The 56,711-nt window shown below is 67.3% G+C and carries 53 protein-coding genes and 1 other RNA gene (1 of these 54 only partly in view); 26 read left to right on the plus strand and 28 right to left on the minus strand.

The window, feature by feature from the left end; genetic code table 11:
* Window positions 1-117: 117 nt before the first annotated feature.
* From EAH76_RS17880 to EAH76_RS17890, 3 genes are all read left to right on the plus strand, one after another.
* Window positions 118-1,164: a quinone-dependent dihydroorotate dehydrogenase gene (locus EAH76_RS17880; RefSeq protein ID WP_140851638.1), complete on the plus strand. Its 1,047-nt coding sequence runs from the start codon at window positions 118-120 to the stop codon at window positions 1,162-1,164.
* An 80-nt stretch (window positions 1,165-1,244) separates the two neighbouring features.
* Entirely contained in the window at window positions 1,245-2,993 is a 1,749-nt protein-coding gene (gene ggt / locus EAH76_RS17885; protein ID WP_140851639.1) for a gamma-glutamyltransferase, read from the plus strand.
* A gap of 58 nt (window positions 2,994-3,051) precedes the next feature.
* The gene (locus tag EAH76_RS17890; RefSeq protein ID WP_140851745.1) at window positions 3,052-4,836 is read left to right on the plus strand and encodes an AMP-dependent synthetase/ligase; all 1,785 of its coding nucleotides are present in this window, start codon (window positions 3,052-3,054) and stop codon (window positions 4,834-4,836) included.
* A gap of 13 nt (window positions 4,837-4,849) precedes the next feature.
* Here the strand turns inward: EAH76_RS17890 and EAH76_RS17895 are convergent, their stop codons facing one another.
* Window positions 4,850-5,248, minus strand: a complete 399-nt coding sequence (locus tag EAH76_RS17895) for a M67 family metallopeptidase (RefSeq protein WP_431358001.1) — start codon at window positions 5,246-5,248, stop codon at window positions 4,850-4,852.
* 21 nt (window positions 5,249-5,269) lie between these two features.
* Between EAH76_RS17895 and EAH76_RS17900 the strand changes: the two genes are divergently transcribed.
* The 4 genes from EAH76_RS17900 to mtgA are packed head-to-tail and all read left to right on the plus strand — an operon-like array spanning window position 5,270 to window position 9,226.
* Window positions 5,270-6,220: an RluA family pseudouridine synthase gene (locus EAH76_RS17900; protein ID WP_140851641.1), complete on the plus strand. Its 951-nt coding sequence runs from the start codon at window positions 5,270-5,272 to the stop codon at window positions 6,218-6,220.
* Window positions 6,221-6,277: 57 nt separating this feature from the next.
* Window positions 6,278-7,183 (plus strand): RNA polymerase sigma factor RpoH, encoded by a 906-nt coding sequence (rpoH, locus tag EAH76_RS17905; protein ID WP_010186101.1) that lies wholly within the window; start codon window positions 6,278-6,280, stop codon window positions 7,181-7,183.
* 4 nt (window positions 7,184-7,187) lie between these two features.
* Window positions 7,188-8,459, plus strand: coding sequence for a flavin monoamine oxidase family protein (locus EAH76_RS17910; protein ID WP_140851642.1), 1,272 nt, complete (start codon window positions 7,188-7,190; stop codon window positions 8,457-8,459).
* Between the two features lie 23 nt (window positions 8,460-8,482).
* Window positions 8,483-9,226 carry a monofunctional biosynthetic peptidoglycan transglycosylase gene (gene mtgA / locus EAH76_RS17915; RefSeq protein ID WP_241659774.1) on the plus strand — a complete coding sequence of 248 codons (744 nt, stop codon included), beginning with the start codon at window positions 8,483-8,485 and terminating at the stop codon, window positions 9,224-9,226.
* A 130-nt stretch (window positions 9,227-9,356) separates the two neighbouring features.
* Here mtgA and EAH76_RS17920 read toward each other — a convergent pair whose 3' ends face one another.
* The 5 genes from EAH76_RS17920 to EAH76_RS17940 form a co-directional block, all read right to left on the minus strand.
* Complete coding sequence (locus EAH76_RS17920; RefSeq protein ID WP_140851643.1) at window positions 9,357-9,605, minus strand: hypothetical protein; 249 nt, start codon at window positions 9,603-9,605, stop codon at window positions 9,357-9,359.
* Between the two features lie 89 nt (window positions 9,606-9,694).
* Complete coding sequence (gene secA, locus EAH76_RS17925; protein WP_140851644.1) at window positions 9,695-12,430, minus strand: preprotein translocase subunit SecA; 2,736 nt, start codon at window positions 12,428-12,430, stop codon at window positions 9,695-9,697.
* An 85-nt stretch (window positions 12,431-12,515) separates the two neighbouring features.
* Window positions 12,516-12,779 carry a hypothetical protein gene (locus tag EAH76_RS17930; RefSeq protein ID WP_140851645.1) on the minus strand — a complete coding sequence of 88 codons (264 nt, stop codon included), beginning with the start codon at window positions 12,777-12,779 and terminating at the stop codon, window positions 12,516-12,518.
* A 62-nt stretch (window positions 12,780-12,841) separates the two neighbouring features.
* Complete coding sequence (locus EAH76_RS17935; RefSeq protein WP_161989086.1) at window positions 12,842-13,279, minus strand: energy transducer TonB; 438 nt, start codon at window positions 13,277-13,279, stop codon at window positions 12,842-12,844.
* Window positions 13,280-13,353: 74 nt separating this feature from the next.
* Window positions 13,354-14,196, minus strand: coding sequence for an EF-hand domain-containing protein (locus EAH76_RS17940; protein ID WP_140851647.1), 843 nt, complete (start codon window positions 14,194-14,196; stop codon window positions 13,354-13,356).
* 230 nt (window positions 14,197-14,426) lie between these two features.
* Between EAH76_RS17940 and argJ the strand changes: the two genes are divergently transcribed.
* Window positions 14,427-15,653, plus strand: a complete 1,227-nt coding sequence (gene argJ / locus EAH76_RS17945) for a bifunctional glutamate N-acetyltransferase/amino-acid acetyltransferase ArgJ (protein ID WP_140851648.1) — start codon at window positions 14,427-14,429, stop codon at window positions 15,651-15,653.
* A 141-nt stretch (window positions 15,654-15,794) separates the two neighbouring features.
* Window positions 15,795-16,700, plus strand: coding sequence for a glutathione S-transferase family protein (locus EAH76_RS17950; protein WP_140851649.1), 906 nt, complete (start codon window positions 15,795-15,797; stop codon window positions 16,698-16,700).
* Between the two features lie 11 nt (window positions 16,701-16,711).
* Here the strand turns inward: EAH76_RS17950 and EAH76_RS17955 are convergent, their stop codons facing one another.
* The 19 genes from EAH76_RS17955 to EAH76_RS18050 form a co-directional block, all read right to left on the minus strand.
* A complete protein-coding gene (locus EAH76_RS17955) occupies window positions 16,712-17,110 on the minus strand; it encodes a PEGA domain-containing protein (protein WP_140851650.1) in 399 nt (132 codons plus the stop codon).
* A 100-nt stretch (window positions 17,111-17,210) separates the two neighbouring features.
* Window positions 17,211-17,534: a thioredoxin TrxA gene (gene trxA, locus EAH76_RS17960; protein WP_140851651.1), complete on the minus strand. Its 324-nt coding sequence runs from the start codon at window positions 17,532-17,534 to the stop codon at window positions 17,211-17,213.
* Window positions 17,535-17,600: 66 nt separating this feature from the next.
* Window positions 17,601-21,047 carry a double-strand break repair helicase AddA gene (addA, locus tag EAH76_RS17965; RefSeq protein ID WP_140851652.1) on the minus strand — a complete coding sequence of 1,149 codons (3,447 nt, stop codon included), beginning with the start codon at window positions 21,045-21,047 and terminating at the stop codon, window positions 17,601-17,603.
* A 141-nt stretch (window positions 21,048-21,188) separates the two neighbouring features.
* Window positions 21,189-24,149: a double-strand break repair protein AddB gene (addB, locus tag EAH76_RS17975; protein WP_140851653.1), complete on the minus strand. Its 2,961-nt coding sequence runs from the start codon at window positions 24,147-24,149 to the stop codon at window positions 21,189-21,191.
* A complete protein-coding gene (locus EAH76_RS17980; protein ID WP_140851654.1) occupies window positions 24,142-24,903 on the minus strand; it encodes a nucleotidyltransferase family protein in 762 nt (253 codons plus the stop codon). The genes addB and EAH76_RS17980 overlap by 8 nt, the downstream gene beginning before the upstream one ends.
* Complete coding sequence (locus tag EAH76_RS17985; protein WP_194151038.1) at window positions 24,900-25,889, minus strand: aminoglycoside phosphotransferase family protein; 990 nt, start codon at window positions 25,887-25,889, stop codon at window positions 24,900-24,902. Before EAH76_RS17985 ends, EAH76_RS17980 begins: the two co-directional genes overlap by 4 nt.
* Complete coding sequence (gene tsaE / locus EAH76_RS17990; RefSeq protein ID WP_140851655.1) at window positions 25,886-26,326, minus strand: tRNA (adenosine(37)-N6)-threonylcarbamoyltransferase complex ATPase subunit type 1 TsaE; 441 nt, start codon at window positions 26,324-26,326, stop codon at window positions 25,886-25,888. The genes EAH76_RS17985 and tsaE overlap by 4 nt, the downstream gene beginning before the upstream one ends.
* Window position 26,327: 1 nt before the next feature.
* Window positions 26,328-26,627, minus strand: coding sequence for a CcdB family protein (locus EAH76_RS17995; RefSeq protein WP_140851656.1), 300 nt, complete (start codon window positions 26,625-26,627; stop codon window positions 26,328-26,330).
* On the minus strand, window positions 26,627-26,884 hold the full coding sequence (locus EAH76_RS18000) for a type II toxin-antitoxin system CcdA family antitoxin (RefSeq protein WP_140851657.1): 258 nt from the start codon (window positions 26,882-26,884) through the stop codon (window positions 26,627-26,629). The genes EAH76_RS17995 and EAH76_RS18000 overlap by 1 nt, the downstream gene beginning before the upstream one ends.
* 55 nt (window positions 26,885-26,939) lie before the next feature.
* Window positions 26,940-29,291, minus strand: a complete 2,352-nt coding sequence (locus EAH76_RS18005; protein ID WP_140851658.1) for a sensor histidine kinase — start codon at window positions 29,289-29,291, stop codon at window positions 26,940-26,942.
* Window positions 29,292-29,449: 158 nt separating this feature from the next.
* On the minus strand, window positions 29,450-30,391 hold the full coding sequence (locus EAH76_RS18010; protein ID WP_241659775.1) for a 2OG-Fe(II) oxygenase: 942 nt from the start codon (window positions 30,389-30,391) through the stop codon (window positions 29,450-29,452).
* A 69-nt stretch (window positions 30,392-30,460) separates the two neighbouring features.
* Window positions 30,461-33,610, minus strand: coding sequence for a TonB-dependent receptor domain-containing protein (locus EAH76_RS18015; RefSeq protein ID WP_140851659.1), 3,150 nt, complete (start codon window positions 33,608-33,610; stop codon window positions 30,461-30,463).
* Between the two features lie 278 nt (window positions 33,611-33,888).
* The gene (locus EAH76_RS18020; RefSeq protein ID WP_140851660.1) at window positions 33,889-34,212 is read right to left on the minus strand and encodes a YbaB/EbfC family nucleoid-associated protein; all 324 of its coding nucleotides are present in this window, start codon (window positions 34,210-34,212) and stop codon (window positions 33,889-33,891) included.
* Window positions 34,209-35,861, minus strand: coding sequence for a DNA polymerase III subunit gamma/tau (locus tag EAH76_RS18025; RefSeq protein ID WP_140851661.1), 1,653 nt, complete (start codon window positions 35,859-35,861; stop codon window positions 34,209-34,211). Before EAH76_RS18025 ends, EAH76_RS18020 begins: the two co-directional genes overlap by 4 nt.
* A gap of 270 nt (window positions 35,862-36,131) precedes the next feature.
* Window positions 36,132-36,229, minus strand: an RNA gene (gene ffs, locus EAH76_RS18030) — signal recognition particle sRNA small type.
* Between the two features lie 67 nt (window positions 36,230-36,296).
* Window positions 36,297-36,512, minus strand: a complete 216-nt coding sequence (locus tag EAH76_RS18035; RefSeq protein ID WP_140851662.1) for a hypothetical protein — start codon at window positions 36,510-36,512, stop codon at window positions 36,297-36,299.
* Between the two features lie 44 nt (window positions 36,513-36,556).
* Complete coding sequence (locus tag EAH76_RS18040) at window positions 36,557-36,889, minus strand: 2Fe-2S iron-sulfur cluster-binding protein (protein WP_140851663.1); 333 nt, start codon at window positions 36,887-36,889, stop codon at window positions 36,557-36,559.
* On the minus strand, window positions 36,886-37,989 hold the full coding sequence (locus EAH76_RS18045) for a cysteine desulfurase family protein (RefSeq protein ID WP_140851749.1): 1,104 nt from the start codon (window positions 37,987-37,989) through the stop codon (window positions 36,886-36,888). Before EAH76_RS18045 ends, EAH76_RS18040 begins: the two co-directional genes overlap by 4 nt.
* Complete coding sequence (locus EAH76_RS18050) at window positions 37,986-39,143, minus strand: cysteine desulfurase family protein (protein ID WP_140851664.1); 1,158 nt, start codon at window positions 39,141-39,143, stop codon at window positions 37,986-37,988. Before EAH76_RS18050 ends, EAH76_RS18045 begins: the two co-directional genes overlap by 4 nt.
* A 41-nt stretch (window positions 39,144-39,184) precedes the next feature.
* Between EAH76_RS18050 and EAH76_RS18055 the strand changes: the two genes are divergently transcribed.
* On the plus strand, window positions 39,185-39,841 hold the full coding sequence (locus EAH76_RS18055) for an alpha/beta hydrolase (RefSeq protein WP_133186743.1): 657 nt from the start codon (window positions 39,185-39,187) through the stop codon (window positions 39,839-39,841).
* Window positions 39,842-40,100: 259 nt separating this feature from the next.
* Here the strand turns inward: EAH76_RS18055 and EAH76_RS18060 are convergent, their stop codons facing one another.
* Window positions 40,101-43,007 carry a M16 family metallopeptidase gene (locus EAH76_RS18060; RefSeq protein WP_170208042.1) on the minus strand — a complete coding sequence of 969 codons (2,907 nt, stop codon included), beginning with the start codon at window positions 43,005-43,007 and terminating at the stop codon, window positions 40,101-40,103.
* A 96-nt stretch (window positions 43,008-43,103) separates the two neighbouring features.
* On the opposite strand from EAH76_RS18060, the gene EAH76_RS18065 reads away from it, so the two are divergent.
* The 16 genes from EAH76_RS18065 (at window position 43,104) to EAH76_RS18135 (ending at window position 56,144) form a co-directional block, all read left to right on the plus strand.
* Entirely contained in the window at window positions 43,104-43,676 is a 573-nt protein-coding gene (locus tag EAH76_RS18065; RefSeq protein ID WP_140851666.1) for a NifU family protein, read from the plus strand.
* A 2-nt stretch (window positions 43,677-43,678) separates the two neighbouring features.
* Window positions 43,679-44,266, plus strand: a complete 588-nt coding sequence (locus EAH76_RS18070; RefSeq protein ID WP_140851667.1) for a malonic semialdehyde reductase — start codon at window positions 43,679-43,681, stop codon at window positions 44,264-44,266.
* Window positions 44,267-44,271: 5 nt separating this feature from the next.
* Window positions 44,272-44,895 (plus strand): tRNA (adenosine(37)-N6)-threonylcarbamoyltransferase complex dimerization subunit type 1 TsaB, encoded by a 624-nt coding sequence (tsaB, locus tag EAH76_RS18075; RefSeq protein WP_140851668.1) that lies wholly within the window; start codon window positions 44,272-44,274, stop codon window positions 44,893-44,895.
* Window positions 44,892-45,365: a GNAT family N-acetyltransferase gene (locus tag EAH76_RS18080; protein ID WP_140851669.1), complete on the plus strand. Its 474-nt coding sequence runs from the start codon at window positions 44,892-44,894 to the stop codon at window positions 45,363-45,365. Before tsaB ends, EAH76_RS18080 begins: the two co-directional genes overlap by 4 nt.
* 108 nt (window positions 45,366-45,473) lie before the next feature.
* A complete protein-coding gene (locus EAH76_RS18085) occupies window positions 45,474-45,896 on the plus strand; it encodes a MucR family transcriptional regulator (protein ID WP_140851670.1) in 423 nt (140 codons plus the stop codon).
* A gap of 123 nt (window positions 45,897-46,019) precedes the next feature.
* Entirely contained in the window at window positions 46,020-46,442 is a 423-nt protein-coding gene (locus EAH76_RS18090) for a Fur family transcriptional regulator (RefSeq protein WP_140851671.1), read from the plus strand.
* The gene (locus EAH76_RS18095) at window positions 46,426-47,343 is read left to right on the plus strand and encodes a lysophospholipid acyltransferase family protein (RefSeq protein ID WP_170208043.1); all 918 of its coding nucleotides are present in this window, start codon (window positions 46,426-46,428) and stop codon (window positions 47,341-47,343) included. Before EAH76_RS18090 ends, EAH76_RS18095 begins: the two co-directional genes overlap by 17 nt.
* A 45-nt stretch (window positions 47,344-47,388) precedes the next feature.
* Window positions 47,389-48,714, plus strand: a complete 1,326-nt coding sequence (gene miaB, locus EAH76_RS18100) for a tRNA (N6-isopentenyl adenosine(37)-C2)-methylthiotransferase MiaB (RefSeq protein WP_140851672.1) — start codon at window positions 47,389-47,391, stop codon at window positions 48,712-48,714.
* Between the two features lie 158 nt (window positions 48,715-48,872).
* The gene (locus EAH76_RS24000; RefSeq protein WP_161989087.1) at window positions 48,873-49,019 is read left to right on the plus strand and encodes a hypothetical protein; all 147 of its coding nucleotides are present in this window, start codon (window positions 48,873-48,875) and stop codon (window positions 49,017-49,019) included.
* Window positions 49,020-49,134: 115 nt separating this feature from the next.
* Entirely contained in the window at window positions 49,135-50,136 is a 1,002-nt protein-coding gene (locus EAH76_RS18105; RefSeq protein ID WP_140851673.1) for a PhoH family protein, read from the plus strand.
* Between the two features lie 54 nt (window positions 50,137-50,190).
* Window positions 50,191-50,448, plus strand: a complete 258-nt coding sequence (locus tag EAH76_RS18110) for a type II toxin-antitoxin system VapB family antitoxin (protein WP_140851674.1) — start codon at window positions 50,191-50,193, stop codon at window positions 50,446-50,448.
* Window positions 50,445-50,843 carry a type II toxin-antitoxin system VapC family toxin gene (locus EAH76_RS18115; protein ID WP_140851675.1) on the plus strand — a complete coding sequence of 133 codons (399 nt, stop codon included), beginning with the start codon at window positions 50,445-50,447 and terminating at the stop codon, window positions 50,841-50,843. The genes EAH76_RS18110 and EAH76_RS18115 overlap by 4 nt, the downstream gene beginning before the upstream one ends.
* Entirely contained in the window at window positions 50,843-51,352 is a 510-nt protein-coding gene (ybeY, locus tag EAH76_RS18120; protein ID WP_140851676.1) for an rRNA maturation RNase YbeY, read from the plus strand. The genes EAH76_RS18115 and ybeY overlap by 1 nt, the downstream gene beginning before the upstream one ends.
* Window positions 51,353-51,361: 9 nt before the next feature.
* A complete protein-coding gene (locus tag EAH76_RS18125; protein WP_140851677.1) occupies window positions 51,362-52,291 on the plus strand; it encodes a hemolysin family protein in 930 nt (309 codons plus the stop codon).
* A 117-nt stretch (window positions 52,292-52,408) separates the two neighbouring features.
* A complete protein-coding gene (gene katG, locus EAH76_RS18130) occupies window positions 52,409-54,655 on the plus strand; it encodes a catalase/peroxidase HPI (protein WP_140851678.1) in 2,247 nt (748 codons plus the stop codon).
* Between the two features lie 166 nt (window positions 54,656-54,821).
* Window positions 54,822-56,144, plus strand: coding sequence for a PQQ-dependent sugar dehydrogenase (locus tag EAH76_RS18135; RefSeq protein ID WP_140851679.1), 1,323 nt, complete (start codon window positions 54,822-54,824; stop codon window positions 56,142-56,144).
* Between the two features lie 189 nt (window positions 56,145-56,333).
* On the opposite strand, the gene EAH76_RS18140 is transcribed toward EAH76_RS18135, so the two are convergent.
* Both EAH76_RS18140 and EAH76_RS18145 read right to left on the minus strand, forming a co-directional pair.
* Window positions 56,334-56,636 (minus strand): polyhydroxyalkanoic acid system family protein, encoded by a 303-nt coding sequence (locus tag EAH76_RS18140; protein WP_140851680.1) that lies wholly within the window; start codon window positions 56,634-56,636, stop codon window positions 56,334-56,336.
* Window positions 56,637-56,646: 10 nt separating this feature from the next.
* On the minus strand, window positions 56,647-56,711 hold the final stretch of the coding sequence (locus tag EAH76_RS18145; RefSeq protein ID WP_140851681.1) for a VOC family protein. The gene runs 352 nt beyond the window's last position; the window shows 65 of its 417 coding nt (coding positions 353-417); its start codon lies off the right edge, out of view — the gene reads right to left on this strand; the stop codon is at window positions 56,647-56,649.

A 56,711-nucleotide genomic window follows, 5' to 3' on the forward strand; every position in this document is an offset into this window, starting at 1 on the left:
GCAGGCAACAGTATTGGACAGACTCGCCGGATCGCGCGCACCGTAGCGTTGCCATGCACGCGAGCACGGCCGCGCTATCGCTTTGACGCAGCCGCACCGCGCTGCCATCACGCCGCCATGCTGTTCCCCCTGCTCCGCCCCGCGCTCTTCGCGTTCGATGCCGAACGCGCGCACGAACTCACGCTGACCCTGCTCGCGAGAGCAAGTCGCGCTGGAGTCGCGCTGAGCCAGGGGCCGGCAAGCCTGCGAAGCCATGTCGCCGGGCTCGATTTCGCCAACCCGCTCGGGCTCGCCGCGGGGGTCGACAAGAATGGCAGCGCGATCGACGGGTTCTTCGGCCTGGGCTTCGGCAGCGTCGAGATCGGCACGCTGACCCCGCTGCCGCAGCCGGGCAACCCCAAACCGCGACTGTTCCGGCTGGTCGAGGACCGGGCGGTGATCAACCGCATGGGCTTCAACAATGGCGGGATCGCCGCCGCTTTGCCGCGCGCGGTCGTAGCCAAGCGACGCGGCGTGCTCGGCATCAACGTCGGCGCGAACAAGGACGCGCCCGACCGCGTCGCCGATTATGCGCACGGCGTCGCCGCGGCGGCGCGGGTCGCCGATTATGTCACGGTCAACATCAGCTCGCCCAACACGCCGGGCCTGCGTGACCTGCAGCACGGCAACGAACTGCTCGACGTGCTCGCCGCCGCCGACGAGGCGCGTCGCGCGCCGATCGAGCGACCGCGGCTGTTCCTCAAGGTTGCCCCCGATCTCGACCCGTCGGCGATCGACTTCATCGCGCGCGCCGCGGCGGCGCATAACGTCGATGCGCTGATCGTCAGCAACACGACCGTGTCGCGCCCGGCGTTGCGCTCGGCGCATGCCGGCGAGACGGGCGGCCTCTCGGGCGCACCGCTGGCGAGCCTCGCACGCCAGCGGCTCGCCGATTTCCGCAGCGCGACCGGCGGCGCGATGCCGCTGATCTCGGCGGGCGGGATCGACAGCGCCGACGAAGCCTATGCCCGCATCTGCGCCGGGGCGAGCCTGGTGCAGCTCTACACTGCCCTGGTCTATCAGGGCCCCGGCCTCGCACAGCGGATCCTGCGCGGGCTTGCGAAGCGGCTCGCGCGCGACGGCTTTGCGACCGTCACCGAGGCGGTCGGCACGCAAGCCGCCTGAGCGCGCCTCGGTCGGCAAGAAGAGCGCGCTTCGGCCGATCGCGTTCTTGCCTGCGCGGCGCAGCGCGCTACGGTCGAATCATGACCAGACCGCTCGTTGCCTCGCTGCTCCTGCTGATCACGCCCACAATCGCGGAGGCCAGACGCCCCGCCCCCACCCCGCCGCGCGCGCTCGGCATGGTGAGTGCCGCCGACCCGCGCGCCGCCGCGGCCGGCGCCGAGATCCTGCGCAAGGGCGGCAGCGCGACCGACGCCGCGATCGCGACGATGCTCGTGCTCAACGTCGTCGAGCCGCAGAATAGCGGGATCGGCGGGGGTAGCTTCATGCTCCATCACGATGCCGCGACCAGCGCGATCGCCGGCTTCGACGGACGCGAAGCAGCCCCCGCGGCGGCCGACCCGAAATGGTTCTACGGCCCCGACGGCAAGCCGCTCCCCGTCTTTGCGGCGATCCCCGGCGGGCGCAGCGTCGGCGTGCCGGGCAATCTGCGGATGATGGCGCTGGCGCATCAGCGCTACGGCAAGCTGCCCTGGGCGACGCTGTTCGGCCCGGCAATCAAGCTCGCGCAAAATGGCTTCGCGATCACCCCGCGGCTGCATAACGGGCTCGCCAATTTCGGGCGGCATATCGATCCGTGGGCGCGTGGACATTTCCTCGCGGCAGACGGCAAGCCGCTACCGGTCGGCACGCTGCTGAAGAGCCCCGAACAGGCCGCGTTGTTCGCGGCGATCGCGAAGAACGGCCCCGACTATTTCTACAAGGGCGCAGTCGCGCAGAAGATCGTCGCCGCGGTCAACACCTCCGCGCAGAACCCGTCCAAAATGACGCTCGTTGATCTCGCCGGCTACCGCGCCAAGGAGCGCGCACCGCTCTGCATCATGTACCGCGTCTACAAGGTCTGCGGTATGGCGCCGCCGTCGTCGGGCGGCACCGCGGTGCTGATGATCCTCAAGCAGCTCGAACGCTTCGACATGGCGGGGCTCGGCAAGGATTCGCCCGTCGCCTGGCACCTCTTCGCCGAATCCGAGCGGCTCGCTTATGCCGATCGCGACATGTATCTTGGCGATCCCGACCACGTCACCGTGCCGATCAAGGGCTTGCTCGATCCCGCCTATCTCGCATCGCGCTCGGCGCTGATCTCGCCCGAGCGCAGCATGACGAGCATCGCCGCCGGCACCCCGGCCGGCGCCCCGCCGCGCACGCTCGCGCCCAATGCCGACGTTCCCGGCACGAGCGACCTCGTCGCGGTCGACAGGAAGGGCAACGTCGCCGAGGTCACCACGACGATCGAAAGCTATTTCGGGTCGGGCCTGTCGGTCGATGGCGTGATGCTCAACAACGAGCTGACCGATTTCGACTTCGTCCCCGCCAAGGACGGCTATCTCGTCGCCAACCGCGTCGAGGGCGGCAAGCGTCCGCGCAGCTCGATGGCGCCGACGATCGTCTATGCCCCCGACGGCAAGGTCCGCATCGCGATCGGCGCGGCGGGTGGGTCGACGATCATCGCGCAGGTGGCGAAGGCGCTGGTCGGCGTGCTCGACTGGAAGCTCAGCGCGCAGAACGCGATCGCGATGGGCCTGCTCTATGCGCCAAAGCTCGATGCCGTCGCCGAAAAGGGCACGCAGCTCGAAGCAATGGTCCCTGCGCTGCAGGCGCTCGGTGAGCATATCCAAATCGCGCCGTTGGGTTTAAAAGCCAATGCGATCGAGCGCGTCGACGGTGCCTGGGTCGGCGCGGCCGATCCGCGCAGCGAAGGTGTCGCGGTGCGCGAGGACGGGCAGACCACGCAGATCATCCGCGCCGGCGCATTGCCCCGTCCGGCCGAGTAAAGCGTTACCCCGCAGCCGAACACGGCGCGCCCTCCTCGGGAGAGAGACTATGTCAGACATCCGCCGCCTCGAACATTTCCCCAACCTCGTCGCGATGTTCCTCACGCGCGCCACCGAGAAGGGCGACGCGCCCTTCCTGTGGCATAAGGCGGGCGGCCGCTGGGTCTCGCGCAGCTGGACCGAAACCGCGCACCAGGTCGCGAGCATGGCGGCAGCGCTCAACGCGATCGGGCTCACGCCCGGCGACCGCGTGATGCTGGTCAGCGAAAACCGCCCCGAATTCTGCATCGCCGATCTCGCGATCATGGCGGCGGGGTGCATCACCGTGCCGACCTACACCACCAACACCGAACGCGATCACATCCACATCCTCGAGAATTCGGGCGCCAAGGCGGTGATCGTCTCGACCGCGAAGCTCGCCAAGACGCTGCTTCCCGCCGCGATCCGCGCGAGCACCGCGCAGATCGTGATCGGAATCGAGGACCTGCGTGCCAACCAATCGGGCGCGCTCGAATTCCACCAGTGGGACGCCCTGCTCGCGACCTACGCCGCCGCGCCATCGACCATCGCCGCGACCGCCAAGCGCGACGATACCGCGTGCCTCATCTACACCAGCGGCACCGGCGGATCCCCGCGCGGTGTGATGCAGCACCACGGCGCGATCCTCCACAACGTCCAGGGCTGCTGCACGATCATCTCGGAGGATTTCGGTTGGGACGACGAGATCTTCCTGTCGTTCCTCCCGCTCAGCCACGCCTATGAGCATACCGGCGGGCAATATTTCCCGATCGGGCTCGGCGCGCAGATCTATTACAGCGAAGGGCTCGACAAGCTCGCCGCCAATATCGAGGAGGTCCGCCCGACGATGATGATCGTCGTGCCGCGGCTGTTCGAACTGCTCCGCACGCGGATCACCAAGGCGGTCGAGAAGCAGGGCAAGCTCTCGACCTATCTGCTCGGCCGCGCGCAGGCGCTCGGCGGCAAGAAAGCCGCGGGCAAGGCCGGGTTGCTCGACAAGCCGATGGATTTCCTGCTCGGCGCCACCTTGCGCCCCAAGATCCAGCAGCGCTTCGGCGGGCGGATCAAGGCGCTGGTATCGGGCGGCGCACCGCTCACGCCCGAGGTCGGCACCTTTTTCGAAGCGGTCGGTATCACCGTCCTGCAAGGCTATGGCCAGACCGAGACCGCGCCGGTGATCTCGTGCAACCGCCCCAAGGCCGGACTGAAGATGGACACGGTCGGCCCGCCGATGCCCGATACCGAAGTGCGCATCGCCGACGATGGCGAAATCCTGGTTCGCGGCGAGCTCGTCATGCACGGCTATTGGCGCAACCCGGCCGAGACCGCGCGCGTGCTCCAGGACGGCTGGCTGCATACCGGCGACATCGGCGTGATCGACGCGAACGGCCGGATCCAGATCACCGATCGCAAGAAGGACATCATCGTTAACGACAAGGGCGAGAATGTCGCGCCGCAAAAGGTCGAGGGGATGCTCACGCTCCAGCCCGAGATCGCGCAGGCGATGCTGTTCGGCGATCGGCGGCCGTACATGGTCGCGGTGATCGTCCCCGATTCGGAGTGGACCCAGCAATGGTGCGCACGCGAGGGCAATGCCTGCAACTTCGCGCGGCTGGCCGAGAATAGCGAATATCGCACCGCCTTGGGCCATGCGGTCGAGCGCGTGAACAAGGAACTCGCGGTGACCGAGCGCATCCGCCGCTTCGTCCTCGCCGACGAACCCTTCGCGATCGAGAACGAGCAGATGACGCCGAGCCTCAAGATCCGGCGGCACGTACTGAAGGCGGTCTACGGCACGCGGCTCGAGGCGCTGTACAAGGCCTGACCGCGCGGCGCGCTCAGTCGGGCGTGGCGACCGCGCTATACTCGACCGCGACGAACGTGCCGGGCAGCCGGGTTTGCCACAGCCGTGCCTCGCCCGCCGTCACGATCAGCCACAGCGCATCGTCCCCCATCGCGCCCTCCGCATCGCGTGCGGAAGGGTTGGCGACACCCGAGGGATGCGAATGGTAATGCCCGATCACCGCTGTCCCACCAGTGCGCACCGCCCGGTGCGCGGCGAACAGCGCCGCAGGATCGATCTCGAAATGCCGACTCGGGTCGGGCGCGACGTTGGGACAGGCTTGCGCTGTGTCGATCCGATCGGCGGTGCCGAACAGCAGCCCGCAAATCTCGCGCGTCGGCGATAATTGCGCCTCGTTTAGCAGTCCCGCCAGGAGAGTGCTTGAAATTTCCATCGCCATTCCCAGATTCTAGTCATGAACCGGGGGGTCGTCACCATCGAAGCGCGCGTGTCCGAAAAGGCGTTAGGCCTCCGGCTCGACCGCGCGCTCGCCGACGCGCTGCCCGAGGTTTCGCGCGAACGGCTCAAGGCGCTGATCGCCGGTGGCGCGGTCACCGATCCACGCGGCACGGTGGTGAGCGACCCGTCGAGCAAGGCGGTTGCCGGAGGGCTGTACGTCGTCGCCGTTCCCGAAGCGACGCCCTCGACCAACGAAGCGCAGGACATCGCGCTCAACGTCGTGTTCGAGGACGACCACCTCATCGTGATCGACAAGCAGGCCGGACTCGTCGTCCACCCCGCCGCCGGCAATGCCGACGGAACGCTCGTCAACGCGCTGCTGCACCATTGCGCGGGCAATCTGTCGGGGATCGGCGGCGTCGCCCGCCCAGGGATCGTCCACCGAATCGACAAGGACACGTCGGGGCTGATGGTCGCCGCCAAGACCGACCGCGCGCATGAGGGCCTCGCCCGCCAGTTCCACGATCACTCGATCGACCGCCGCTACAAGGCGATGGTATCGGGCCGCCCTAACCCCACTGCCGGCTCGGTCGACGCCCCGCTCGCGCGCTCGCCGTCGAACCGCAAGAAAATAGCGATCGTCCCCGGCGGGAAACGCGCCGTCACCCACTATACTACGCTTGAGCGGTTGAACGGGGGCGCGCTGGTGGAATGTCGGCTGGAGACGGGGCGCACGCATCAGGTCCGCGTGCACATGGCCTCGCTCGGCCATCCCTTGATCGGCGACCCGGTCTACGGTAGAACAAAGCAAGGCCACAAGGCGCTTCTGGAAACCTTGGGTTTCCGACGTCAGGCGTTGCACGCCGCCCGTTTGGGGTTCATTCATCCGGTGAATGGTAACGCTTTGGCGTTCGACAGCGAAATGCCTGCTGACATGCAGGAACTGTTCAGCGGCCTCTTGGTATAGCATTCGGCCTGGCGTCCGCGTTTCACGGCACCCGACCTATTAAAGGGAGACACGATCATGGCAGCCCGCAGCAACGTCCCCGCGACGATTCCCGCCCTCGGTGGCGAAGCGAGCCTCAATCGCTACCTCTCCGAGATCAAGAAATTCCCGATCCTCGCGCCCGAGCAGGAATATATGCTCGCCAAGCGCTTCGAGGAGCATGGCGACACCGACGCTGCCGCGCAGCTCGTCACCTCGCATCTGCGACTCGTGGCGAAGATCGCGATGGGCTATCGCGGCTACGGCCTGCCGGTCAGCGAGCTGATCTCAGAAGGCAATATCGGCCTGATGCAGGGCGTTAAGAAGTTCGAGGCCGATCGCGGCTTCCGACTCGCCACCTATGCGATGTGGTGGATCCGCGCGTCGATCCAGGAATTCATCCTGCGCTCGTGGAGCCTCGTGAAGATGGGCACCACCGCCGCGCAGAAGAAGCTGTTCTTCAACCTGCGCCGGATGAAGTCCAAGCTCGACGCGTTCGAGGATGGCGATCTCTCGCCGGAGCATCTCGCCAAGATCGCCAAGGATCTCGGCGTGACCGAGGCCGAAGTGACCAGCATGAACCGCCGCATGGCGATGGGCGGCGACACCTCGCTCAACGTGCCCATGCGTGAGGATGGCGACGGCCAGTGGCAGGATTGGCTGCAGGACGACGCCCCGCTGCAGGACACCGTCGTCGCCGAAGCGCAGGAGGCCGACGTCCGCCACTCGATGCTGACCGCGGCGATGGAGGATCTCAACGAGCGCGAGCAGTTCATCCTGACCGAGCGCCGCCTGACCGACGAACCCAAGACGCTCGAAGAGCTGTCGCAGGTTTACGGCGTCTCGCGCGAGCGCGTCCGCCAGATCGAGGTGCGGGCATTCGAGAAGCTGCAAAAGGCGATGATGCGGATCGCCGGCGACCAGCGGATGCTCGTCGCAGCGTAAGACTATGGCCGGTGCCGATGCGATCATCGTCGGTGCCGGCGCCGCTGGCATCGCCGCGGCACGTGTGTTGCACGATGCGGGGCTCGATGTGCTGCTGCTGGAGGCGGGGGACCGCATCGGTGGCCGCGCGCATAGCGTGGCGCTGGACCTCCCAGCTGCTGACGCACCCCTGCGTAGGCCGGCGAGCATAACGGTCGATTACGGCTGCGGCTGGCTCCACTCCGCCAGGCGCAACCCCTGGACCAAGCTCGCCGGCCACTACGGCCTCACCGTCGATCGCAGCCCCTCCAATTGGGGTAGCCAATGGCGCAACCTCGGTTTCCCGCGTGACGAGCAGGATGCCTATCACGCCGCCTGGGACCGCTGGGACACCGCCGCGCATTCAGCGCTTGGTGGCCCCGACCGCCCGCTCAGCGAGTTCATCGCCACCAACGATCCGTGGCGCCCGATGATCGACGCGATATCGGGCTATGCCAATGGCGCACCTCTGTCGGAAGTCTCGCTGCACGACTGGGCAGCGTATGAAGACGCCGCCACCGACGACAATTGGGCGGTCGAGCAAGGCTATGGCACACTCGTCGCCCGGCATGCGCACGGCCTGCCGCTACAGCTCCAAACCGTGGTCACGCGCATCGACCACCGCGGCACGACGATCCGCGTCGAGACCGACCGCGGAACGCTCGAAACACGCCACGTCATCGTCGCCGTGCCGACCACTGTGCTCGCGCGCGAAGCGATCCGCTTCGATCCCCCGCTTCCCGCCAAGCATGCCGCCGCCGCCGATCTGCCGCTGGGGCTCGCCGACAAGATCTTCCTCCACGTCACCGACGCCGATCTGCCGCCCAACGGCCACCTCATCGGCGATCCGCACAGCGCCTGCACCGCCAGCTACCGCCTCGCGCCGTTCGGCACGCCGCTGATCGAGGGCTTTATCGGCGGCGACTGTGCGGAGATGCTCGAAGACAAGGACGACCGTGCTGCCGAAGAGTTTGCGATCGGCGAACTGGTGGCGCTGCTCGGCGGCGACTGGCGCGCCAAACTGACCCCGCTCGCCCGCACGCGCTGGCGGCACGCACCGCATATCCACGGCAGCTATTCGCACGCCCGCGTCGGTGCAGCAGGCCAACGTGCGGTGCTCGCCGCTCCGGTCGATGATCGCCTGTTCTTCGCCGGCGAGGCCTGTTCGCGGCACGATTTCTCGACCGCGCACGGCGCCTATGCGACCGGCCGCGCCGCTGCCGAAGCGGTGCTTGCGGCACGTGGTGGACAGCGCTGACCACCGCGCCCTAAGACGCAGGGATGAGCGACTTCAGGCAATCCCGCGCCGCCCCTTTTCCCAGACCTCGCAGCGCGTCGCGGCGCGGCGTGATTGGGTGGACGCTCGGCTGGATCGTCCGGCTGGTGCTCGGCTTCGTGCTGATCTCGGTCCTGATGGTGGTGGTGTATCGCTTCGTCCCGCCGCCGATCACGCTGACGATGATCGGCGATGCGCTCGGCGGGCACGGCATCGACAAGACCTGGCGCCCGCTGTCGGACATCGACCGCAACATGCCGCGCGCCGCCATCGCCGGCGAGGACTCACGCTTCTGCACGCATCACGGCTTCGACTTCATCGCGATCGAGACGGCGATGGTGCGCAACGCGCGCGGCGGGCGGATCCGCGGCGGCTCGACGATCAGCCAGCAGACCGCGAAGAACGTCTTCCTGATCCAGGGCGGCGGCTATCCGCGCAAAGCGCTCGAGGCCTATTTCACCGTGCTGATCGAGACGATCTGGGGGAAGCGCCGGATCATGGAGGTCTATCTCAACGTCGCCGAGACGGGGATCGGCACCTACGGCGTCGATGCAGCGGCGCACCGCTATTTCGGCCATGACGCCTCGCGCCTGTCACCCGACGAGGCCGGCCGCATCGCGGCGGTCCTGCCGCTCCCCAAGAAGCGCGCGGCGGTTGCGCCACGCGGCTTCACGCGCCGCCACGGCAACACGATCGCGCGCCGCGTAGGCGTGGTTCGGAACGACGGCCTGGACGCCTGCCTGCGCTAGGCCCACTCCCCCACGCCGTCACCCCGGCCTTGTGCCGGGGTCCACCGCGCAGCGCAAACTGCCGTAGTTGCGCGCGCGGCACGGTGGGCCCCGGCACAAGGCCGGGGTGACGCTGGGTGAGAGGCGGCCCTTACTTAGCCGCCTCGTCGGTCGCCTTCGACGCGCTGTCACCGATCTTCTTCGCACTATCGCCGACCTTGTCCGCTGCGCCCGAGATCGCGTCGGTGCGGATGTTGTCGTTCTGGCTGCGATTGAAGAGGTAGAACGCCCCGACGACGACGGCGACCAGCAGCACCAACCCGATAAAGATCGCGGCCCCGCCGCCACCCTTGCGCTCGATGACGGTAACGTTCGGGGTTTCGGTGTATTTGTCGCTCATGGTCGTCTCCCTGGTGTGGGGAAACAAACCCGAGCCTTCGACAATCGTTCCCGACGCGGCGACTTCGCGTCACCGCGTCGGAATGGCGCTCACACCGCGCCGTGGCAGTGCTTGTACTTGCGCCCCGACCCGCATGGGCACGGCGCGTTGCGGCTGACCGTGCTCTCCCACTGCGCCGGGTCCTGCCCGATCTCGCTGCCATCGGGCTGCGGGATCGACAGCGGCGCAAGCCGCGTCGTGATGTGCCCCGACGACGCGCCGTCCTGGTCGTAGGTGTCGTCCTCACCCGTGAACGGGTCGAAATGCTGCGTGATGAAGTCGGGCAGCGTCGGCAGGTCGGGCGCCTGCTCGAGCTGGAACTGCGCGAACGCGATCGTGCGCGTCACGTCCTCGCGGATGTTGGCGAGCATCCGCTCGAACAGCGAGAACGCTTCCTGCTTATACTCGTTGATCGGCGTCTTCTGCGCGTACGCGCGCAGATGCACGACCTGGCGCAAGGCATCGAGCGTCGCCAGATGCTCCTTCCAGTGATGGTCGAGATTCTGCAGCAGGATCGACTTCTCGACGCGAACCCAGGTGTCGGGATCGAGCGATGCCGCCTTTTCCGCGATCATCTCGTCGGCCATCGCCTGGACGCGGCTCTCGATGATCTCGGGGTCGATCGCCTCTTCCTCGAGCCATGCCTCGATCTGCGGTTCGAGGTTGAGCGTCTCGGCGAGCTGCGCCTTCATCCCCTCGATGTTCCACTGCTCGGGGTAGGTGCCCGGAGGGCAGGCGCCGCCGACGATCGTGTTGACCGTTTCCGCACGCATGTCCTCGACCACGTCGCCGACCGTGTCGGCGTCCATGATGTCGGCGCGCTGCTCGTAGATCACCTTGCGCTGGTCGTTCATCACGTCGTCATATTCGACGACCTGCTTGCGGATGTCGTAGTTGCGCGCCTCGACCTTCTTCTGCGCGGTCTCGATCGCCTTCGACAGCCACTTGCTGCCGATCGCCTCGCCATCGCCGATATTGTTGCGCATCATCTTGGCGAACAGCGTGTCCGGCCCGAAGATGCGCAGCAGGTCATCGTCGAGGCTGAGATAGAAGCGCGACAGGCCGGGATCGCCCTGACGACCCGAGCGGCCGCGCAGCTGGTTGTCGATGCGGCGGCTTTCGTGGCGCTCGGTGCCGAGCACGAACAGCCCGCCCGCGGCGAGCACCGCTGCCTTCTCGGCAGCGATCTGTTCCTTGATCTTCGCGATCGCGGCGTCGCGCTCGGGGCCTTCGGGCATCTCGGACAGCTCGTCATTGACGAGGAATTCGAGATTGCCGCCGAGCTGAATGTCGGTGCCGCGGCCCGCCATGTTGGTGGCGATCGTCACCGCGCCGGCGCGGCCGGCCTGCGCGACGATGTGCGCCTCGCGCTCATGCTGGCGTGCGTTGAGCACGGCATGCTCGACGCCTTCCTTGACGAGGAAGTCGCTGAGCAGCTCGGACTTCTCGATCGACACCGTGCCGACCAGCACCGGCTGGCCGAGATCGGCGTGATATTTGATCTTCTTGGCGATCGCCGCGAACTTGTCGGCGGTGTCCTTGTAGAATTCGTCTTCCTCATCGACGCGCTTGACGCCGACATTGGTCGGGATCGTCACCACGTTCATCTTGTAGATGTCGTAGAATTCGGCCGCCTCGGTCGCCGCGGTGCCGGTCATGCCCGCGAGCTTGGGGTACATGCGGAAATAGTTCTGGAAGGTGATCGAGGCCATCGTCTGGTTCTCGGGCTCGATGTCGACCCCTTCCTTGGCCTCGACCGCCTGGTGCAGGCCATCCGACCAGCGGCGCCCGTCCATCATGCGACCGGTGAACTCGTCGATGATGATGACCTTGCCGTCCTTGACGATGTAATCGGTGTCGGCCTTGAACATCATGTTGGCGCGCAGCGCCTGGTTGAGGTGGTGGACCACCTGCGTGTTCTCGAAATCGTAGAGGTTGGCGCCCTCGAGCAGCCCGGCATCCTCGAGCATCCGCTCGACCTTCTCGGTGCCGTCCTCGGTGAGGATGATCGACTTCTGCTTCTCGTCCTTCTCGTAATCCTCGGCCGCGAGCTGCTTCACGACGAGATCGACCGAGCGATACAGATCGGACTTGTCGTCGGTCGGGCCCGAGATGATCAGCGGCGTGCGCGCCTCGTCGATCAGCACCGAATCGACCTCGTCGACGATCGCCATCGCGAACGGCCGCTGGACCATCGATTCGCGGTCGTACTTCATGTTGTCGCGCAGATAATCGAAGCCGAACTCGTTGTTCGTGCCGTAGGTGATGTCGGCGGCATAAGCGGCATGGCGCTGCTCGTCCGACAGGTTCGGAACGATCACGCCGACCGTCAGCCCGAGGAAATTATAGACCTGCGCCATCCAGCCGGCATCGCGCGCAGCGAGATAGTCGTTGACCGTGATGACGTGGACGCCCTTGCCCGGCAGCGCGTTGAGATAGGTGGCAAGCGTCGCGACGAGCGTCTTGCCCTCGCCGGTGCGCATCTCGGCGATCTCGCCGCGGTGGAGCACGATGCCGCCGATCATCTGCACGTCGTAATGCCGCTGGCCGAGCGCGCGCTTGGCGGCTTCGCGCACCGTGGCGAAGGCTTCGGGGAGCAGGTCGTCGAGCTTCTCGTCGGCGGCAAGCCGCTCGCGGAAGCGCAGCGTCTGGGCCGAGAGGTCCTCGTCGGACATCGCCGAGATGACGGGCTCGAAATCGTTGATCTTGGTAACGATCGCACCGAGCGATTTGACATAGCGGTCGTTGGACGAACCGAAGAGCGTTTTGGCGAGGCCACCGAACATGGGCAATTCCTGTACGATAAGAGCGCGCGCACGAAGGCTGCGCAGAATAGGATGAGAGCTGGCGAGCGCGATCAGCGCCGCCGGATCAAGCCCGTGGGCGATCCAGATACAGCCGCGGCGCGGCCGACAGCAGCGCGGGCAGCGAATCGGCAAGCGCAAAGCTGTCGGTGAGCCCAAACGCGCCGAGCAGATGCCGATGGCCCAACACGAACGGCGCGACCGCAACTGCTAGACGCTGCGTCTGCGCGGCGGCCAGCGGGCATTGCGCGCTGATCTCGACCGGTCGCACGCCACTCACCACGCCGGTGAGCGCGGTCAGGAGGGCAGAGAGAAGCAGCAGAAACGGCATGGCTCCGCGCGATCTAGGGACTAACCGCGCGCACGTCCAGCGACTCGCGCCTCCATTACCGATCAGGACGGAAGGCGCCAGACGACATTGCGGTGCCAGGTCGCGGCAATCGGCGTGCCGTTCGCATCGCGCGCCGGGGCGAAGCGCGCGCGGCTGCGCAGCGCGCGGCACGCGGCCTGGTCGAGCGACTCGTGGCCGCTGCTCTCGCTGATGCGGCACGCGACGATGCTACCGGTATCGCCGATCGCCAGCTCGACACCGACCTTGCCCTGCTCGTTCCGCGCGAGCGCCGCGGCAGGATAATCATCGGCGGTGATCCATTCGGCGGCTCCGCCGATCGGGATCGCGCCGTGCGGAGAGGGCGGCTCCGCCTCAGGCTGAGCCGACGACGGGCGGTAGGCGGGCGCGACCGGTTTGGCGCGGTCGCGCGGCGAATCCGCATCCCAGTCCGCAGGCGAATCGCGCACCGTCGCGATCCCGATGCTCAGCAGCAGGATCACGGCGATCCCCAGTACGCGCAGACCACGATCATCACCGCTTCGCGGCGTTTCCCCTCCCCCAGCACGGCGCGCGCTTACTCGTCGTCGCGAACCGGGCGTGGGCCACCCGGCCGTGGACCGCCTGGGGGGTGCGGCCGCGCGAAGCTCTCAGCCGAGACGCGCGGCAAATCCTTCAAGCGCAGCACGCCGACATTCTTCGAATCGAGCATGGCGAAGCGCTTATCGGCAGCGGCCTCGAACTCGGCCGGGCTGATGCCGCGGTTGAAATTGGTGTCCATCGGCGTGATCGGCTCGGGATAGTCGAACAGGCCATAGCGGGCGGCACCGGCCTTCGAATTGTCGAATTGGCGCATCGGCCGAGCCGCTTCGCCGTCGCCGCCCTCGCCGCCGCCGCCGCCAGGCGGGCCGCCCATACCGCCGCCTCCCATACCGCCACCACCCATGCCACCGCCGCCCATGCCGCCCCCGCCCATTCCTCCGCCGCGCCGACCACCGCCGCGCCCGCCGCCACCTCCGCCGCGCGGGGCCCCACCGCCACCAGGACCACCGCCGACGCGAACTTCGGGCAAAAGCTCGGATTCGTAGAACTCGATATCGTCGGGATCGATCTCGCCGTCATGCCCGCGATCGAGCACCGCGAAGAACCGCATCGCATCCGCCGTGAATTCTGCGGGGGTGAGGATCCCGTCATGATTGGTGTCGGCGGTCTCGAACCAGCGCGTCTCGGGATCGACGCCGTTTGCCTCCGCACGGACCGGCTCGCCCATCGGGCTGACGAACAACTTGCTGCGGACGGGCCCGCGACGATCCGGCGGGCCATCGCCGCGCGGCGCGCCGGGCATGGGCTGCTGCGCGGTCGCACCGCCTGCATAGGCCGTGGTCGTCAGGGCAAGGCACGTCAGCAGGATCAAGCGCATGATCGAAACTCCGAAAGGGGGCGATCGCGATCAGTCGCGGCGGACCGGGCAGCATCAAGGCAGACCGTGACGGGTGCGACGAAACGGTGCGGTGGTCCGACGAACCGATCGCGCCCGGCTTTTTCGCGCTTCGTCAGGGGCTTGGCGCGGATCACCCGCGATACTGCTCAATCGGGCTTGGCGGCAGCTCGCCCTTTGCGTCGCTGCGGCCGCGCATCTATGAGCGAAGCATGACCAGCCCGCGCTCCCCGCTCGCCCGCCCCTTCCCGCTTTTGCCGCAGATCGCCGGCGTCACGCCGCATGTCGCGCGTGCCGGCTACAAGGCGTGGGAGCGCACCGATTTGACTTTCATCACGCTCGATCCGGGCACCAGCGTCGCGGGCGTGCTGACGCAGAGCAAATGCCCCTCGCCCGAGGTAGAATGGTGCCGCGCCGCGCTCGTGCTCGGCCAGGCGCGCGCGATTGTGGTCAATGCCGGCAACGCCAACGCCTTTACTGGCGCGCGCGGCCGCGCTGCAGTCGAAGTGATCGCGGCACGCGCGGCGGGGCAGCTCGGCTGCCAGCCGTCCGATATCTTCGTCGCCTCGACCGGCGTGATCGGCGTGCCGCTGCCGATCGACAAGGCCGAGGCCGGGCTCGACGCCGCCTTCTCCGCCGCGCCGTGCTCGTGGGAAGAGGCGACCAACACGATCGGCACGACCGACACCTTCGCCAAGGCGGCGATGACGACCGCGGTGGTCGATGGACGTACCGTCACGCTCGTCGGCATCATCAAGGGTTCGGGGATGATCGCGCCCGACATGGCGACGATGCTCGGCTTTATCTTCACGGACGCCGCGGTCGAGCCCGCCTTCCTGCAGGCGGCACTCAGCGAGGCGAACCGCGCGAGCTTCTCGTGCATCACCGTCGACAGCGACACCTCGACCAGCGACAGCGTGCTCGCCTTCGCGACCGGCAAGGCGGGCAATACACCGCTCAGCGATGCCGAGGATGCCGGCGCCGACGCCTTCCGTGCGGCCTTGTCCGACCTGTGCCTCCAGCTCGCGCATCTCGTCGTGCGCGACGGCGAAGGCGCGACCAAGTTCATCGAGATCGCCGTGACGGGCGCGGAGAGCGACGCCAGCGCCCGGACGATCGCGCTCAGCATCGCCAACTCGCCCCTGGTCAAGACCGCGATCGCGGGTGAGGACGCCAATTGGGGCCGCGTCGTGATGGCGGTCGGCAAGGCCGGCGAACCCGCCGAGCGCGACAGCCTCGCGATCCGCTTCGGCGATACGCAGGTCGCGCAGGGCGGCCTCGCGGTGGTCGGCTATGACGAGGCGCCAGTCGCCGCGCATCTCAAGGGGCAGGACATCGAGATCGGCGTCGATATCGGCCTGGGCGAGGGCAGCGCAACGGTCTGGACGTGCGACCTGACGCATGGCTACATCTCGATCAACGCGGATTATCGCAGCTAAGGCTCCCCCGGCGGAGGCGGGGCCCAGTCGCGAAGGTCTTGAGGGCGGGGCAGCGTACGACGATCAACCGCCCGCAACTGGGCCCCGGCCTTCGCCGGGGAGCACCAACGATAAAAGATAAAACACAGCAGGAGAGCCACGATGTCCGAGATCATCCTCCACCATTATCCGCGCTCGCCGTATAGCGAGCTCCTGCGGATCGCGCTCGGCATCAAGGGCGCGGCGTGGCGCTCGGTGATCATCCCCGACATCGCGCCCAAGCCCGACCTCACCCCGCTCACCGGCGGCTATCGCAAGACGCCGGTGCTGCAGATCGGCGCCGACATCTATTGCGACACCGCGATCGCGATCGAGGCGATCGAGGCCGCGCTGCCCGGCCCGAGCCTGTTCCCCGCCCCGCTCGGCCGCTTGCACGCGGTGCTCGCGCTGCAGGCGGGCGGCGCGACCTTCAGCCAGGCGGTCGGCTCGGCGATGGCGCCGTTCCTCGACCGGATCCCCGACGCCTTCTTCGATGACCGCAAGAAACTGTTCGGCTTCGATCGCGACCGCATCGCCAAGGCCGCGCCGCATCTGCTCGCGCAATTCACCGGCTGGCTCGCGCGGCTTGATGATGCGCTGAGCGACGGGCGCGCCTTCCTCGGCGGCGACGCGCCCGGCTATGCCGATTGCGCGGCGGCGATGAACCTGTGGTTCCACGGCAATTTCGGGATGAAGGACGCGCGCACGGCCCGCCTCCCGCATCTCGCCGCTTGGTTCGAGCGCATCACCGCGATCGGTCATGGCACGCCGACCGACCTGTCCGCGGCCGAAGCGCTGGCGATCGCGCGCGATGCCGAACCGACCGCGATCGAACTGATCGAGCCCGACAGCGGCTTCACGGCCAGCCAGAGCGTCACCGTTCGAACCGAAGACCCTGGCGCGGATGCGGTAAGCGGCGCGCTCGTGCGCCTGACGCCGCGCGAGATCGTCGTGCTGCGCGAGGATCCGCACGTCGGGCGCGTTGCGGTGCATTTCCCGCGGATCGGCCAGATCCTCGCGCCCGCATAAGGCGTCTGCCGTCAGGGGTGCGGCGTCGCCTCGGGCGTCAACGTCACGTCGATCGGGTTGGGCTTGAGCTCGCGCAACGCCCCGTTGCCGCGATCGACGAGATAACCGACCAGGCCGGTGGTCAGCGCACTGCGGGCGGCAGCCCCCGGCCGTTCGGTATCGACACTGCTGACCGTGACTTCGATCGGCTTATAGCCAGGCTTGCGAAGCGTCGCGACGAAGCCGGTCTTGCGCTTGAGCGTCAGCGTGCACGGCGTGATGCAGCTGACCCCGATCGACGTGCTCACATCGGCGCCAGGCGGCTGCGAGCGAACGTCGAGGGTCTGCCGGGTGCCGTGCGACACGGTCGCGCACCCGCCAAGCAAGAGGGCCGCTACAACCGGCGAGCTCACGCGTTTCGCTATGCTCATGACATGCCTCCGCCAGCGCGTGGGTCTCACGCACTGGCGGGAAAGTATCCGGGAAAGGCTATCGTTTCAACGCGCTAACAGCCTAACCCGCGATAGCAACTTAGGCGAGCTCGCCCTCGAGCCAGGCCTTCAACCGGCCCTTGGGCTCGGCGCCGACCTTGGTCGCGGCGGGCGCGCCGTTCTTGAACAGGATCATCGTCGGGATCCCGCGCACGCCGTACTTGCCCGGCGCATCGGGATTGTCGTCGATGTTGAGCTTGGCGATCGTCACCTTCTCGCCCAGTTCCTCGGAGATTTCCTCGAGGCTCGGCCCGATCATCTTGCACGGGCCGCACCATTCCGCCCAGAAATCGACCAGCACCGGACCGGTTGCGTTGGTGACGTCGGCTTCCCAGCTCGCGTCGGTGATCTTTTTGGTCGCCATGGTGAAAACTCCTTCGTGTGAACGCAGAGATAGGATGCGCACGCAGCACACTCAAGCGCACGACTGCTAGCTTTGCTCCACCCCCGCAAAGCCTGGCTTGTGTACAGCCAGCAGGTCGTCGGGCAACGCGTGCAGCGTAGGCCCGCTGGTATAGAGCAAAGCCGCCTCGACGCGGCGCTGCGGGAAGATCACCGCGAGCGCGGCCACATAGGCCGCCATCTGCTTGAGATGATAGGCGGGCACGTCGGCGAGCCCCGCCGGCACCGCGCGCCCGGTCTTGAAATCGACCACGCGGATCAGCTCGGGCGTGACGAGCAGCCGGTCGACCGTCCCCGAAACGACGAACCCGTCGCGCAGCACCGCGGCGATCGGCGCCTCGGCCAGCGCGGTCGGGCCGAACAGCTCGGCCAGCGCCGGATCGTCGAGCACCGCCAGCACCGGCGCGATGATCCGCGCGCGCGCCTTCGCCTCCTCGACCGCGCCCGCCTGCGCAAGCCAGCGATCCGCCGCCTCGGCCCGCAGCTCGGGCGCGACCGCCGGCAAGCGTTCGAACAGCGCATGGATCAGCCGCCCGCGCTCGGCCGCCGCGCGCATGGCAGGCGTCGGCGGCGCATCGGCGACCGCATCCTCGCCAAGCGACGACGGCGCGAGCGGACGCGGCGGGCGGGCTTCCTGCGGCGCGGGGCGCAGCGCCCAATCGGGAACCGGCTCGGCCACGGTGCTCCCACGTGCCGCACGGCGATCGGGCGCGACAGGACGCTGCGGCTCGCGCCCGGCAAAGTCGCGCGCGCCCTCGCCCGCTATCCCGAGCGCGGTCATCGCGCGGTCGGCCGCGGCGTACCAGCTCTGCTCGGGCGCGATCCCCTGTGCGCGCGGCCCGACCGACCCGGCGATCACCAGCCGCTCCTCGGCGCGCGTCGCCGCGACATAGAACAGCCGCCAATGCTCCTCGAGATCGCGCGCCGCGGTTTCCTCGACCAAGACGGCGAGCGGCCCGGTCGCCTCGCCCTTGCGCGGGCGGATGACGGGCAGTTCGTTCGCCATGTCGTCGGCGCGCCAGTTGAGCGTCGAGCGCGGCGAGCGCGTCGGATCGACCGCAGCATCGGCGAGGATGACCAGCGGCGCCTGCAGCCCCTTGGCGCCATGCGCCGTCATCACGCGCACCGCATCGAGCGGCGCCGACGGATCGCGCTTGATCTCGACCTCGCCACGATCGAACCAGTCGAGGAAGCGCTGCAGCGACGGCGTCCCCAGCGATTCGAAATCGAGCGCGGCGCTGAGCAATTCCTCGATCGGATCGCGCGCTTCCTGTCCCAACCGCCGCACGAGATTGCGCCGCGCGCCGAGCGGCCCCGACAGCAGTTCCTCTAGAAACTGGTAGGGCGTCGCGATGTCGGCGCGCGCCAGCATCGCGAACAGCGGCGCGATATCCTCGCGCGGTTCGGTGGTTGAGATATGCCGCCACAGGCTCCCGGTGCGCGGCGGCGCGGCGAGCATCAGCCGCTCCTGGCTCCACCCGATCAGCGGCGAGACGAGCAGCGCGGCAAGCGACAGATCGTCGGCCGGCTGCAGCACGAAGCGGATCGCGGCGAGCAGATCCTGCACCGACAGCGGCGCGTTGAGCCGCAACCGATCGACCCCCGCAACGGGCACGCCCTCGGCATAGAGCCGCGCGACGATCAGCGAGGCGAGCTCGCCGCGGCGCTTGACGAGGATCATGATGTCCTCGGGCCGCAGCGTCCGCCCCTTGCTCTCGAGCATCAGCGTGCCGATCCAGCCCTTTATCGTCCGCGCGATCTGCCGCGCGAGCTCGCGCGTCGAATCGGAGATCCAGCTCTCCTCATCCTCGTCGCTGCCGCCCGCGACGACCAATGGCCACAGCGTAACGGTGCCCGGCCCCGGCACTTCGCTCGCATGCACCTCGCGGTCGGCGATCGCGCCGAGCCCGGGCTCGGGCAGCGCCTCGATCGCCGCATCGACGAATTCGAGCACCGGCCGCGTCGAGCGGAACGATTGCGTCAGCGACAGCCGGTGCCACGGCCGCGCGCGCATCGTGCCGGTCTGGCGGCGCTGCTCGTCATCGGCCTCCCACGCGTCGCGTGCGAGCGTGCCGAGCTTCTTCTCGGCGGCGGCGAAATAGAGCGGGTGCGTCCCCTGGAAGCCGAAGATCGCCTGCTTGAAATCGCCGACGGTGAACAGCGTGCGGACGCGCGCATCCTGCGCGCCCTCGCCCGCGAAGAACTCCTCGACCAGCGCATGGATGATCGCCCATTGCGCGGGATTGGTGTCCTGCGCCTCGTCGATCAGCACATGGTCGGTCGCCTGGTCGAGCTTGTAGCGCACCCATTCGCCCATCCCCGGCTGGCCGAGCAGGCTGATCGTCGCGCGGATCAGATCGTCGAAATCGACCGCGCCGAGGCGGCGTTTCGCGCGCTCGTAGGTCACCGCATAATCGCGCCCGACCGACAGCGCATCGGCGAGCAGATCGGCGTAAGCCGCGCGCTCGCGCAGGCCCAGAAGGTGTGCGCACGCCTCGCCGATCTCGACCGCGAGATCGGCATATTCCGGATCGGCGGCAAGCAGCTTGGGCGAATATTTGCGCGGCTCGCGCTTCGCGGTGAAGGGCACGCCGATCAGATCGCCGAGCATCCGCGCGCGCATCGCAGGGTCGGCCTCGACCCAGCATTCGGCGACATCGGCATGGTTGCCGCCCGTCGCGGTGCCCCAGGCGCGGTTGGCTGCCGCAAGCCGCGCGACCGAGTCGGTATCGAACGCAACATCGCTGCATGCGGCGGTGATCTCCGCCTCGATCTCACCCTGCGGCAAATCGAGCGCCCGGCGGATGAAGGGCCGCACACCTTCCCCCATCGGCAACTCGGCCATCGCCGCGGGTGCGCGCGCGCAAGCGAGCAGGAATTTCTCCGCCTCGCCCTCGCCCAGCCGCAAACTCAGCGCGCCGACCGTCGCGACCGGCGCGTCGCGGCCCTCGGTTTCGGCGGCGACGAGCATCTCGGCGAGCGCATCGCGCGCCATCACCGCTTCCTCGCGCGCCTCGATCGGGCGGAAGCCGGGCACCAGCCCCGCCTCGACCGGGAAGGCGGCGAGCAGGCTCTGGCAGAAACCGTGGATCGTCTGGATACGGATCCCGCCGCCGGGCGAATCGAGTACGCGCGCGAACAGCGTCCGCGCCCGCGCCCGGAGCGCGGGCGACGGATCCTCGCCGAGCGCCTGCAGGTCGGAGACGAGCTCGGGCTCGGGCATCCGCACCCAGGCGGCGAGCCGATCGCCGATCCGCACCGCCATTTCGGCCGCGCCCGCCTTGGTGAAGGTCAGGCACAGGATCGCGCCCGGATCGACGCCGGTCAGCAGCAACCGGAAAACGCGCGCGGTGAGCACTTGCGTCTTGCCCGTGCCAGCCGAGGCGGAGAGCCAGACGTGCCCGCCGGGGTCGCTCGCTCGCGCCTGCGCATCCTTGAGGATCGGAAGGGGCCGTTGTGAGTGGGTGACGCTCATTTAAATCCTCCCCTCCCTGGAAGGGAGGGGTTGGGGGTGGGTCGGCCCGTGGAGAGCGAGACGTTCCCATTGAGAGCAACCCACCCCTCGATCCCCTCCCTTCCAGGGAGGGGAGGAAGAAGGTGAGGAAGAAGGCCGAGCTTACTCACGCCCATACCATTCATCCCGCCGCATCAGTTGGTCATACTCGGCATACGGCGCATATTCCGGATGCAGCTTCGCCTCGAACGCGCGCATCCCCGTCAGCCAGTCCGCAGCCGCCGCCGAAAAGTGCCGCGCCGCCACACTCGTGAAATCCTCGGGCAAAACCTTGTCGCCCTTCCCCGCCGCATCGACCGGCGACGTCACATACCCGAACGCATCGCCCTTCTTCGACAGCGACCAATATTCGAACCCGCGCGCCTTGCCCGCAATCGCGTCGAACCCGCCGCGCTCGGCAATCAGCCCAAGCAGCCCCAACTGCAGACTGAACCCTTCGCGCACCGCTGCCGGCGACGGCGGCTTGCCCGTCTTGTAATCGATCACCGCGAGCGTCCCATCGGCCAACCGATCGATCCGGTCGAACTTCCCCGTCAGCATCACCCCCGCAAGCGACACCGCCCCCGATTGCTCGACCGCGAGCACTTGCCGCCCCTCGTCGAGGTTGCGCCCCATCTGCGCGACGATCCAGTCGATCGCCTCCATCAGCCGCGGCTTCCACAGCGCGCGCTGCATCGGATGCGCGCCCTCGAACATCGCCAACGCGCGCGCGTGCAGCCGGTCGAGCGCGCAGCCATCCTCCTTCGCCCAGCGCTCGAGAATGTCGTGCACCGCAGTGCCCCGCCAAGCCGCGCTCGGATCGGCATCGACCGGATCGAGCGGCGCCAGCCCAAGGATCCGCTTGGCATAGAAAGCGTAAGGATCGGCCTTGAGCCGGTCGACATCGGTGACCGCAATCTTCTCGGGCCGGCGCTCGGGCGGCGGCACCGGCGCAGGCTGCTCGGCCGGCGCATGCACCCCGGGATCATCGAGCGCGCGCGCCCAGCCTTCGAGCGCCGACGCACGCTCGAACCGCTCGCCCGCGAGCGCCTGCAGCCGCAGCCAGAAGCGCGACGCGATCGCCGGCTGCGTACCCCCACGTCGCGCGCGCGTGATCAGCGCTGTCGGCGCACCAAGCGCCTGCGCCAGATCATGCGCCGCCAGACCAACGCCACGGTCGAGCCCAGGAAGCCCAAGCTCGGCCCGAATCCGCGGCGACAGCCACGGATCGGGCGCGGGCAGACCCGGCCAGGTCCCCTCGTTCAAGCCGCCCAAAATCATGATGTCGGCAGTCTGCAACCGCGCCTCGATCAAGCCGTAGATCGCCAGCCGCGGATGCTCGCCCTGGCGCGAGCGCACCGCGACCTCGTCCATCAGCGTCTTGAGCAAAGGCGCAAGGCTCGCTGGGTCGATCCTGGGCGGCCCCTGCAAGGCATGCGCCTCCGCCTCGTTGAGCAATTCCGCCGCCGCGCGCCCATTGGGGCCCGACCACAAGGCATCGCCGCATAGCGCCTGCGCGGTCGTGCGCAGCGCCTCGAGCACCGCGCCGAGCGGCTGCGCACCCGCCCCGAACACGCGTTCGATCGGTACGAGCAATTCGCGCGCCTCCGGCCACCATTCAAGCGCAGCGCGCGCGTGCCGCGCCTCGCGCAAATGCGTGTCGATCCCCGCCAGCCCCGCCGCCGGCCGCGGCCCGCGCAAAGCCCGGTCGAGCGCACGCACCCCCGACAGCCACACCGCACGCGGCGCTCCGCTGCGCACCAGCGGATGCTTGAGCAGCGTGAGCAGAGCGAGCGGCGCAAACCGCTGCGTCGCGGCCTCGGCCAGCGCCGTCAGCAAGGTCCCCGGCGGCAGGATCGACAGCGGCCGCCCCGCGGAATCATCGACGGTGATGTTCCACCGCTGGAGATGCGCCGCAACACGGCGCGCCAGCCCACGATCGGGCGTGATCAGCGCCGCGGTGCGCGTGCCGATCAGCTCGCCCGCCTCGGGCTCGAGCGCAGCGCGCAGCGCGAGCGCGATCGCCTGCGCCTCCTCGCCCGGCGTCGCGAGTTCGGCGGCTGAAATCCCCGCCAGGCGCCGCTGCTCGGGGCCGAGCGTCGTCCAGCGCGCGGTATAGTCGGCGACCGACAGCGCGTTCGCCACCGCCTTGCCGCGCGCGATCGTCGCGTCGTGATCGCTGCCGTCGCGCCAGGTGCGGAACTCGCCGCGATTGACCCCCATCCGCTCGAGCAGCAGCTTCAAATGGAATTGCGGATGCGTCTCGATCGATCGCCGCGACAGGCCACTCACCGGATCGGGCGCATGCGGGCCGAGCGCCTGCCATTCGCCTTCATCCATCCCGGTCGCGAGATCGGCGAGCACCACCATTCCGCGCGAGCTATCGGCGATGCAGCGCAGCAGCCGCGCCACCGCGGGCGCGCTGTCGATCACCCCCGCCGCGCAGATGAACCCGGCGGGCGGTGCAGCACGCCAGCGCGTCGCCAGCCGCTCGAACAGCATCCCGCGCCGCGCCGCCGCGTCGATCCGGCCGAGCCGACGCAGTTCCTCGGGCCAGCGATCGAGCACGATCCCGAACAGGGCAAGCGCCCGCTCCCAATGCGCCGACATCGCCTCGCTCAGCTCGATCTCGCGCAACTGCCGCGGCGCGATTTCCTCGACCAGCAATTGATCGAGCGTGCGCGCGAGATCCCCCGCGAGCCGCACCGCCTCGGCCGCATCGACCGGCAGCCCGACGCGCGCGCGCTCCTCGGCGACGAGCCGCGCGAGGATCATCCGCCGTTCGAGCGGCGCGACCGCGGGCGGCACCGGCTCGGGCGCATCGACCGGATCAAGCGCCGCGCCGATCGCTTCGTCGAGCGCGGGATCGCCGATCGCGACGAGCCGCGGCAACAACAACCCGCCCGAACTCGCGCGCACGAAGGCGTCGGTCAGCGCCAGCTTGGCGCGGTTGTTGGGGAGCAGCACGAGGCCCTTGGCGAGCCCGAGATCATCCCCACCAAATTGTCGGATCAGCCCCGCCGCCAGCGCATCGGCGAACGCGCGGTGCGCGGGGATCGTGAAGAGCCGCGGCCCCTCAGCCATCGGCGAGCATCGCCTCGGTCTTGGGGATCGCAGCCGGCGTGCCGACGTCGAACCACAAGCCCTGATGGACGATGCCGAACGCGCGTCCCGTCTTGATCGCGCGATCCCAGAAGACGTTGGTCGAAAACGCGTCGCTCGGCGGATCGACGATCAGCCGCTTCGACAGCATCTGGATCCCGGTCCAGACATAGGGCGCCACCCGCCCCGCCTTGCGCCGCGCGATCCGCCCGACCGGGTCGAGATAGAAATCGCCGAGCCCGGCATTATGGTTGGCGCGCGCCTGCGGGATCATCAGCATGAGCACGTCCATCCGCGTATCGTCCCACGCGTCGGCCATGAGTTTGAGCGAATCGAGCGGCCCGTCGAGCCAGATATTGTCGGTGTTGACGCACAGGAACGGGTCGGCGTCGATCAGCGGCAGCGCCTTGACGAGCCCGCCGCCGGTCTCGAGCAGCTTGCCGCGCTCGTCCGAGATCGTCACCTCGAGGCCGTGCCCATTCACCGCGAGATGCGCCTCGAGCATGTCGGCCATGTAATGCGTGTTGACCACGATCTTCGACACGCCCGCGCTGCGCAGATGGTCGAGCACATGGTCGATGAAGGTCGTCCCGCCGATCTTGATCAGCGGCTTGGGCCGCATCGCCGAGAGCGGGCGCATTCGCGTGCCGAGCCCCGCCGCCATCACCATCGCGGTGGTTGGCACCTTAGCGTCCGAATCCGGCCGCAGGCGCAGCGTGCGCTTGGGCTGCATCACGCCGCGGCGCTCGTCGCGACCTGCAGCGGGTCGCCGCGCAGCTCGGCCGGCAGCGTCGCGTCGAACCACGCCTTGACCGGCGCGAGTGCGGGATGCGCGAGGTCGCGCTCGAGATAGCGCCACACGCGCGGGCAGAGCCCGGCGTAACGCGGCTTGCCGTCGCGCTGCCACAGCCGCGTGAAGATGCCGACGATCTTGGCATTCCGCTGCGCACCGAGCACGTGATAGGCCGTGTCGAACGCGTCACCCGCGCCCGTCGCCGTCTTGTACCGCGCCAACATCTCGGCCTCCACGCTCTCATCGACATCGCGCCGCGCATCCTGCAGCAACGAGACGAGGTCATAAGCGGGATGCCCGACCAGCGCATCCTGGAAATCGAGCAGGCCGAGCGTACGCTCGCACGTCCCGCCGCGGATCATCATCAGATTTTCGCTATGATAATCGCGCAGCACGGTGACGCCCGGTTCGGCGAGCACGGGCGCGAAGACCGCGTCCCATGCTGCGTCATAGCGCGCCTGATCGGGCGTGACGCCGACCGCGGAGCAATACCATTCGGTCAACAGGCCGACCTCGCGGTGGAGCACCGCGCGGTCGTAAGGCGGCACCGGGGCCGCGGGCAATCCGTGGAGCCGCACCAGCGTATCGATCGCGGTGCCATAGAGAGAGGATCCCCGCGCGGCATCGGCGTCGAGCGTCTCGCGCATCTGGACGTCGCCGAAATCCTCGAGCAGCACCAGCCCCTGGTCGAGATCGACCGCGTCGATCGTCGGCGCGGTAAAGCCGTGCTCGCCGAGCCAGCGCGCGATCGCGATGAAGTCGCGCGGATCCTCGTGCGGCGGCGGCGCGTCCATCAGGATCGCGCTGCGCGCCCCGTCGCGCACGCGGAAATAGCGCCGGAACGACGCATCGCCCGCGACCGGAAGAATCGCCGCGCCGCCCCAGCCATGCGCCGCGAGAAACGCCGGCGCGCCGGACGGTGGAATCATATCTGCTGCCATCGCGCTCTCCAGCCAGCGGGTACGCTGGCTGTCAAGCGGCGGGTGCCGTCGGGGAGCATCTCGAGCGCCAGCGCGAGCGCCTCGGGCCACCAGCCGGGCGCGCGTTCGGGCCATTCGATCAGCAGCACCGAATCGCCCGCCGCGTCGTCGAGGCCCAGTTCCTCGATCTCGTCGGGATCATCGATGCGATAGAGATCGACGTGCAGCACGGGCAAGCGCACTTCGGGCGGCGCATACGGCTGGACGATCGCAAAGCTCGGCGACGGCGCCTCCCCCGGCAGCCCGAGCGCGGCGAGCAGTCCCCGCGCGATACTCGTCTTGCCCGCGCCGAGCGTCCCCGACAGCGTGATGACGTCGCCCGGCGCGACGAGCGTCGCGAGGCGCGCGCCCAGCGCCTCGCTGGCCTGCGGATCGGCAAGGATCATTTCAATAGCCCGTCAGCAGCATGTCGATTGCATTCATGATCTCGAAGCGATGCGCTGCAAACGAGCCGACCGTTTGCCCAAGCTCGCGCAAAAGAACCGTAGCGGCATTTTGCGGCAGCAGCACGAAACGCTGGTTCTCGAATTCCAGCACCGGATTGAGGTGTGTCACCGGCGCAGGCACGATGTCGCGCGGTAACGCGGGCACGACAAAGCGCGTGCTGAGCCGCGAGAGCGCGTCCGCCTGGCAATCCACCAGCAGGCCCGGTCCGCCGCGCCGCGCGAACATGTCGAACTGTGCCATCAGAACATCCGATGTTCGGCGAGCGGAATGCCATTCTCCTCGATCCACGCGTTATACGCATCGATCGCGCCGCGATTTTCCTCCTGCCAGCGCCTGCTGCGCTCGTCCGAAACCTGCTTGGCCAAACCTTCTTCGCAGGCGCGCGAAACGTTGATGCCGTAAGCCTTGGCCGCCTCGACCAGCTTGGTGTCGAGCGAAATGTTCGTCGCGCGCCGCACCGCGGGGGCCTCTTCACGCCGGGTCGATCGAGCGGCCATGTGCAACCTCCAAGTAATGCGCACCTTATATGCGCATCCCCGCACCCAAGCAACGTCAGCCCCGCGGTAAGCTGACGGTGATCAGCGTCCCCTGCCCCGGCTCGGACACCAAATCGATCGTCCCGCCATGCGCCTCGACGAACTGCTTGGCGAGCGGCAGGCCGAGCCCCAGAGCGCGCTCGCCGTCGCGCGTGATGCCGGGTTGGCCGAAGCGATCGAACGCGCGCGCGACCGCCTGCGTGGTCATCCCCGCACCATCGTCCGACACGACGATCCGTGCGCCCTCGGCGGCCCCATCGACATGCAGCAGGATCCGCCCGCCCTCGGGCGTGCCCGACACGGCGTGGCGCAACAGATGCTCAACGACTTGCTGGAGCCGTTTCGCGTCGCCGGCAATCTCGCCGGTCGAGGGCAAGATCTCGACCGCGAAATCGAGCTTGCGCTTGGCCGCGAGCGGCGCGACGGCATCGGCGGCGGCGCGCGCGAGCGGCTCGAGCGCGACCGGGTGCATTTCGAGCGCCGGCGTGCGGCCCTCGGCCTGCGTCAGGTCGAGCACTTCGTCGACCAGCATGCCCAACCGCTCGACCGATTCGAGGATCGCCTCGACATAACCGACCGCCGCCTTGCTGAGCTTGCCGGCATAGCCCTCATGCAGCATCTCGGCGAACCCGCTGATCGAGGTCAGCGGCGTGCGCAGCTCATAGCTCATCGTCGCGACGAACGCGGTCTTGATCCGGTCGGCCGCCTCGAGCGCCTCGTTGCGATCGCGCAGGACGGTCTCGATCCGGCGGCTGTCGGAAATGTCGAGCATCGTGAACAGCCCGTTGCCATCAGGCAGCGGCACCGCGGCGAATTCGAAATGCCGCCCGTCGGCAAAGGCGACGCGCCCGCCGCGCTGCTGCCGCTCGACCGTCGCCGCGCGCACCAGATCGCTGATCAGCACCGCGCGCTCAGGGTTGGACAATTGCCGCGCGGCGCGCTCGGCGAGCGCATCGACGCGCGGATGCGTCGCGAGGAAGGCCTCGTCGAACCCCCAGGTCGCGCGGAACTTGTTGTTCCACAATTGCAGCCGGCCATCGGCAGCGAACACGCCGAGCGCCTCGTGCAGATTCTCGAAGGTCGCGGTGCGCACGCGCAGCAGCGTGTCGCGTGCGCTGGCAAGCTGGACCTCCTCGGTCCGATCCTCGAAGATCATCAGCAGCCCGCCATCGGGCAATGGCTGCGCGACGACGCGAAGATGCACGCCGCCCGGCAGGTGCCATTCCTCCTCCTCGCCGCCGCCCGCCAGGAACCAGTCGCGCCGCTCGGCCTTCCAGCCGGGGAAATCGCGCACTTCGGGGAGCCGCTTGGTCTCGCGCATCCGTTCGAGCACGCGGTCGAACTCGGGACGATCGGCGAGCCACTCGGCCTTCATCGCGAACAGCCGACGGAACGGCTGGTTGCAGAATACGAGCGAGCGGTCGGCAGCGAACTGCACCACCCCCGCCGAGAGCCGATCGAGCATCGCACGCTGCGCATCGTCGAACCGCTTGAGCCGCGCGCGCGCCTGTTCGAGATCCTCGATGTCGATCGCGAAGCCCGCCACGCCGCCGGTCGACAGCGGTGCATCGAACACGCGCAGCATCCGCCGCTCGCCGTGGATCGTCGCGGGCATCGCCTGGCTCTGCACCGCCTGCGCGTCGCGCGCGCGCACCGCATTGGCGAGCGGCCCGCCCATCCCCGATCCCTCGACCAGTTCGACCCCGCGCGTGACGACATCCTCGGCCGAGGCCCCATCGACCGCGTCGACATAATGCGAATTGACCATCGCGAGCCGCAGGTCGGCGCCGCGATACCACATCGGCATCGGGGCGGCCTGGATCACCCCGCTCAATTCCTCGTACAGCGTCGTCGCATAGCCGACCGCAGCGCCGAGCCGGACGATCTCGGCCTCGCTCTCGGTCGCGTCGAACACCCAGAGGATCACCCCGCCCGGCGCCTGCACCTCGCGCGCGGCGCGGCTGCCGCGGATCATCAGCGCGCGGTCGGAGCCTTGCGCACGCACCGTGCGCGAAAAGCCGCGCCCCGATTTCTGCGCGGACATGACGTCGGCGGCGAGTGCCGCGGCATCCTCGGCGGTAAGCCCGGCCTCGGCCTGCGCGAGGTCATCTAGATAGCGCGGCGGCGTCGCCAGCCCGAGCCACGACGCCAGCCGCGCGCTGCAATCGACCCGTCCATCGGCACGCACGACCATCGCCAGCGCGGGGGCCGTGGCGAGCATCGCGCTCAACCGGGCGTTGGTGACGATCGCATCGGACGCGGCCCGCCGTGCGCGCAAGCCGGTGTACAGCACCCAGCCGGTCCCGCCGATAAACACGGCGAGTGCGACCCCGATCAAGATTGTTGCAACGTCGCCACTTCCAAACATTCCCGCAAGGGTAGCGGTAGCGGGCGTGGTTCCCAACCCCCAGCGGGTGCGCGCAAAGAATAAAACTGAGGCGTACCGTAATCGCATGGTCGAACGACCGGCTGCATCTTCGACTTTCCGAAAGGGCCAGCGGCGAGCGCCGCTATCCTACGGCGATATTACAGCGTCAGTCGTGATTTACGGATCCAGCGCGATGCGACCAGTTTTTCTCCGGCCGAGACAACCATGCCTTCATGCAGGGTCATCGGATCAGGCTGCCCGTCCTCGAGCAGATTATAGAAGAGCAACGCATCACCCTTTTGCGCCCGGACTTTGAGGCCGATCTTCGGGAAGTGGGTTTCGCCACCGCGATAGCCGTCATTCAGGTAGACGAGCATCGTCGCGAGGCGCTGATTGTCGACCCGGGGCAACGTGTCGAGATGCGCCCGATATTGTTGCCCGGGGCGATAGCGCAGCACCGTCAAGGGTTCACCGGCGAGCACGTCGGTTTGGCTCGCTGCCGCGATCCGGCGGTTGATCGCGTGGATCGCTGGCTGTTCGAGCGCCAGCGGAAACGCTGCCACGTTCGAGGTGCGGATGGGGTCCGGGATCTGTTGGCGCGTTACCGGATGCACGACGAGGGCCGGTTGAAAGCGCGGCGTGGCACGGGCGACGAGATAGTCCGCCTCCGCGTTGCTGAGGAATCCCCGGAAAAGCAGGATCCGCGGCGTTGTGCTGAGCTGCTCGCCGACGAGCGACGTCGGTCCCGCTCCCGTGTCATCGAGCGCCATGGCGGCGATTAGCGCAAGCTGCTCGGCCGCATCCGGATCGGCCCGATCCGCCTCCAGCAGCCGCAGTGCCCCCGGCCAGTCCGACGCGCCACCTGTGCCATTGGCGACGAACGCCCGGTATACCGCCGCCGCGGCCTGCTCTCCCGCTGCTGCCGCTTGCGCGAAATAGCCGCGCGCGCGCGGCAGATCGCGCGGCACGTCGCGGCCCACAAGGTACAAGCGCGCAAGCTCGAGCAACGCCGCACCGCTGCCAGCAGTCGCCTCACGCTCGAGCGCGACCAGCCATGCAGGCGGGGGTGGATTAGCAGGCATCTTCAACTCCCATGCCACACGCGCTTCCCGAAAAAAAAGGGCCGCCGCTTTCGCGGCGACCCAAAGTGTCGTTCCAATCGAAGCCGATCAGAAGTTCGCGGTCACGCCTGCGTACATGCGACGACCGATATTGTCGAAGATCGCCGTGCCGCCGCCGATGCCGGTCGAGCCGTATGGCGGCTGCCGATCGAAGGCATTGTCCACGCCGATGTAGAAGGTCGACTTCGGCGTCACGTTCACGCCCAACCGGAAGTCGTGATAATCGACCGCCGGGTAGTAGTTGTTGGGATACTGGTTCGGGTTGGTCGGCGCGCGACCCTGAACCGAGTTCACCGTCTCGTAATCGCCGATCAGCTGCGGCGAGATATAGCGGACCTGATAGTTCATGAAGAGCTTGCTGTAGGTGAACCCGAAGCTCGCGTTGACCCGGTCCTTCGGCAGACCGACGGTCGTGTTGTAGCGCGTGACATAGGTCGGATCGGTCGGGTCCGTGAACGCGTCGTTCAGGATCGAATGGCTCCACACGACATGCACCGTGGCGCCAAAGTCCCCGAACTTGTGGCGATAGGTGACGTCGGTGTTGATGCCGCGCGCCTGAAGCTTGGCGTAGTTGAGCGACGAGGCCAAGAGGCTGCCCTCGATGATGCGGAACGCCTCCTCGCCGGCCGGACCACCGGCGGCACCGGCACGCTTGAACTGGCCGCAGAACTGGTTGTTCGGGTTTGCCAGATCGTAGCACTGATCGACGATCGTCTGGCCATCCACCGACTGGATGACGTTGTCGACCTTGATGTCATAGTAATCGACGCTCACGACAAGGTCACGCACCGGCTGAAGCACGACACCAGCGGTGATCGAGCGCGATTCTTCCGCCTTCAGATCAGGGTTGCCGCCGCTGCGGTACACCAGCGACTGGTTGTATGCATAGTTGTAGCCAGCCGGACGACCTGCGGCAGCGCAGTTTGCCGCGCGGTTGGCCGAACCCTCCGCGATATGATCCGCCGCGCAGGGATCGATGAAGCCCGGCGCGAAGTTCTGGCCCTGCGGCGTGTAAAGCTCGGCCAGGTTCGGCGCACGGACCGCGATGTTGTACGATCCGCGGAACGTCAGCTGGTCGATCGGCTTGTAGGTAGCGGTCGCGTTATACGTCCAGGTGGTGCCGGCCGAACCCTTATAATCCGAAACGCGCGCGGCCGAACCGACCGTCAGTTCCTTGGCGAACGGCAGGTCGCGAAGCAACGGCAGCTGAACTTCGGCGAACGCTTCCTTCACCTCGAACGAGGTCGGCGTGAAGTCAGGGATGGCGTTGTAGAAATAATAGCCGTTCGCGACTGCCGCATCCTGCTGATAGCGTGCGGTTTCACGACGGTATTCGCCACCGATCGAGGCGCGGATCGGACCGCCCGGCAGGTTGAAGAACGCACCCGTATCGCCCGCGATCGAGCCCGAAATGTCGAGCTGCGTCAGCTTGCCATACGCCGAGACCGAGTTGAGCAGATAGCTCTTGGCGGCCTGCGAGATGTTGCCGTTGCCGAACGGATTGATCGGAACGCAGGCGGCGATGTCCTGCGCCAGGTTGGCGGCGTTGCCGTTGAGATCGGCGCCGGCGCGTGCCGCGTTGATCTGCGAACCGCAGACGATCTGGCCCGATGCGTTACGCTGCGCGTCCATCGCGAGCAGGAAGCGCTGCGTGTTCATCACGCCCTCGAGACGGGTGTTCTCGATGAACTCGCCATAGTTCGCGGACACTTCGTAGTTGAGGTGGCTGCTGAGGTCGCCACGAACGCCACCGACGATGCGATACGTGTCACGCGTCGCCGACTCGGTGCGCGTCCCGAGGTCGGTCAGGTTGCGGCGCAGCGTGAAGCGCGTCGCACCCGTGATGTTCGCCGGGTTCGCTCCACCGGCAACCATTGCCGAGATGATCTGGGCACGCGCCTGAGTCGACAGATACGGATTGTCGAGGCTCGGCCGCTCATAGCTGGCGAGCGGTGCCGAATAGCCGAACGCGCTGCCGATCGTCGAACCGGTGATGAACGCCGGGCCCGAAGATCCCTGCCCGACCGACTTGGTGCGCACGAAGCTGGCTTCGACGAACGGGACGAACGCCGACGACACTTCGAAATGGCCGACCAGATTTGCCGAATACCGATCGAGCTGCGGATAAAGCTGCAGCAGCGTGTTTTCACGGCCGGTGTTGCCGTTGCCGCCGACGAACGAGCTGCCCGAAGGATTGCCCGCGGTCGGTGCGAGACCGACGCGCGTGCCGGTCTGCTGCGTCAGCGTACCGTCCGGCTGGAACAGATAGTTGCAGGTGAATGCGCGTCCCTGCGAGTCGCGGCCGCATGCGCCCGTCGTGCTTCCGAATGCGACGAGGCCGCCGTCGGAAATCGTGCCGGTGCGACGATCGTTGAAGAACTGGTTGTTGGCAGGACCCGAAGTGTTCGCGCCGCCGGCCGAGTTCACCAGGACGAAACCGTTGCTGCTGGCATAGTTCGAGCGGTCGGCAGCATAGAAGCTGTTCTGCCGCGCATATTCGAGATCGACCGCGATGTTGCCGCGGTCATCGGCGAAATTCTTGCCCGTCAGCAGGCTGGCATAATAGGAACCGGCATCGCCGTGCGGCGTGATGTTGCCCTGGCCACGAACCTGCAGGCCCTGGAAATGGTCCTTGAGGATGAAGTTCACGACGCCTGCGATGGCGTCCGAACCATAGATCGCCGAGCTGCCGCCGGTGACGATGTCGACGCGGTCGATCAGGTCGCTCGGGATGGTGTTGATGTCGGTCGAAACCGCGTTGTTGAGCACGTCCGAAGCGACGTGACGGCGGCCGTTGACGAGGACCAGCGTGCGCTGCGTACCCAGACCGTAAAGATCGATCAGGTTGAGGCCGGCGGTGCCGAGAAAGCGGGTCGAGTTCGCCTGGCTGAACGTGTTGGCGGTGCCGGGCAGCTTGTTGAGCACTTCACCGATGTTGGTGGTGCCGGTCTGGAGCAATTCTGCAGCGCTGATCGAGTTGATCGGAACAGCCGACGCGCCGTTCGGATTGCGGATGCGCGATCCGGTGACGACGATTTCGCCGGTCGTGTCGTCGGCTTGCACTGGCTGGGTCGTCGGCGGGACGCTGCCGGGCGTTGGCGCGGCGTCCTGTGCGACCGCTGAACTTGCCGTAACGATCGCAAACAGCGATGCCGACAAGGCGAGCAGAGCTCGACCACGAGGTGTTCCTGCAACCATTTCAAATCCCTTTTTGCGCTCGGCATTTTCCATGCCGGTTGCCCAAATGATGAATGCGAGTTGAATGGTTGCAAAGGATTTTGATTTCAGATGTGACGGTTTGTTACCTGTATGTGTCGAGGCCGCCACATAACTTCCGATGCGGCCCTTTTTGGAAGTCCGGACAGGCGGCCACGCACAAAGTGCCACACCCGCCAAAGCGGACATGGCACCAAGCCTGACTTTACAGCGCTTTAGTCCCGTTCGAAAACGCGGGACTTCCGGCGGCCATATCCGCCTCAAAACGGCAGCTTGAACCCCGGCGGCAGCGGAATGCCGCTCGTCATTTTCGCCATTTCGGCGCCCGACGCCGCATCGGCCTTGACCTTCGCGTCGTTGAACGCGGCGACCACCAGATCCTCGACCATCTGCTTCTCGCTCGGCTGGAGCAGCGACGGGTCGATCTCGATCCCGATGATCCGCCCCTTGGCCGAGGCGCGCACCTTGACCAGCCCACCGCCGGCCGCACCCTCGACCTCGATCTTGTCGAGCCCGTCCTGCGCCTTGGTCAGCTCGGCCTGGACGTTCTGCGCCATCGCCATGATGTCTTCGATGCTCTTCATGCGGTATGTCTCCTTTTTTCGAGCAAGCTCTTGATCTCGGTCTCGGGCAGCTCGGCCCCGGGAAACGCGGCAAACGCCGCTTCGATCATCGGGCTTGCCAAGATGCTGGCCTTGAAACTCTCATATTGGGCGGCTTCGGCCTCGCGCAATGTCGGCCTGCCGGGTTTGGGCGAAGTGGTGATCTTCCACGCCCGCCGCGTGAGTAGCTTCAGTGCCGCGCCGAGATCGCCGACGAGATCGGCTGGCAGCGGCCGTGCGTTGCTCAATACGAGTTCGGCCTCGACGATGCTGATCACGCTCGCATGGTGCACGATGCGCGAAGCCAGCGCGAGTTCGCCCGCGCCCTCGAGCAGCGCGACGATCCCCTCGACCGTGCTCGGCAATGCCGCCTCGGCCGCTGGGGCCTGCGACGGTGCAGCGGCAGCCTGCGCGACCGGCGCCGCCATCATCGGCGCCCCCGCCGCGATCATCCGCGCGAGGTCGCCCGGATCGGGCAGGCTCGAGGCATGGACGAGCCGTAGCAGTGCCATCTCGCACGCCTCGATCGGCATCGCTGCGCGGGCGACCTCGTCATGGCCCTTGAGCAGCAACTGCCACAGCCGGTGGAGCACCGCGAACGACAGCGTCTCGGCCCAGCCGACCAGCGCCTCGCGCTCCTCGGTCGCCTGCCCAGCTTCCTGCGTGGCGCCCAGCTTGACCAATGTCGTCGCATGAACCGTCTCGAGCAGCCCGCGCAGCACGCCGAGCGGATCGACGCCGAGATCGTACTGCCTCCGGAGCGCCGCCAGCGCGCCAACGCCGTCGCTCGCGATCAGCAGCGCCATCAGATCGCGGATCGCGCCGCGGTCGGACAGCCCCAGCATGTCGCGCACGGCGGCAGCACTCACCGCGCCGCCCTCCATGTCGGCATGCGCAATCGCCTGGTCGAGGATCGACAACCCGTCGCGCGCCGACCCTTCGGCCGCGCGCGCGATCAGCCCGAGCGCCTCTGGCTCGGCCTCGACCCCTTCGGCCTTCGACACGCGCGCGAAATGCTCGGCGAGCTTCTCGGCCGGGATGCGGCGCAGATCGAAGCGCTGGCAGCGCGACAGCACCGTCACCGGCACCTTGTTGACCTCGGTCGTCGCGAGCACGAACTTCACGCCCTCGGCCGGCTCCTCGAGCGTCTTCAAGAGCGCGTTGAACGCATTCTTCGACAGCATGTGAACTTCGTCGATGATGTAGATCTTGTAGCGCGCGACGAACGCCGTCATCCGCGAGGCGTCGATCACCGCGCGCATGTCATCGACGCCGGTATGGCTCGCGGCGTCCATCTCGATCACGTCGATGTGGCGACCCTCGGCGATCCCGACGCATGGCTCGCACACGCCGCACGGGTCGATCGTGGGACCGCCGGTGCCGTCGGGCCCGATGCAGTTCAGCGCCTTCGCCAGCAACCGCGCGGTCGAGGTCTTGCCGACCCCGCGCACGCCGGTCAGCAGGAAGGCATGCGCCAGCCGCCCACGCCGGATCGCATTGCCAAGCGTGGTGACCATCGCATCCTGGCCGATCAGCTCGCCAAAGGTCTGCGGTCGATATTTGCGCGCGAGGACACGGTACGCATCCTTCGAGGCGGTGGAGGGAAGGTCGAGATCGAAGGAGTCGGACATCGCGGGCGGTCTAGCGCGGCGGAGCGCGTAAGTCGAAGGGTTGGTGGAGCCGTTCGCGCGATCGGTCGGTCACAGCCAGGGGATTTGGTGCGACGACGGGGCTCGTTCCGCGCCGGGCCGCGATGCGAGGCGGGATCGGTCGGAATTCTTCGTGGGGAGCTGGACGGGTTAGCGACCCGGCAAAGCCGTGTCGTCGGACGGCGCTTGAGGCGCCGCCGGCCGCGCTTGCCGCTATGGCGGGCTGCAGCGTGCTGCAGCCTGGCGCGGCTGCGCGGTGGGAGCCGGAACGACCCGGGGCGAAATCGTTGTGGCTGCTTCCTTCCGGATCTGACCAGGTTGGCGACGACCCCGTCCGCCCGACTCCCGCGGCGCATATGGCGGGGTCGAGCGGCGGGATCAAGCCCGCTTGATCAAACGGGCCAGCGCCGGGTCCGCTTAGTAGCGAACGGTGCGGCAGACGCGCACGCGGTGATGGTTGCGATACTGCATCTTGCAGACCTGGCGCGTGCGATGGCGGTTCACGCCGTGGCGCTCGGTATGGACGGTGCGCGTGACGACGCGGTCATGCCGGTTCTGCTGCGCGCTGGCAGTGGCCGGGACGATGGCGGCGGCGGCGATCAGGCCGGCCGAGATCAGGGCTGCGATTTTCATGAGTGTCTCCTGGTTCGTACGTGAGGGGTACGGGAGCGTAATGATCAACGGCCCTGCATGTTCCAAACTTCGCCGGGAATCCGGACAGTTAATTGATTTAGATCAGCGCTGAGCAGGATCTGACACGCGAGCCGACTCGTCCGCGTGGCGCCGGCGGCGAGGTCGAGCATGTCCTCTTCATCCTCACTCGGCGGCGGGAGTCTGGCGAAATCCTCAGCCGCGACGATGACGTGACAGGTCGAGCACGCCATCTGCCCCTCGCACGTCCCCTCGAGCGGCTGCCCGTCGGCCTGCGCGACCTCGAGCAGCCGCGCGCCGGGCGCGGCATCGACCTCGCGCAGCGTGCCGTCGACTCCGATGAAGCGTACCAGCGTCATGCCGCAATTCCTCCCGCGATCCGTTGCGCATCGGCCGCCGCCATGATCCGGTCGATCGCCTCGGTCAGCTCCATCTCGGTCGTGTAGCGACCAAAGCCCAGCCGGATACTCGAGCGCGCCTGCGCTTCGGAAAGCCCGATGGCGCGCAGCACATGGCTCGATCGGCCCGAGCCACTCGCACAGGCCGACCCCGCAGAAAAGGCAATATCGCGCAGGTCGGACATCAGCCGCGCGACGTCGAGCCCATCGCGGCGGATGTTGAGATTGCCGTGGTAGCGCTGCTCGGTCGATCCGTTGATCTGCCAGTCGGGGCCAAGCCGTTCGGTGGCGAGCATCCACAGGCGTTCGACGTGCGTCGCATCAGTCTCCCATCGCTCTGCCATCAAGCCCGCCGCATGCCCAAAACCCACGCACAAGGCAGGCGACAGCGTACCCGAACGACCGCCTTCTTGGTCTCCACCATGCAGCAGCGGATCAAGGGTAATGCCATCGCGGATCCAAAGCGCTCCAATCCCTTTGGGGCCATGAATCTTGTGGGCCGAGATTGCGACCAGATCGCAGCACTCCGGAATCGTCATGCGGCCAAAGCCCTGAACCGCATCACAAAGGAGCGGCGCACCAGCGAAATCGGCAAGCTGAGACAGTGCGGCAGTCGGCTGAACGACTCCAATCTCGTTATTGACCAGCATCGCGACGACCACCGACACGCCGGGCACGATCGCTTGAAATGCCGCGTCCATATCGACGAGGCCGTTGTGGCGCACTGGAAGGACCGTCACGTCGCGCCTCTGACGGCCGAGCGCGCCGACCGTATCGAGCACCGCCGCGTGCTCCGTCGCGATCGTCACCACGTCGCCGGCGGTAAGCCCCTTGATCGCCCAATTCAGCGATTCGGTAGCTCCGCTGGTAAAGACTACCCTACCCCCTTGCGGCAGCAGCGCAGCGACTTGCGCGCGCGCATACTCGACCGCGGCCTTGGCCTTGCGCCCGGCGGCATGCGTCGAATGCGGATTGGCATGCTGGTCGCGCAGCCACGGTACCATCGCGTCGAACGCCTCGGGCGCGAGCGGCGTCGTCGCCTGATAATCGAGATAGATCACGCGGCAAACGCCCGCGCCGAGCGCGCGATGCTGCGCCATTCGGCGATGAAGCGGTCGACATCGGCCTCGGTCGTGGAACGCCCGAAGCTGACGCGCACCACTTCGCGCGACGCCTCGACGCTCCACCCCATCGCGCCGAGCACATGACTCGGCTTCATGCTTCCGGACGAACACGCGCTCCCCGCCGACACCGCGATCCCCGCCATGTCGAAGCGGATCAACTGCGTCGCCGCCGCCAGCCCCGGCATGCGATACGCACCGATCGCGGAATGCCGCGGCGCCTCGGAAGCGACGACCTGCCCACCCGACCGCGCGACCGCATCGTCGAGCTTCGCGCGCAGCGCGCGCATGATCGTGACGTCTTCGGGTTCACCCAAAGCCGCCGCGAAACCGAGCGCGGCAGGCACATTCTCGGTCCCGCCGCGATAGCCGCGCTCCTGCCCGCCGGTCGGGCTGAGCGTCGCAATATCGCGCACCAGCAGCGCGCCGATCCCCGGCGGCCCGCCGCGCTTGTGCGCCGAAATCGCCAGGAAATCGGCATGCTCGACCACGTCGCCCGCAGCGCTCGCCGGCATCTGTGCGCCATCGACCAGCAGCAGCGATCCCGCGGCATGGACGATCGCGGCGATCTCGGCGATCGGCTGCCGCACCCCCGTCTCGCTATTGCACCACTGCACCCCGACGATCGCGCGCCCGCCATCGAGCATCGCGGCAAGCGCCGCCAGATCTAGCAATCCCTGGCCATCGACCGGCACCACGCCCGCATCGCCGCCAGCACGAATCACCGCATCATGCTCGACCGCCGAGATCAGCCGCCGCGCCGCCACCGCTCGCCCGAGTGCGATTCCCAGCGCCTCGCTCGCCCCGCTCGTCAGGATCGTCTCGCCCCGCCAGCCATAGGCCGCGGCGATCTTAGCCCGCGCCGCCTCGAGCGCAGCGCGCGCCGCACGGCCCTCGGCATGCGGCGAGGACGGGTTCGCCCAGCCGCGCATCCCCGCCTCCACCGCAGCAATCGCGGCCGGCAGCATCGGCGTCGTCGCCGCATGGTCGAGATAAAGGCGGGAGGTCGGGGGGGCGGTCAAAAGCGGGTCGGCTCCGTTATGATTGCGAAAAGCAGGCTCATGGCTATATAGCGCGCAAGCCCCCGCGCCCATATCCCACGGGCCGCGCCCCACATTTGTAGTCAGCAGGTCCGATGCCAGAAGTCATTTTCCCCGGCCCCGATGGTCGCCTCGAAGGTCGTTTCGTCCCCGGACCCCGCCCGCGCGCGCCCGTCGCGATGATCCTCCACCCGCATCCGCAGGCCGGCGGCACGATGAACAACCACATCGTGATGGAGCTCTACAAGACCTTCCAGCGCCGCGGCTTCGCGACGCTGCGCTTTAATTTCCGCGGCGTCGGCAAGAGCCAGGGCACGTTCGACAACGGCGTGGGCGAACTGTCAGACGCGGCATCGGCGCTCGACTGGGTGCAGAGCTTCCATCCCGAGGCGCAGACCACGTGGATCGCCGGCGTCAGCTTCGGCGCGTGGATCGGCATGCAGCTCTTGATGCGCCGCCCGGAAATCCGCGGCTTCATCTCGGTCGCGCCGCCGGCGAACATGTACGACTTCACCTTCCTCGCGCCGTGCCCGGCGAGCGGAATCATCATCCAGGCCGAGAATGACGAAGTCTCGCCCCCGCTCGCGACGCAGAAGCTGGTCGACAAGCTCCGCACGCAGAAGCACATCACGATCCACCACGACACGATCCCCAAGGCGAACCATTTCTTCGAACACGAAATGCCGCAGCTGATGGGCAGCGTGGACAAGTATCTGGATATGCGGCTGGATCCGAACTCGCCGATCCGCTGACCCTCAAACGTCACCCCGGCCTTGTGCCGGGGTCCACCACGCCCCTCGCGCCGCCGTCATAGTACGCGTGGCGCCGTAGCCTCTGGCAAGAGGCCAAGGTGACGCGTTGGGGCGGTACAGATCCGCTCACCCCCCGGCCCCGCAGCCCTAACCCGTCACCCCGGACCTGTCCCGGGGTCCACCGCTACACGCACGCTGCGGGTGTAGCACGCGCGGCACGGTAGGCCCCGGCACAAGGCCGGGGTGACGGCAGAAGGTGTTACTTCTTCGCCTCACCCGCCGGCACCACCTGCAACGTCCAGTCGCGATCGGGCCGCAGATACTTCGCCGCCGTCTCCTGCAACTGCGCCGCGGTCATGTTCGAGATATCCGAATACAGATGCATCAGCGCGTTGATCCGCGTCGGATCATAGGTCGCGCCGTCGAGCTGGTTCATCCAGAACTGGTTGCCGGTCGACTGACGCTGGATCGACTGCTGCATCGGCCCGATCGTCCGCTTCAATTCGTCGGCATCGATTGGCGTCGACACCAGCTCGGCCGCGATCTCGCGCGAGAGCTTGAAGAACAGCGGAATGTTCTCGGGCGCGACCTGGCCGATCGCGACCATCTTGCCGCCGGTCGGGAAGCCGGTCGGCCAGTCGCTCGACACGTTGGGGCTATAGCTCGCCCCCGCCTGCGAGCGCAGCCGGTCGAACAGCCGGTCGCTGAAGATCGCCGCCAGCACTTCGAGCCGCCGTGCTTCGGACAGGCCGGCGACACCGCCGCCGGTCGGCCACGCGATCACCGCCGCCGCCTGGTTCGCCGGGCCGTCATGCGTCCGCGTGACAGGAGACGTGTTGTGCGCCGGGAAATGCGGCGGCGGGGTCTGCTCGGTCGCTGCGGTGCGCGGCGGTAGCGCGCCGAGCGTCTTCTGCACCGCGGCGATCGCGACCTCTGCCTTGACGTCGCCGAACACCATCACCTCGATCGGCCCGGTCTTGAGCAACGGCTCCCACAGCGCGCGGAAGGCGGCGGGCGTCGTCGCGTTGATCGCGTCGAGCGTCGGCGTGCCCCAGCGCGGATCACCATCGCGCAGCAGGCGATCGAGATCGCGCGACAGCACGCCGGTCGGCGACGCGTTCGATCCGGCGTAAGACGACACCGCAACCGCGCGGGCGCGCAGCACCGGCGCCGGATCCCAGGCTGGTGCCGTCAGCGCCGCAGCGATCAGCTTCAACTGATCGTCGAGATCGGTCGGCGAGGTCAGCGCGTTATAGGTGAAGGCATCCTCGTCGATCCCGAAATCGAGCCCGATCCGCCGCCCCGAGGTCAGCGCATCGAGATCGCCCTGGTTGAGCTTGCCGATGCCGCCCGCAGTGAGCGCGAGATCGGCGGCCCAGGCCGGCGTCTCCTTGTTCGACGGCAGCGCGTTGTAGCCAGCGCCGAAGCGCACGCGGACATAGACCCGGCTGTCCTCCGACGTCGTCGGATAGACCAGCACGCGCACACCGTTCGACAGGTTGTACTCCTGCATCTCGAACTCCTTGATCGGCGTGTTCGAGAGGATCGTCGCAGGCGCCCCAAGCTTGGGCAGACTGGCAAAGGTCACGTTCGCCTGGCGCGCGCGCTTGCCGGCCAGGCCCTTCACATCGACCTTCAGCGCATTGGCGAGCGTCGTCTCGATCCCCGGCTCGGCGGTCGGGGTCGAGATCAGCGCGCGCGTCGCGGTGCCCTGGAACAGCCGCTTGGTCGCGGCGAGGATCTTGTCGGGGGTGAAGAAGCCCTTCTTCTCGGCATCCTCGAACACGCCCTGGATCACCGCAGGCGAGGTCGTCGTCTCGCGAATGTCGAGCGCCTGGACCATGTCGTCGGCCTCCTTGCTCCCCGCCTCGGCGCGATAGGTGTCGACTTGCGTGCGGAACGAGACGCGCTGCTCGGCAAGCTCGCGCTCGATCTCGGCCTTGGTCGGCGGCGAGGCCTGCGCGTCGGCGATCACCGCGCGCACATCCTTCAACGCCGGATCCCAGGCCGAGCCGACCGGCAGGATCGTCACGAACGTGCCATTGGCCGAACGCGACGGATCGTCGAGCCGCACTGCCGCCGCGATATAGCTGCCGCCCGAGCGCGCGCGCGTCTCGAGCCGGCGGTTGATCACCGCGAGCGCGACGAAGTCGGCGAGGCGCTTCTGGTTGAAGACGATCGTGTCGTCATTGTACTGCCACGGCCGCACGATCGCCATTTCGATCCGCGTCGGAATACCCGGCTCGACCACCGCCTTAGTGGTGGTCTGCTTGGGGTCGGGCTTGCCGAAATCGGGATCGGCGGGATTGGGGCCGATGCCCTTCCACCCGCCGAAATTCTTCGCGACCATCGTCTCGAGCTTCGCCGGATCGAAATCGCCCGCGATCACGACGAGCGTGCGCTCGGGGCGATACCAGCGGTCATGGAAGGCGCGCACGGTTTCGGCAGTCGCCGCCTCGAGTTCCTTGACGTGGCCGATCGGCGAGCGGTCGGCGAGCGGCTGCCCGGCGAAGAAGGTCGCGTTGAGCGCGTCGATCACGCGCACCTGCGGCCCCGGCTGCTCGCGCTGCTCGGCGAGCACCGCGGGGCGCTCGGCACCGAGCGCGGTCGGCGTGATGTTGGGGTTTGAGACCATGCCCGACAGGATCTTGAGGCTCTCGTCGATCCCTGCCTCGGTCGCGCTCGGCAGATCGAGCTTGTAGACGGTCTGCGTCGGCGTGGTCGAGGCGTTGGTGTCCGACCCGAAGGTCGTGCCCATCCGCTGCCAGATCCGCTTGGCCTCGCCATCGGGGACATATTGCGAGCCGCGGAACGAGAGATGCTCGATCAGGTGCGCAAAGCCGCGCTCGGGATCGGTCTCGTAGAGCGAGCCCGCATCGATCCGCACGCGCATCGAGATCTGGCCGGGCGGGACGCCATTCTTGCGCACCGCATAACGCAAGCCATTCTTGAGCGTTCCGAAATGCCACGCCGGATCGGGCGTGATGTCGCTGCCCTTGTAGAGCCACGCATCGCGGCTCGCGATCGCGCTCTGCGGGTCGACCGGCGCGTTGGCGGCGCGCGGCGCGGGCTGCGCTGGAGCGGTCTGGGCTACGACCTGCGGCACGGCAGCCAGGACCAGGAGGGAAGCAAAGGCGAAGCGCGTCATACGCGAGGGCGAGATCATCCTGCGTAGATAGCGGCGGAAAGCGGCAACCGCCAGCACCCCAGCGTTTCCATATCCACCCTTGCACCCGCAGCCCCTGCGCGCCACATGGCAGCCATGTTGATCGAAACCGAAACGACGCCCAACCCGGCGACGCTCAAATTCCTGCCCAACCGTGTCGTGATGGAAGCGGGCACCCGCGATTTCGTCACGCCGGAAGAAGCCGAGGCCTCCCCGCTCGCCGACGCGCTGTTCGGCCTGGGTGATGTCACCGGCGTGTTCTTCGGCCGCGACTTCGTCTCGGTCACCGCCGCAGCCGGGGTCGATTGGGCGGGGCTCAAGCCCGACGTGCTCGGCCTGCTGCTCGATCATTTCAGCGCGAACATGCCCTTGTTCAAGCCCGGCAATGCCGGCGGCATCGCGGTCCCGGCCGAGGATTCGTTCAACGACGATCCCGCCGACGCCGACATCGTCGCGCAGATCAAGGATCTGATCGAGACGCGCATCCGCCCGGCGGTCGCCAATGACGGTGGCGACATCGTCTATCGCGGCTTCGACAAGGGCAAGGTGTTCCTGGCGATGCAGGGCGCGTGTGCCGGCTGCCCGTCGTCGAGCGCGACGCTCAAGAACGGCATCGAGCAATTGCTCAAATATTACGTCCCCGAAGTCACCGAAGTGCGAGCAGTTTGACCATGGCCATCATCGACGACGCAGCACTCGACCAGATCTTCCGCACCGCGCGCAGCTATAACGGCTATACCGATCAGCCGGTTAGCACCGAAGATCTGCACGCGATCTGGGACCTGATGAAATGGGGCCCGACCGCGACCAACCAGCTGCCCGGGCGCTTCGTCTGGTGCACCAGCGACGAGGCCAAGGAAAAGCTCGCCGCCTGCTGCTCCGACTCGAACGCCGCCAAGGTGCGCAAGGCGCCGGTCACGGTGATCATCGCGATGGACCGCGACTTCCATCACCACCTCCCCGAACTTTTCCCGCATGTCGATGCGCGGCCGTGGTTCGCGAGCGAGGAAGGCCGCGCCGAATCCGCGTTCCGCAATTCGACGCTGCAGGGCGCCTATTTCCTGATCGCGGCGCGCGCGCTCGGGTTCGATACCGGGCCGATGTCGGGGTTTGACGGCAAGGCGGTCGACGCCGCGTTCTTCGCCGATACGCCCAACGTCACCGCCAACTTCATCGCCACGCTCGGCCACGGTGACCCTTCGACGATTTTCGGCCGCCTGCCCCGCCCGGCGTTCGAAAAGTTCAACACGCTCGCCTGACGCAATTGTCGCGCACGCTCGTCCTCGAAACCGCCACCGCCGCCTGCTCGGTGGCGCTGATCGAGCATGGCGTGGTGATCGCCAAGGCGCATGAAGTCGTCGGGCGCGGCCATGCCGAGCGGCTGATCCCGATGATCGCCGATTTGCCCGGCGGTGGCCGCGCCGACGCGATCCTGGTCGATTGCGGTCCGGGCAGCTTCACCGGCATCCGCGTCGGCATCGCCGCCGCACGCGGGCTCGCGCTCGGCTGGGGTGCGCGGCTGACGGGCTATACGTCGCTCCATCTGCTCGCCGCCACGGCGTTCGCCGACGACGCCGGCGACGATCTTGCGGTCATCCTCGAAGGCGGGCATGGCGAGGTCTTCATGCAAGGTTTCGCCCCGCCCTATCGGGACACCGGTCCCTTCGCATCGCTCAAGCCCGAAGCGGCGCTTTCCGCGCTCGCCGGGCGTCGCGCGATCGGCAGCGGCGTGCGCTTCCTGACCGCACTCGATCCCAGCATCGTGTCCGACCCGCGCCTGCCCGATGCCTCCAACGCGGTCCTGCTCCCGCCGCATTGGGCGACGCTCGAGCCCAAGCCGATCTATGGCCGCGCGCCCGACGCCAAGCCGCTCGTGCCCGCTGCATGAGCACGATGATCGGCATCGCGTTGCGATCGGGCGCGGTCGCCGATCTGGCGAGCGTCGATCGCGTGATGCAGGCGGCGTTCGACCCCCGTTTTGGCGAAGCGTGGACGCATAACCAAGTGCTCGGGCTGCTCGCCATGCCCGGCGTCTGGCTGACGATCGCCGAACTGGCCGGCGAACCCGCCGGATTCGCGCTGTCGCGCCGCGTGCTTGACGAGGCCGAACTGCTGTTGCTCGCCACCACCCCGCATTTGCGCCGCCGCGGCGTCGCCGGCGCCCTGCTCCGCGCAGTGATCGCCGACGCCGGGATGCAGGGCGCGACGAGCATCCATCTCGAAGTGCGCAGCGACAATGACGCGATCAAACTATATAGTTCCGAAGGCTTTATGATCGCAGGCCGACGGCGCGATTACTATCGCGGACAGGCCGGGCAGACTTACGACGCACTGACGTATCGTCGCACAATAGCTTAAACCTTTTGTCATCCAGTCATTACTGCTTGCGCAGCGAGATTGGAGCGCCGATAGGCCGCCGTGCGGAGGCATGTCGCATGCCGCCCAGTGAATTGTGAAAGGATTATTATGGACGTGATGGATGAACTGCAGGAGACCCTGATAACGCTAACCGCCGACATTGTTGCAGCACATGTCAGCAACAACAGCGTCGCAGTTTCGGATCTGCCGGTATTGATCGCCAACGTTCATGGCGCTCTGGCTGGCCTTGGCGGCCCCGCCCCCGTCGAAACCATCAAGCAGGAACCTGCGGTTTCGGTGCGCTCTTCGATCAAGCCCGACTTCATCGTCTGCCTCGAAGACGGCAAGAAGCTGAAGATGCTCAAGCGCCATCTGATGACGCATTACCAGATGACCCCCGAGCAATATCGCGCGAAGTGGAATCTTCCTGCCGATTACCCGATGGTCGCACCGAATTATGCCGAGCAGCGTCGCACGCTCGCCAAGAAGATCGGTCTGGGCACCAAGCGCCGCAAGGTTGCCGCGCGCTGATCCCCTGATCCACTGACACTGCCCCTTCCCGCGACGGGGAGGGGCCTGCCGCCCTGTTCGGCCCGGCTTATTGCGACTCACTATCCCCTTTCGCAACAAGTCCGAAGCGCCTACATCGGGCGAATGCCGCGTCACATCGATCTCGAAGCCCTCTGCGCCGAAAAGGGCCTGCGCATCACCGACCAACGTCGCGTCATCGCACGCGTGCTGTCGGATGCCGAAGACCATCCCGATGTCGAAAAGGTCTATGAGCGCGCCTCGGCGATCGATCCGGGCATCTCGATCGCGACGGTGTATCGTACCGTCCGCCTGTTCGAAGAAGCCGGCATTCTCGACCGCCACGATTTCGGCGACGGCCGCTCGCGTTACGAGCCCGCGCCCGAGGCGCATCACGATCATCTGATCGACGTCGAGACCGGCAAGGTCATCGAATTCGTCGATCCCGAGCTCGAGCAGCTGCAAAAGGCGATCGCCGAGCGACTGGGCTTCCGCCTGGTCGATCACCGCATGGAATTGTACGGCGTCGTCCTTGACCGCAAGGGCTGAAGCGGCTGCGGCCCGCGCCTCCGCGCGGGCCGAGGCGGCCGCCGGCCGCCCGCCCCCGATCTCTTGGTTCGGCTGGGTTCGGCTGTGGACGCGCGTAAGCTTGCTTGGCGTGACGCTGCTGCTCGCCATCCCGTTGCATTATCTGTGGCGGACCGTGCGACTTTCCTCGCCCTGGCCGCGGCTGTTCCTCGGCACCGCGGCGCGGATCTGCGGCGCGCGCGTCCGCGTCGTCGGCGTGCCGCTCAAGCGCGACGTCTTCTATATCGCCAACCATGTCAGCTGGGTCGACATCCTCGCGATCGCGGGGGCGAGCGGCACCGCGTTCGTCGCCAAGGCCGAGATTCGCGAAGCCCCGGTGGTCGGCTGGCTCGCGACGCTCAACCGTACCGTGTTCGTCGCGCGCGAGGATCGCCTGGGGGTCGCCGAACAGATCAACGCCTTGCGCGAGACGCTCGCCGAGAATTGGTCGGTCACGGTGTTCCCCGAAGGCACGACCACCGACGGCCGTTCGCTGCTGCCGTTCAAGACGCCGATGCTCAAGGTGCTCGAGCCGCCGCCGCCGGGCGTGATGGTCCAGCCGGTGCTGCTCGATTACGGCCCGGTCGGCGCCGACATCGCCTGGATCGGCGATGAAACGGGCAAGGCCAATGCGATGCGGCTGCTCGCGCGGAAGGAGCGGTTCCGCGTCGCAGTGCACTTCCTCGAACCCTTCTATCCGCGCGATTTTCCGGGCCGCAAGCTGATCGCCGCCGAGAGCAAGCGCCGCATCGAAGCGGCGCTGTCGGTGGTGATGTGCGGCCCCGTCCCGCCGTTCATCGGACATGACGCCTGGGCCGGCAAAGGCACCACCCTCCCCGCACCGCTCGCCGCCGGTCTCGATCGCCCCGCGCCGACCACATAGCAGGGGTTCTGCCCCGCGGCTTTTGCGCCTATAGCGCCGCCGATCATGTCAGACGCCACCACCGCCCCCAAGACCGCCCCCAAGACGTACGCCGTAAAATCGTTCGGCTGCCAGATGAACGTCTATGACGGCGACCGCATGGGCGAGCTGATGGCCGCACAGGGCCTGACGCAAGTCGACCCCAAGGACGCCGACCTCGTCGTCCTCAACACCTGCCACATCCGCGAGCGTGCGACCGAGAAGGTCTATTCGGACATCGGCCGCCTGCGCAAGGATGCCGGCAAGCAGGGCCGCACCCCGATGATCGCGGTCGCCGGCTGCGTCGCACAGGCCGAGGGCGCCGAGATCGTGCGCCGCGCCAAGGTCGATGTCGTCGTCGGCCCGCAGGCGTATCACAACCTTCCCGACCTCGTGGCGAAAGCCGCGCGCGGCGAAGCGGCGCTCGATACCGACATGCCGGTCGACCTCAAGTTCGGCCACCTCCCCGCCCGCCGCCGCGTGCCGCCGAGCGCGTTCCTGACGGTCCAGGAAGGCTGCGACAAATTCTGCACCTATTGCGTCGTGCCCTATACCCGCGGCGGCGAAGTGTCGCGCAGCTGGGGCCAGATCGTCGATGAGGCCAAGGCACTGGTCGATGCGGGTGCACGCGAGCTCACGTTGCTCGGCCAGAACGTCAACGCCTGGACCGATGGCGCGCGCGGCCTGCACGATCTGATCGCCGCGCTCGATGCGATCCCCGGCCTCGCGCGGATCCGCTACACGACGAGCCATCCCAACGACATGACGCAGGGCCTGATCGACGCGCATGCGCAGGTCGAGAAGCTGATGCCGTTCCTGCATCTGCCGGTGCAGGCGGGCAGCGACCGCATCCTCAAGGCGATGAACCGCAGCCACAGCCGCGACTCGTACCGCCGCATCCTCGACCGCGTCCGCGCGGCGCGGCCGGACATCGCGCTGTCGGGCGATTTCATCGTCGGCTTCCCCGGCGAGACCGAGGCCGATTTCCGCGAAACGCTGAGCCTGGTCGACGCGGTCGGCTATGCACAGGCCTACAGCTTCAAATACAGCCCGCGCCCCGGCACCCCCGCCGCGACGATGGGCGATCAAGTCCCCGAAGACGTGATGGATGACCGTCTCCAGCGCCTCCAGGCCGCGCTCAACCGCGACCAGGCGGCGTTCAATGCGGCGACGGTCGGGCGGACCTGCCAGGTGTTGATGGAACGCGCCGGCAAGCTGCCCGGCCAGCTGATCGGCAAGAGCCCATGGCTGCAATCGGTCCATCTGGTCAGCGACGCCGCCATCGGCGACCTGGTCGAAGTGACGTTGGCGGAAGCGGGCGCGAATTCGATGCTTGGGCAGCGCTCGCTCTGAGCGCCTCCCCTCCCTGAAAGGGAGGGGTCGGGGGTGGGTCGGCCCGTTGTTACGCCGGACGCCCGCCCTAGGCCAACCCACCCCCAGCCCCTCCCTTCCTGGGAGGGGAGGCGCAGAAACTCTCGACACCGCAAAACAAAAAGCGCAAACCACAGCGCATGCCCAAACCCGCTCCGACCGAACTCGTGCCGCCGCAATGGAAGCGCAATCCGGCGGCCTTGTGGGTCTATATCGCGGTAGGCGTCGGCATGATCCTGCTGTCGGGCGGTCGCATCGTGCTCGAACGGATCGGCCTGCGCCGCTGATCCTCGCGCGCCGCCCCCGCGCCGCCCCGCGCCGCGTCGGAATATTCCGATCGCCACCTATCTATCCGCGCCGCGCGCCCTACCTTTTGCTCACCCTCCGACGTTAAGGAACCGCATGAGCCGCAAGCCCGTCCCCGCGCAATCCGGTGATCGTAGCCGCACCGAACTCGTGTTCGATCGTCCCCAATTGATGGCGCAGCTGTTCGGTGAATTCGACCAGAACCTGCTCGCGCTCGAGAACAAGCTTGGCGTCTACATCACCGCGCGCGGCAACAAGGTAGGGCTCGAGGGCAGCGCCGAGGCGGTGGCCCAAGCGCGCGACGTGCTCCACGGGCTCTACAACCGCATCGTGCGCGGCGAAGTCGTCGATACCGGCCTGATCGACGCGGTGATCGCCATGTCGAGCGAGCCGACACTCGCCGGGATCATCCAGGCCGATGCCGGCGGCGGCGCCGTCCCGCAGATCATGATCCGCACGCGCAAGAAGACGATCGTCCCGCGCACGATCGCGCAGGCGCATTACATGCGGCAACTGCTCAGCAACGACATCATCTTCGCACTCGGGCCAGCGGGTACCGGCAAGACCTATATCGCGGTCGCGCAGGCGGTGGCGCAGCTCATCACGGGCAGCATCCAGCGCCTGATCCTGTCGCGCCCCGCGGTCGAAGCGGGCGAGAAGCTCGGCTTCCTTCCCGGCGACATGAAGGAGAAGGTCGATCCCTACCTTCGCCCGCTCTACGACGCGCTCAACGACTGCCTCCCCGCCGAGCAGGTCGAGCGGCGTATCGCCTCGGGCGAGATCGAGATCGCGCCGATCGCCTTCATGCGCGGGCGCACGCTGGCGGACGCGTTCATCATCCTCGACGAGGCCCAGAACACCACGCCCGCCCAGATGAAGATGTTCCTAACCCGCTTTGGCGAAAACAGCCGGATGGTGGTGTGCGGCGATCCCAAGCAGACCGATCTGCCCGGCGGGATGAATGCGTCCGGGTTGAACGATGCGGTCGGGCGGCTCGAAGGTGTCGAAGGCCTGTCGATCTGCCGGTTCGGCTCGGGCGACGTCGTGCGGCATCCGATCGTCGGGCGTATCGTCGAGGCGTATGAAGGCGTGAGTTGATTGAAGCGCGGGATATCCTGACCTATAAGGTACGGATATCCCCGGAGACGGAAGATGGCATCGCTCTACATCAAGGATGAGGAAACCGCTGCTTTGGTGACTCGCGTCGCCGAACGGTCGGGCCTCACCAAGACGGCGCTTGTCCGCGAACTCGCCGCAGCGCGAGAGGCCGAGCTCGACCGCGCCGCGCCGCAGATGTCGGCGCGCGAGAAACTGGATGCGTTGTGGGCCAGCCACACCTTTCCGCCAACGGCGGGCGCAGACGCCGACAAGGCGTTCTTCGACGAGATGTGGGGCGAGGCCCCGGATTGACCCTCTTCGTCGATGCCTCCGCGCTCGTCGCCATGATCACCAACGAACCGGAGCGCGACCGCTTCCGTCAAACCGTGCTCGCGGAAGCCGATTCGCTCTGGTCTGCGATGTCGTGCTGGGAAACCGTAAGCGCGGTACGCAAGCGCGGCACTTTGTCCGTGCCGGAAGCCCGCTCGTTGGTAGAGGAGTCGGCCGAGTTGCTGGCCTTGCGTTTGGTCGATGTCGGATCGACGGAACTGATCGCTGCACTTGACGCTTACCAGACCTACGGCCGTAACAGTGGCCACCCCGCCAAACTCAACATGGGCGACTGTTTCGCCTACGCTTGCGCCAAGACCAACAACGCCGGCCTGCTCTACAAGGGCAACGACTTCCTCCATACGGACCTTGCCTGATGCTTGAAATCGCCCTCTCCCACGAAGACGTCTGGCCCGAGCACGACTGGGAAGCGCTCGCCACCCGCGCCGCGACCGCCGCAATCTCGCGCACGCCGTATGGCGAACTCGCGACCGGCGCCGCCACGGTCGAGATCTCGATCCGGCTCGCCACCGACGCCGAGGTGCAGGTTCTCAACGCGCAATATCGGCAGAAGGACAAGCCGACCAATGTGCTGTCCTTCCCGATGGTCCAGGCCGATCTGCTCGAAACGATCGGGCAGAATAGCGACGACGGCGAGGTGCTGCTCGGCGACATCGTCCTCGCGCATGAGACCTGCGCACGCGAGGCGATGGAAAAAGGCGTCAGCCTCGAAGATCATGCGACGCATTTAATCGTGCATGGCACGCTGCATTTGCTAGGCTATGATCACATGGTCGGCATGGAGGCCGAGGCGATGGAGGCGATCGAGATCGACGCGCTGAAGAGCCTTGGCCTTGCCGATCCCTATCTCATCGAAGAGGACTGAACGACCGCCATGCCCGACGGCCAAAGTATTACCGGCACCGCCAGCCATCTCGGCGGTGCCCATCACGCGGAAACCAGCATCTGGCGGAGCTTCCGCAGCTGGATCTCGGGTCACACCGGTGACGAATCGCTCCGCGCGACGCTCGAAGAAGCGATCGACGCGCATGAGGATGACCCCGCGCCCGACGCCAAGGGCGATCTCTCCCCGCTCGAACGCACGATGGTGCGCAACCTGCTCCATTTCGGCGAGCGCGATGCCGGCGACGTCGGCGTGCCGCGCGCCGATATCGTCGCGGTCGAGGAGCGCACCAGCTTCGCCAACTTGGTCGCCTTGTTCGCCGAGGCCGGCCACAGCCGCTTGCCGGTCTATCGCGAGAAGCTCGATACGATCATCGGCATGGTCCATATCAAGGACGTGTTCGCGATCCTTGCGACCGGAGCCCCCCACCCGCCGAGCATCGCCGAGCTGATCCGCGAGCCGCTCTACGTGCCGATGTCGCGCGGCGCGCTCGATCTGCTCGCCGACATGCGCCAGAAGCGCGTCCATCTGGCGATCGTGCTCGACGAATATTTCGGCACTGAAGGACTCGTCACGATCGAGGATCTGATCGAGGAAATCGTCGGCGATATCGAGGACGAGCATGACGACGCCCCCGAGGCGTTGCTCGTGCCGCTCGATGGCGGTGCCTGGGAAGCCGACGCGCGCGCCGAATTGGAAGATGTCGGCGAGACGATCGACCCGCGGCTCGCCGAGGTCGATGGCGACATCGACACGATCGGCGGACTCGCCGCGGTGCTCGCAGGCCATGTCCCGCAAGTCGGCGAATGTATCGTCCACGACAGCGGCTGGACGCTCGAAGTCACGGCCGCGGATACACGCCGCGTGCTTGGCCTGCGCCTGCATCCGCCCAAGGCCGAACCCGAGGGTCGCGACAGCTGACGGCCGGCCGCAGAAATCACCCGGTCGATCACTCTCTGCGGTTTAATACATTTCCTCGATCACGGCGTTCATGGCATCCTCCCTTTCGAGATCACAAGCCTCGACATGGAGAGAGACATGGACGCCATTACCTCAGGCAGCCCGCTGAGCGACCCGAGCAAGGAGCCCGCCGCGCTCCGCTCGCTGCTCGGCCGCACCAATCGCGATTGGTGGCCCAACCAGCTCAGCCTCGAAATCCTTCAGCAGAACGGCCTGTCGGGCAACCCGATGGGCGACGACTTCGATTATGCCGAAGCCTTCAACACGCTCGATTACGCCGCGGTGAAGCGCGACCTGACCGCGCTGATGACCGACAGCCAGCCGTGGTGGCCGGCCGATTACGGGCATTACGGCCCGTTCTTCATCCGCATGGCCTGGCACAGCGCCGGCACCTATCGCACCGGTGACGGTCGCGGCGGCTCGTCGTCGGGCTCGCAGCGCTTTGCGCCGCTCAACAGCTGGCCGGACAATGGCAACCTCGACAAGGCGCGCCGCCTGCTGTGGCCGATCAAGGCGAAGTACGGCAAGCAGCTCAGCTGGGCTGATCTGTTCATCATGGCCGGCAACGTCGGTATCGAATCGATGGGCGGCCCGGTGTTCGGCTTCGGTGGCGGACGCGAGGACGTGTTCGAGCCGCTCAAGGACATTTATTGGGGCACCGAGGAAGAATGGCTCGGCACCACCCGCATCGAGGAGGAATCGGGCCGTGCGCTCGAGAATCCGCTCGCCGCGATCCAGATGGGCCTCATCTACGTCAATCCGGAAGGTCCGGGCGGCTGCCCCAACCCGATGGGCTCGGCGCGCGACATGCGCGAGACCTTCGCGCGCATGGGTATGAACGACGAGGAAACCGTCGCGCTGACCGCCGGCGGCCACACCTTCGGCAAGGCGCACGGCGCGGGTGACGCGTCGCTCGTCGGTGTCGAGCCCGAGGGCGCCGACATCGCCTCGCAGGGCATGGGCTGGATCTCGACGCATGGCAGCGGGATCGGCGACGACACGATCACCTCGGGGATCGAAGGCGCCTGGACGCCGACGCCGATCACTTGGGACCAGACCTATTGGGACATGCTGCTCGATCACGAATATGAGCTCGTGAAGAGCCCGGCGGGCGCGCACCAGTGGCAGCCGGTCGGCAACCCCGAAGAGACGCTCGCGCCCAAGGCACACACGCCGAGCGTAAAGGTCCCGACGATGATGACGACCGCCGACATGGCGCTCAAGAAGGACCCGGCCTATCTCGAGATCAGCAAGCGCTTCCAGAAGGACCCGGCGGCGTTCGCCGATGCCTTCGCGCGCGCCTGGTTCAAGCTGACGCATCGCGACATGGGTCCGAAGGTCCGCTACCTCGGTCCCGACGTTCCCGCCGAAGACCTGATCTGGCAGGATCCGATCCCGACCGCCGACTATGCGCAGATCGACGAAAGCGACGTTCCCGGCCTCAAGCAGGCGATCGCCAATTCGGGGCTTTCGGTTGCCGAGCTGGTGACGACGGCCTGGGCCTCGGCCTCGACCTATCGCCATTCGGACCATCGCGGCGGCGCCAACGGTGCGCGCATCCGCCTCGCCCCGCAGAAGGATTGGGAGGTCAACCAGCCCGAGCAGCTCGCGAAGGTGCTCGGTGTCTACGAGGGCATCAAGACAGAGTTCGACGGCAAGGGCGAGAAGAAGGTGTCGATCGCCGATCTCATCGTGCTCGGCGGTTCGGTCGGTGTCGAAGCGGCTGCCAAGGCGGCTGGTCACGCGATCGAAGTGCCCTTCACGCCGGGCCGTACCGACGCTTCGGCCGAGCAGACCGATGCCGCAAGCTTCGACGTGCTCGAGCCCAAGGCCGACGGCTTCCGCAACTATCTCTCGGTCAAGTTCAGCGTTCCGACCGAGGAATTGCTGGTCGACCGGTCGCAGTTGCTGGGTCTCAGCTCGCCTGAGATGGCGGTGCTTGTCGGTGGCCTGCGCGTCATCGGCGCGAACCACCCCAAGGCCGAGAAGCATGGCGTCTTCACCGACCGCAAGGGTCAGCTGACCAACGACTTCTTCGTCAATCTGCTCGACATGCAGACCGCGTGGAAGCAGCTGAGCGATGACAGCGACGAGGAATATCTCGGCACGCTGCGCGAGACCGGCGAGGAAAAGTGGACCGCGTCGCGCACCGACCTGGTGTTCGGCGCCAACTCGCAGCTCCGCGCGCTGGCGGAGGTCTATGCCTCGGGCGACGCTGGCGACAAGTTCGTCAAGGACTTCGTCAAGGCGTGGGTCAAGGTGATGAACGCCGACCGCTTCGACCTGGCATCGGGCCATGTCCGCGGCGAGCCTGCCGTCGCCTAAGTACAGACTTAGCCCCTCCCCTTTAGGGGAGGGGTTGGGGTGGGGAAGTAATAAGCGTCGATCTCTGCGAGGCGTCCCCCACCCCCTACCCCTCCCCTGAAGGGGAGGGGCTATGTTTAGCGAGATCGCGCTTCCCCTGCCCGCCTTCGCCCCCTATTTCGCATCCATGCGCAAACACATCCTCATCATCCTCGCGATCGTCGTCCTGGTTGCAGGCGGCGTCCTCTGGTGGGTGCTCCAGCCCGAACCCGCTCAACTTTCGCTCAGCGCGGTCGAGGGTGACCGCCCGACCATCTCCGCCCCGCGCGAGCAGACGATCCCCACGGTCAAGGTCGCCGATGCGATCGGCTGGAAGAACGGCGCGACGCCCGTTGCCGCGGCCGGCCTGAAGGTCGCCGCCTTCGCCACCGGGCTCGATCATCCGCGCTGGCTCTACCGTCTGCCCAATGGCGACGTGCTCGTCGCCGAGACCAATTCCCCGCCGCGCGCGACCAAGGGCGTTGCCGACGTCGTGATGGGCTATCTGATGAACAAGGGCGGCGCCGGCGTGGCCTCGCCCAACCGCATCACGCTGCTCCGCGACACCAATGGCGACGGCGTGGCCGAAACGCGCACCGTGCTGATCTCCGGCCTCAACTCTCCCACCGGCATGGCGCTGCTCGACGGCCAGCTCTACATCGCCGACACCGATGCGCTGGTCCGCGTGCCCTTCACGCCGGGCCAGACCAAGATCACCGCCAAGCCCGAAAAGGTCATCCCGCTCGTCGGCGGCGGCAATCACTGGGCGCGCACCCTGCTCGCCGGGCCCGACGGGCTGCTCTATGTCGGCGTCGGTTCGTCGAGCAACATCGCCGACAACGGCCTCGACGCCGAGAAATACCGCGCCAACATCCTCCAGGTCGATCCCAAGGCGAAGAATTTCCGCGTGTTCGGCGCTAGGCTTCGCAACCCGCAGGGCATGGCGTTCGAGCCCAAATCGGGCGCTTTGTGGGTCGCGGTCAACGAGCGCGACATGCTCGGCTCGGACATCGTCCCCGATTACATCACGCGCGTCGGGCTCGGCGACAATTTCGGCTGGCCCTGGTATTATTGGGGCGGCTATCCCGATGCGCGCGTGAAGCCTGAAAACCCCGCGCTGCAGGAATATTCCAAGCGCCCCGATTACGCGATGGGCCCGCACGTCGCGGCGCTCGGCCTGACCTTCGCAGCCGACGCCAAGCTCGGCAGCAAGTTCGCCAACGGCGCGTTCGTCGGCGAGCACGGCTCGTGGAACCGCGTGCCGGTGTCGGGCTACAAGGTCGCGTTCGTGCCGTTCGGTGCCACCGGCTTCCCGGTCAAGGGCAGCAAGCCGGTCGACGTGCTGACGGGCTTCCTCAACGCCAAGGGCGAAGCGCAGGGGCGGCCGGTCGGGGTCATCACCGACCAGGCCGGCGCGCTGCTGGTCGCGGACGATGTCGGCAACACGATCTGGCGGGTGAGCGCGAAGTAGGCGCTGTCCCAGCCCCTTCTTTTTCTAGCCCTCTCCCGCCCTTCGCGGGAGAGGGTTGGGTGAGGGCCTTCTTCTGCCTGCGAAGCCCAAAAGGAAGGCCCTCACCGACTACGACTAGGGCCGCGCTGAAGAAGCGCGACCCAAGTCTCCGTAGCCTCTCCCGCATGCGGGAGAGGGAGGCGTTGTCCCCTACTCCAGCATCTTCGGCGCTTCTTTCGCCAGCTTCGCCTTAATCTTGTCGGCAAACAACCGCAGGAAGATCGGCAGATCGATCTCGGCGCGCACCTTCGCATCCCCCACCGTCAACCGGCTCGCAACCCGCTGGCCGAGCGCCGCGACGGTGAAGTGCATCGTGTCGCCCTCCCAGCGATGATCGACCGACGTCGCGCCGGGCACCATCTCGACGATCTTGCCGACCCCGCCCTCGACGCGCGCGCGCGCGCACGCCAGACCGAGCTTGTGCGGAATTTCGAGGGTGATCGGGTCGCTCATCACAAATCCTTCATGTCGCGAAGATCATCGCGTCATCGGCAAACGCCTTGAACTCGAGCGCGTTGCCCGAGGGGT

Origin of the sequence: Sphingomonas glacialis, assembly GCF_006439055.1 — a bacterium.
Classification (GTDB): domain Bacteria; phylum Pseudomonadota; class Alphaproteobacteria; order Sphingomonadales; family Sphingomonadaceae; genus Sphingomonas; species Sphingomonas glacialis_A.

Bases quoted from the DNA above. Each gene is read 5' to 3' on its own strand.
- EAH76_RS17955 (WP_140851650.1), bottom strand. From the start codon at position 17,110: ATGAGCATAGCGAAACGCGTGAGCTCGCCGGTTGTAGCGGCCCTCTTG.
- EAH76_RS18050 (WP_140851664.1), bottom strand. From the start codon at position 39,143: ATGGGCGCGGGGGCTTGCGCGCTATATAGCCATGAGCCTGCTTTTCGC.
- EAH76_RS18025 (WP_140851661.1), bottom strand. From the start codon at position 35,861: ATGTCCGACTCCTTCGATCTCGACCTTCCCTCCACCGCCTCGAAGGAT.
- katG (WP_140851678.1), top strand. From the start codon at position 52,409: ATGGACGCCATTACCTCAGGCAGCCCGCTGAGCGACCCGAGCAAGGAG.
- EAH76_RS18005 (WP_140851658.1), bottom strand. From the start codon at position 29,291: ATGTTTGGAAGTGGCGACGTTGCAACAATCTTGATCGGGGTCGCACTC.
- EAH76_RS18080 (WP_140851669.1), top strand. From the start codon at position 44,892: ATGAGCACGATGATCGGCATCGCGTTGCGATCGGGCGCGGTCGCCGAT.
- EAH76_RS18015 (WP_140851659.1), bottom strand. From the start codon at position 33,610: ATGGTTGCAGGAACACCTCGTGGTCGAGCTCTGCTCGCCTTGTCGGCA.
- mtgA (WP_241659774.1), top strand. From the start codon at position 8,483: ATGAGCGACTTCAGGCAATCCCGCGCCGCCCCTTTTCCCAGACCTCGC.
- EAH76_RS18065 (WP_140851666.1), top strand. From the start codon at position 43,104: ATGTTGATCGAAACCGAAACGACGCCCAACCCGGCGACGCTCAAATTC.
- EAH76_RS18140 (WP_140851680.1), bottom strand. From the start codon at position 56,636: ATGAGCGACCCGATCACCCTCGAAATTCCGCACAAGCTCGGTCTGGCG.
- EAH76_RS18020 (WP_140851660.1), bottom strand. From the start codon at position 34,212: ATGAAGAGCATCGAAGACATCATGGCGATGGCGCAGAACGTCCAGGCC.
- rpoH (WP_010186101.1), top strand. From the start codon at position 6,278: ATGGCAGCCCGCAGCAACGTCCCCGCGACGATTCCCGCCCTCGGTGGC.
- addA (WP_140851652.1), bottom strand. From the start codon at position 21,047: ATGAGCGTCACCCACTCACAACGGCCCCTTCCGATCCTCAAGGATGCG.
- EAH76_RS17880 (WP_140851638.1), top strand. From the start codon at position 118: ATGCTGTTCCCCCTGCTCCGCCCCGCGCTCTTCGCGTTCGATGCCGAA.
- EAH76_RS17900 (WP_140851641.1), top strand. From the start codon at position 5,270: ATGAACCGGGGGGTCGTCACCATCGAAGCGCGCGTGTCCGAAAAGGCG.
- miaB (WP_140851672.1), top strand. From the start codon at position 47,389: ATGTCAGACGCCACCACCGCCCCCAAGACCGCCCCCAAGACGTACGCC.
- tsaE (WP_140851655.1), bottom strand. From the start codon at position 26,326: ATGATCCTTGCCGATCCGCAGGCCAGCGAGGCGCTGGGCGCGCGCCTC.
- EAH76_RS17940 (WP_140851647.1), bottom strand. From the start codon at position 14,196: ATGCGCTTGATCCTGCTGACGTGCCTTGCCCTGACGACCACGGCCTAT.
- trxA (WP_140851651.1), bottom strand. From the start codon at position 17,534: ATGGCGACCAAAAAGATCACCGACGCGAGCTGGGAAGCCGACGTCACC.
- EAH76_RS18035 (WP_140851662.1), bottom strand. From the start codon at position 36,512: ATGAAAATCGCAGCCCTGATCTCGGCCGGCCTGATCGCCGCCGCCGCC.
- secA (WP_140851644.1), bottom strand. From the start codon at position 12,430: ATGTTCGGTGGCCTCGCCAAAACGCTCTTCGGTTCGTCCAACGACCGC.
- argJ (WP_140851648.1), top strand. From the start codon at position 14,427: ATGACCAGCCCGCGCTCCCCGCTCGCCCGCCCCTTCCCGCTTTTGCCG.
- EAH76_RS17950 (WP_140851649.1), top strand. From the start codon at position 15,795: ATGTCCGAGATCATCCTCCACCATTATCCGCGCTCGCCGTATAGCGAG.
- EAH76_RS18105 (WP_140851673.1), top strand. From the start codon at position 49,135: ATGAGCCGCAAGCCCGTCCCCGCGCAATCCGGTGATCGTAGCCGCACC.
- EAH76_RS18055 (WP_133186743.1), top strand. From the start codon at position 39,185: ATGCCAGAAGTCATTTTCCCCGGCCCCGATGGTCGCCTCGAAGGTCGT.
- ybeY (WP_140851676.1), top strand. From the start codon at position 50,843: ATGCTTGAAATCGCCCTCTCCCACGAAGACGTCTGGCCCGAGCACGAC.
- EAH76_RS18125 (WP_140851677.1), top strand. From the start codon at position 51,362: ATGCCCGACGGCCAAAGTATTACCGGCACCGCCAGCCATCTCGGCGGT.
- EAH76_RS17930 (WP_140851645.1), bottom strand. From the start codon at position 12,779: ATGCCGTTTCTGCTGCTTCTCTCTGCCCTCCTGACCGCGCTCACCGGC.
- ggt (WP_140851639.1), top strand. From the start codon at position 1,245: ATGACCAGACCGCTCGTTGCCTCGCTGCTCCTGCTGATCACGCCCACA.
- EAH76_RS18060 (WP_170208042.1), bottom strand. From the start codon at position 43,007: ATGATCTCGCCCTCGCGTATGACGCGCTTCGCCTTTGCTTCCCTCCTG.
- addB (WP_140851653.1), bottom strand. From the start codon at position 24,149: ATGGCTGAGGGGCCGCGGCTCTTCACGATCCCCGCGCACCGCGCGTTC.
- EAH76_RS17895 (WP_431358001.1), bottom strand. From the start codon at position 5,248: ATGGAAATTTCAAGCACTCTCCTGGCGGGACTGCTAAACGAGGCGCAA.
- EAH76_RS18070 (WP_140851667.1), top strand. From the start codon at position 43,679: ATGGCCATCATCGACGACGCAGCACTCGACCAGATCTTCCGCACCGCG.
- EAH76_RS18110 (WP_140851674.1), top strand. From the start codon at position 50,191: ATGGCATCGCTCTACATCAAGGATGAGGAAACCGCTGCTTTGGTGACT.
- EAH76_RS24000 (WP_161989087.1), top strand. From the start codon at position 48,873: ATGCCCAAACCCGCTCCGACCGAACTCGTGCCGCCGCAATGGAAGCGC.
- EAH76_RS18040 (WP_140851663.1), bottom strand. From the start codon at position 36,889: ATGACGCTGGTACGCTTCATCGGAGTCGACGGCACGCTGCGCGAGGTC.
- EAH76_RS17920 (WP_140851643.1), bottom strand. From the start codon at position 9,605: ATGAGCGACAAATACACCGAAACCCCGAACGTTACCGTCATCGAGCGC.
- EAH76_RS18135 (WP_140851679.1), top strand. From the start codon at position 54,822: ATGCGCAAACACATCCTCATCATCCTCGCGATCGTCGTCCTGGTTGCA.
- EAH76_RS18090 (WP_140851671.1), top strand. From the start codon at position 46,020: ATGCCGCGTCACATCGATCTCGAAGCCCTCTGCGCCGAAAAGGGCCTG.
- EAH76_RS18000 (WP_140851657.1), bottom strand. From the start codon at position 26,884: ATGGCCGCTCGATCGACCCGGCGTGAAGAGGCCCCCGCGGTGCGGCGC.
- EAH76_RS17995 (WP_140851656.1), bottom strand. From the start codon at position 26,627: ATGGCACAGTTCGACATGTTCGCGCGGCGCGGCGGACCGGGCCTGCTG.
- EAH76_RS18085 (WP_140851670.1), top strand. From the start codon at position 45,474: ATGGACGTGATGGATGAACTGCAGGAGACCCTGATAACGCTAACCGCC.
- EAH76_RS17910 (WP_140851642.1), top strand. From the start codon at position 7,188: ATGGCCGGTGCCGATGCGATCATCGTCGGTGCCGGCGCCGCTGGCATC.
- EAH76_RS17985 (WP_194151038.1), bottom strand. From the start codon at position 25,889: ATGATTCCACCGTCCGGCGCGCCGGCGTTTCTCGCGGCGCATGGCTGG.